Origin of the sequence: Bordetella petrii, from assembly GCF_000067205.1 — a bacterium.
GTDB classification, from domain to species: domain Bacteria; phylum Pseudomonadota; class Gammaproteobacteria; order Burkholderiales; family Burkholderiaceae_B; genus Bordetella_A; species Bordetella_A petrii.
In genome coordinates, this window is sequence record NC_010170.1 from 5246815 (window position 1) to 5287950 (window position 41136).

36 protein-coding genes (1 of these 36 only partly in view) are annotated in these 41136 nt (G+C 65.3%); 23 read left to right on the forward strand and 13 right to left on the reverse strand.

Going from position 1 to position 41136, the window contains the following annotated elements; all coding sequences use genetic code 11:
- The 5 genes from BPET_RS25205 to BPET_RS26305 form a co-directional block, all read right to left on the reverse strand.
- A protein-coding gene (locus tag BPET_RS25205; protein ID WP_012251796.1) for a tripartite tricarboxylate transporter permease crosses the window boundary here: on the reverse strand, positions 1-1349 show its 5' portion. It extends 178 nt beyond the left edge of the window; the window shows 1349 of its 1527 coding nt (coding positions 1-1349); its start codon is at positions 1347-1349; its stop codon lies off the left edge, out of view.
- Positions 1346-1783, reverse strand: a complete 438-nt coding sequence (locus tag BPET_RS25210; protein WP_041864448.1) for a tripartite tricarboxylate transporter TctB family protein — start codon at positions 1781-1783, stop codon at positions 1346-1348. The genes BPET_RS25205 and BPET_RS25210 overlap by 4 nt, the downstream gene beginning before the upstream one ends.
- Before the next feature lie 102 nt (positions 1784-1885).
- A complete protein-coding gene (locus BPET_RS25215) occupies positions 1886-2881 on the reverse strand; it encodes a Bug family tripartite tricarboxylate transporter substrate binding protein (RefSeq protein ID WP_012251798.1) in 996 nt (331 codons plus the stop codon).
- A 121-nt stretch (positions 2882-3002) separates the two neighbouring features.
- Positions 3003-4373, reverse strand: coding sequence for a sensor histidine kinase (locus BPET_RS25220; protein ID WP_162098156.1), 1371 nt, complete (start codon positions 4371-4373; stop codon positions 3003-3005).
- Between the two features lie 82 nt (positions 4374-4455).
- Positions 4456-5133, reverse strand: coding sequence for a response regulator (locus BPET_RS26305; protein WP_012251800.1), 678 nt, complete (start codon positions 5131-5133; stop codon positions 4456-4458).
- A 418-nt stretch (positions 5134-5551) separates the two neighbouring features.
- On the opposite strand from BPET_RS26305, the gene ada reads away from it, so the two are divergent.
- On the forward strand, positions 5552-6634 hold the full coding sequence (gene ada / locus BPET_RS25230) for a bifunctional DNA-binding transcriptional regulator/O6-methylguanine-DNA methyltransferase Ada (protein ID WP_151209003.1): 1083 nt from the start codon (positions 5552-5554) through the stop codon (positions 6632-6634).
- 18 nt (positions 6635-6652) lie between these two features.
- Here ada and BPET_RS25235 read toward each other — a convergent pair whose 3' ends face one another.
- Positions 6653-7195, reverse strand: a complete 543-nt coding sequence (locus tag BPET_RS25235) for a DUF924 family protein (protein ID WP_012251802.1) — start codon at positions 7193-7195, stop codon at positions 6653-6655.
- Positions 7196-7361: 166 nt separating this feature from the next.
- Between BPET_RS25235 and BPET_RS25240 the strand changes: the two genes are divergently transcribed.
- From BPET_RS25240 to BPET_RS25295, 12 genes are all read left to right on the forward strand, one after another.
- On the forward strand, positions 7362-8615 hold the full coding sequence (locus tag BPET_RS25240) for an MFS transporter (protein ID WP_041864449.1): 1254 nt from the start codon (positions 7362-7364) through the stop codon (positions 8613-8615).
- Positions 8616-8682: 67 nt separating this feature from the next.
- Positions 8683-10068, forward strand: a complete 1386-nt coding sequence (locus BPET_RS25245; RefSeq protein WP_012251804.1) for a NarK family nitrate/nitrite MFS transporter — start codon at positions 8683-8685, stop codon at positions 10066-10068.
- A gap of 148 nt (positions 10069-10216) precedes the next feature.
- Positions 10217-13957 (forward strand): nitrate reductase subunit alpha, encoded by a 3741-nt coding sequence (locus tag BPET_RS25250; protein WP_012251805.1) that lies wholly within the window; start codon positions 10217-10219, stop codon positions 13955-13957.
- The gene (gene narH, locus BPET_RS25255) at positions 13954-15519 is read left to right on the forward strand and encodes a nitrate reductase subunit beta (protein WP_012251806.1); all 1566 of its coding nucleotides are present in this window, start codon (positions 13954-13956) and stop codon (positions 15517-15519) included. The genes BPET_RS25250 and narH overlap by 4 nt, the downstream gene beginning before the upstream one ends.
- 15 nt (positions 15520-15534) lie before the next feature.
- Positions 15535-16182 carry a nitrate reductase molybdenum cofactor assembly chaperone gene (narJ, locus tag BPET_RS25260; protein ID WP_012251807.1) on the forward strand — a complete coding sequence of 216 codons (648 nt, stop codon included), beginning with the start codon at positions 15535-15537 and terminating at the stop codon, positions 16180-16182.
- A gap of 16 nt (positions 16183-16198) precedes the next feature.
- Entirely contained in the window at positions 16199-16882 is a 684-nt protein-coding gene (narI, locus tag BPET_RS25265; protein ID WP_012251808.1) for a respiratory nitrate reductase subunit gamma, read from the forward strand.
- Between the two features lie 42 nt (positions 16883-16924).
- Positions 16925-17671 (forward strand): peptidylprolyl isomerase, encoded by a 747-nt coding sequence (locus BPET_RS25270; RefSeq protein ID WP_012251809.1) that lies wholly within the window; start codon positions 16925-16927, stop codon positions 17669-17671.
- Between the two features lie 10 nt (positions 17672-17681).
- Positions 17682-18671, forward strand: a complete 990-nt coding sequence (moaA, locus tag BPET_RS25275; protein WP_012251810.1) for a GTP 3',8-cyclase MoaA — start codon at positions 17682-17684, stop codon at positions 18669-18671.
- A gap of 2 nt (positions 18672-18673) precedes the next feature.
- Positions 18674-19336, forward strand: coding sequence for a carbonic anhydrase (locus BPET_RS25280; RefSeq protein WP_012251811.1), 663 nt, complete (start codon positions 18674-18676; stop codon positions 19334-19336).
- 82 nt (positions 19337-19418) lie between these two features.
- On the forward strand, positions 19419-21353 hold the full coding sequence (locus BPET_RS25285; RefSeq protein WP_012251812.1) for a type IV pili methyl-accepting chemotaxis transducer N-terminal domain-containing protein: 1935 nt from the start codon (positions 19419-19421) through the stop codon (positions 21351-21353).
- 13 nt (positions 21354-21366) lie between these two features.
- A complete protein-coding gene (locus BPET_RS25290) occupies positions 21367-22029 on the forward strand; it encodes a response regulator (protein WP_012251813.1) in 663 nt (220 codons plus the stop codon).
- 33 nt (positions 22030-22062) lie between these two features.
- Positions 22063-23829, forward strand: coding sequence for a monovalent cation:proton antiporter-2 (CPA2) family protein (locus BPET_RS25295; protein ID WP_012251814.1), 1767 nt, complete (start codon positions 22063-22065; stop codon positions 23827-23829).
- Between the two features lie 54 nt (positions 23830-23883).
- On the opposite strand, the gene BPET_RS25300 is transcribed toward BPET_RS25295, so the two are convergent.
- From BPET_RS25300 to mnmE, 3 genes are all read right to left on the reverse strand, one after another.
- A complete protein-coding gene (locus tag BPET_RS25300) occupies positions 23884-25647 on the reverse strand; it encodes a bifunctional protein-serine/threonine kinase/phosphatase (RefSeq protein ID WP_012251815.1) in 1764 nt (587 codons plus the stop codon).
- A 15-nt stretch (positions 25648-25662) separates the two neighbouring features.
- Positions 25663-26475 (reverse strand): formate/nitrite transporter family protein, encoded by an 813-nt coding sequence (locus BPET_RS25305; RefSeq protein WP_012251816.1) that lies wholly within the window; start codon positions 26473-26475, stop codon positions 25663-25665.
- A 299-nt stretch (positions 26476-26774) separates the two neighbouring features.
- Positions 26775-28133, reverse strand: a complete 1359-nt coding sequence (gene mnmE, locus BPET_RS25310) for a tRNA uridine-5-carboxymethylaminomethyl(34) synthesis GTPase MnmE (protein ID WP_012251817.1) — start codon at positions 28131-28133, stop codon at positions 26775-26777.
- Between the two features lie 127 nt (positions 28134-28260).
- Here mnmE and BPET_RS25315 point away from each other — a divergent pair, with 127 nt between their 5' ends.
- The 10 genes from BPET_RS25315 to BPET_RS25355 all read left to right on the forward strand — a co-directional run bounded on the left by BPET_RS25315 (position 28261) and on the right by BPET_RS25355 (position 38139).
- Positions 28261-29847 (forward strand): ABC transporter substrate-binding protein, encoded by a 1587-nt coding sequence (locus BPET_RS25315; protein WP_012251818.1) that lies wholly within the window; start codon positions 28261-28263, stop codon positions 29845-29847.
- 18 nt (positions 29848-29865) lie between these two features.
- Positions 29866-30840 carry an ABC transporter permease gene (locus BPET_RS25320; protein WP_012251819.1) on the forward strand — a complete coding sequence of 325 codons (975 nt, stop codon included), beginning with the start codon at positions 29866-29868 and terminating at the stop codon, positions 30838-30840.
- The gene (locus tag BPET_RS25325) at positions 30837-31760 is read left to right on the forward strand and encodes an ABC transporter permease (RefSeq protein WP_012251820.1); all 924 of its coding nucleotides are present in this window, start codon (positions 30837-30839) and stop codon (positions 31758-31760) included. Before BPET_RS25320 ends, BPET_RS25325 begins: the two co-directional genes overlap by 4 nt.
- A 14-nt stretch (positions 31761-31774) precedes the next feature.
- Positions 31775-32764 carry an ABC transporter ATP-binding protein gene (locus BPET_RS25330; protein ID WP_012251821.1) on the forward strand — a complete coding sequence of 330 codons (990 nt, stop codon included), beginning with the start codon at positions 31775-31777 and terminating at the stop codon, positions 32762-32764.
- Between the two features lie 65 nt (positions 32765-32829).
- Complete coding sequence (locus BPET_RS25335; RefSeq protein ID WP_407921194.1) at positions 32830-33825, forward strand: ABC transporter ATP-binding protein; 996 nt, start codon at positions 32830-32832, stop codon at positions 33823-33825.
- Between the two features lie 239 nt (positions 33826-34064).
- A complete protein-coding gene (locus BPET_RS25340) occupies positions 34065-35261 on the forward strand; it encodes a M20 aminoacylase family protein (protein WP_041863317.1) in 1197 nt (398 codons plus the stop codon).
- Between the two features lie 95 nt (positions 35262-35356).
- The gene (locus BPET_RS25345) at positions 35357-36271 is read left to right on the forward strand and encodes a TauD/TfdA dioxygenase family protein (RefSeq protein ID WP_012251824.1); all 915 of its coding nucleotides are present in this window, start codon (positions 35357-35359) and stop codon (positions 36269-36271) included.
- 11 nt (positions 36272-36282) lie between these two features.
- Complete coding sequence (locus BPET_RS26995; RefSeq protein WP_158310104.1) at positions 36283-36444, forward strand: hypothetical protein; 162 nt, start codon at positions 36283-36285, stop codon at positions 36442-36444.
- Position 36445: 1 nt separating this feature from the next.
- A complete protein-coding gene (locus tag BPET_RS25350; protein ID WP_012251825.1) occupies positions 36446-37243 on the forward strand; it encodes an ABC transporter ATP-binding protein in 798 nt (265 codons plus the stop codon).
- A gap of 20 nt (positions 37244-37263) precedes the next feature.
- The gene (locus BPET_RS25355; protein WP_012251826.1) at positions 37264-38139 is read left to right on the forward strand and encodes an ABC transporter permease; all 876 of its coding nucleotides are present in this window, start codon (positions 37264-37266) and stop codon (positions 38137-38139) included.
- Positions 38140-38289: 150 nt separating this feature from the next.
- Here BPET_RS25355 and yidC read toward each other — a convergent pair whose 3' ends face one another.
- The 4 genes from yidC to rpmH form a co-directional block, all read right to left on the reverse strand.
- The gene (gene yidC / locus BPET_RS25360; protein ID WP_012251827.1) at positions 38290-39981 is read right to left on the reverse strand and encodes a membrane protein insertase YidC; all 1692 of its coding nucleotides are present in this window, start codon (positions 39979-39981) and stop codon (positions 38290-38292) included.
- Positions 39982-40042: 61 nt separating this feature from the next.
- A complete protein-coding gene (gene yidD, locus BPET_RS25365; RefSeq protein ID WP_041863320.1) occupies positions 40043-40315 on the reverse strand; it encodes a membrane protein insertion efficiency factor YidD in 273 nt (90 codons plus the stop codon).
- Positions 40312-40683 (reverse strand): ribonuclease P protein component, encoded by a 372-nt coding sequence (locus tag BPET_RS25370; protein ID WP_012251829.1) that lies wholly within the window; start codon positions 40681-40683, stop codon positions 40312-40314. The genes yidD and BPET_RS25370 overlap by 4 nt, the downstream gene beginning before the upstream one ends.
- 50 nt (positions 40684-40733) lie before the next feature.
- Positions 40734-40868 carry a 50S ribosomal protein L34 gene (gene rpmH, locus BPET_RS25375; RefSeq protein WP_003800771.1) on the reverse strand — a complete coding sequence of 45 codons (135 nt, stop codon included), beginning with the start codon at positions 40866-40868 and terminating at the stop codon, positions 40734-40736.
- Positions 40869-41136: the final 268 nt, after the last annotated feature.

Genomic DNA, 41136 nt, shown 5'->3' on the forward strand with positions numbered 1-41136 from the left:
CCCAGCACCACCCCGAGCACCAGAGGCGCCATCGGCACGCCGAACTTGCGCAGGAAATAACCTATTGTACCGATGCCAACCACCATCAGCAGGTCGAACGTGCCCGAGTTGATCGCATAAACGCCGATGTAGCTGATGCTGAGGATACCCGGCACCATCAACCAGCCCGGCACCGACAGCACCTTGGAGAACACCCGGACCATCGGCACGTTCATCAGGAACAGCAGCACGTTGGCGATGAACAGCGATGCGATCAGGCCCCACACCAGTTCAGGCTTGGTATCGAACAGTACCGGGCCCGGCGTGATGTTGTAGAGCGTCAGCGCCCCCATCATGACGGCGGTGGTGCCCGATCCCGGCACACCCAGCGTGAGCATGGGCACGAACGAGCCGATGGCCGATGCGGTGGCGGCCGATTCAGGCGCAACCAGGCCGCGCATGTCGCCCTTGCCGAACTTGGCGTTCGGGTCTTTGCTTTCGATGATGCGCTTTTCCTGCGAGTACGCAACAGCCGCGGCCACGCTGGCGCCAGCGCCGGGCAACACGCCCACGCCGAACCCCACCAGCGCGCTACGCCCGATACTGCCGGCGGTGAAGGCCAGTTCTTTCAGATTGAACAGCTTGCGGCCGCTGGACTTGACCTCGACGCTATGGCCGGCCACGACCTTTTCTAGCATTTCCAGCATCTCGGCCACTGCGAACAGCGCAATGACGACCACCACGAAGTCGATCCCATCGGCCAGGTGCACCGAATCGAACGTATAGCGATACACGCCCGAGTTCGAGTCAACCCCGATCACCGAAATGCCCAGGCCGATCATGGCGGCCAGCACGCCCTTGACCGGCTGCTTGCCCAGCAGGCTGGTCAGGCAGCAGAAGGCAAAGACCATCAGCACGAAATACTCGGCCGGCCCGAAGGCCAGCGCCCACTTGGCCAGCAAGGGCGCCAGCAGGATGATGCCGGTAACGGACACGATGGAGCCCGCGAACGCCGACGCCGCAGACAGCGACAGGGCCACGTTGGCCATGCCTTGCCGGGCCAACGGATAACCATCGAGGGTAGTCATGATGGCGCTGGCCTCGCCAGGCACGTTCAGCAGAATTGAGGTGATGCGTCCCCCGTATTCAGCCCCTACGTATACCGCGGCCAACAGAATCAAGGCCGTTTCCGGCGGCAGATTCATGGCGAAGGCGATGGGTATAAGCATCGCCACGCCGTTAATGGGGCCGAGCCCCGGCAATACGCCCACCATGGTGCCGATGAACGAGCCGATGGCGGCCACCAGCAGGTTGGTCAGCGAGAAGGCAACGCCGAAGCCGATGGACAAGTGATCGAGAATGGCGCTCATATCAGGTCTCCCAGCAGGCCGGCAGGCAAGACCACATCCAGCGCCTGGTCAAACAGCAGAAAGAAGAAAACGCCCATGATGACGCCACCCAGGGCGCATTTCAGCCAGGTTCCCCCGAACAGGCGCCCAACGAAAATTGTCATCAGGGCAGTTGAAATGACAAATCCGAGCCACTGGAACAAGAATGCGTAAGCTGCCGCGGCCAGCACCATCAAGGCGATGCGCGAGTTGGCGCCCGCCGAATTCTCTTCCACGGGGTTGCCGCCCTTGATGGCCAGGCGCAGCCCGCACAGGCCGATAATCAGCGCGACCAGCATCGGGAAAGCGCGCGGCCCTACCGGTTCGTAGGCGAACGGAGCTTCGATATCCCAGCCCAGCCATGTCATGAGGGCGGCCAGAATCAGGGCAAATATGCCCAAGGTTCGATCATTCATGATCCAGTTTCCAGAAATCGGAAAGCCGCCGGCGCGCCCGTGCACGCGTGTGGCGCGCGGCGGCGTGGAACGGGCGGCCAGGCGCCGCCCCAAAGCCACTGCTTACTTTTTGATCAGCCCGAAGCTATCGGCCAATTCGTAGTACATCTTCACGCGTTCTTTGACGTAGGCGTCGAGTTCGGCGCCGGTTTTGCTGAACGGGAACAGGCCCTGCTGCTCGCGCAGCTTGGCGTATTCAGGCGAAGCCATGGTCTTGTTGAAGGCATCAACCCAGAATTGGTAGTCTTTGTCGGACACCTTGGGACCAACATAGAAGCCGCGAATGATGGGCCAGTCGATGTCGTAGCCCTGTTCCTTGGCCGTGGGCACCGAGTTCAGCTTGCCAGGCAGGCGTTCGCTGTTGAATACGGCCAGTACACGAATCGGCGCGCCGCCTTCCAGCATGGTGAAGGCTTCGGCCGCGTCGCCCATGTAAGCCTGGATGTGGCCGCCACGCAGCGCCGTCACGGCTTCACCGCCGCCCTCGAAAGCCACGAAGCGCATTTTGCGGAAGTCCACGCCGGCCGCCTTGGCGGTCAGGGCGGCTTTCATCCAGTCCTGGCTCCCGACGGTACCACCGGCGCCCAGCACGATCTTGGTGGGATCCTTTTTGAAGGCCTCCATCAGGCTCTTCAGGTCGGTGTAGGGCGAGTCGTTCCGCACCACGGCCACGCCGTAGTCGGAACCGATGCCTGCCAGCCAGCGCACGTCGTTGACGTTGTATTTGCCGAATTTGCCTTGCGCCAGGTTCAACAGCGACCCGCCGGAGAAGGCCACGATGGTGCCGGGTTCGTCGGGATGCTGGGCCACGATGTTGTTGTAGGCCACCGCGCCAATGCCGCCGGGCATGTAGATGATGCGCATGGGTTCTTTCAATGCGCCGCTTTGCTTCAGGCCCTCGGTGGCCAGCCGGCAGGTCAGGTCGAAACCGCCGCCGGGTTGGGCCGGTGCGATACATTCGGGCCGGCGCGGCTCGTCGGCCGCGTGGGCAGCCATGCCCACAGACAGCGCACATGCGCCAATAACCGCCGCCAGGCGGGCTTTCAGAAAGGATTGCATCTTGCGGTCTCCGTGAATCGCTTTTTGGATGTCGTCGTAGGCGGGCCTTGTCCCGCATAACGGGATCACGGCCAACGGACCAGAACCGTACTCAACGCAGGCTTTCCGGAAGCTTTCAGAATCACGCAATTTCATGCCGCATCGCAGCATTCGGGAAGGAATCTAGGGTAAATACCAATGCCGCGCGCAAACCAGGCGAGGGCGCGCGGTTCTCCAGCACCATTTTCCCGCCGTGAATTTCCACGATAGTGCGCACGATGGCCAGCCCCAGTCCGGCCCCAGGCTTGTTCTTGCCCGCGGCGCCGCGGCGGAACCGCACGCTGGCGCGGGCGATGTCTTCGGCCGACATGCCAGGGCCGTTGTCTTCCACGGTAAGGCGGGCGTAGCGTTCGTCGGCATAGACCCGCACCGTGACCTGACTGGCCGGCGCGGTATAGCGAATGGCGTTATCCACCAGATTGCTCAAGGCTTCGCGAAGCAGCCAATCGACGCCCGGGATACATACCGGCAGGCTCGAGGCCTCCAGGCCCAGGTCGATCTGGCGCGCCCGGGCGGCCGGCAGCAAGGCGCGAATCACGCCCTGCGCCACTTCGGCCAGATCCACCCGTTCGGGTGCCAGGCCGTCTTCGGACAGCGGCGCATCTTTGGCGCGCGCCAGTGCCAGCATCTGGTTGGTGGTGCGCACCGCGCGGTCCAGCCCTTCCTGCATGGCCAGGAGCACCGCACGGACCTCCTGCGGATCCGATTCGCGCAAGGCATAGGCAGTCTGGGTGCGCAATACCGACAACGGCGTGCGCAACTGATGCGAGGCATCGTCCAGGAACTGCCGCTGTAGCCTCGCCTGAGCCGCAAAACGGGCCATGTGAAGGTTTACGGCATCGACCAGGGGGCCGACCTCACCCGGGATGTTCGTCGCGTCTACGGGGCTGAGATCGTCTGCGGACCTGCCTTCCACTTCCTGGCGCAACCGTTCAAGGGGACGGACCGCCATGAATACGCTCCATACGACTACCAGCACCACGATGGCAATAACCACGATGTCGCGCTCGACCGCCCGCACCAGCGCCCGCTGCAGGAAATCCTGGCGCGATTCGAGGGTTTCGGCCACCTGCACGATGACGCGGCCGCCGCGGTTGTTGTACAGGGGCGGGTCCATGGGGCGCGCCAACGCGGCAACACGCAGCGGCACGCCCTGGTATTCGGCGTAGAAAAACTGGGGTTGCCCCGAAATGAGCGGTTTGTCGGGCAAAGGCAGATTGGGACTGCCGATTTCCGCCAGGCCATCTTCAGTGGCAACACGGTAGTACACACTGCCGTTGGCCGTGAGCTCGAAAAATTCGAGCATCAGATAGGGTTGTTCCATGGCCAGGCCGCCGCTGGCTGTGGATATGTTGTGATCGATGGAACGCAGCGCGCCGGATAGCGAGCGGTCGTAGGCCAGGTCGACCTGGTGCCGCAACTGGTAGTTCGACAGCCACAAAGCCGCCAGCATGATGCAGACCAGGGCCGGGATCAGCCACCACAACAGCAACGATTTCAGCGTGCGGCGCGCTGATCCTGCCCAATGGCCGGGCCTAATGTTCAAGAACGGCCTCCAGGCAGTAGCCCAAGCCACGCAATGTGACGATTTGCACGCCAGTGTCCGCCAGTTTCTTGCGCAGTCGGTGCACCAGCACTTCGATGGCTTCCAGGTTGACATCGGAATCGTCTGTCTGGATGCGGTCGAGAATCTGTTGCTTATTCATGGGTTCGCCGCTGCGCTGGATCAGTACGCGCAGCACGGCATGTTCGCGCGGCGAGAGTTGCAGCGGCTGGCCACGCACGGTGAAGCGCTGGGCGGACGTGTCCAGTATCAGGTCGCCCAGCGCCAGGCGAGGATGTTCGCGGCCGCGGCTGCGCCGGATCAGCGCGGTAAGCCGCGCTTCCAGTTCTTCCAGGACGAAGGGTTTGGGCAGAAAGTCGTCGGCGCCTTCGTGCAACGTACCCACGCGTTCGGCGAGTGAATCGCGAGCGGTCAGTACCAGCACGGGGGTACGGTCGTCGCGGGCGCGGATTTTCGACAGCAGGGTGTGCCCGTCCATGCCGGGCAGGCCCAGGTCGAGGATGACAGCGTCGAATTCCTCGACCGCCAGGCGTCGTTCGGCCAGCAGCCCGTCGTCAGCCCACTCCACCACAAAACCGGCATGGCGGGCCAGGCTGCGAGACAGCCATCTGGCCAGTTCGGCCTCGTCTTCTATGAGCAGGATACGCATGACCTGAATTTTGGCATTGGCGGCTGGTGGTAGGGCATTGATGTTTTTCTCTTTTCTTTTTCTTTATATAAAGACTAATGATTAATAAGGGCTGTGGATAACTGCATCAACTTGAATTTTCTCCGTGTTTTCAATTGCTTGCCGCCGTTTTTGGCTGTGCAGGACTTCTGTTTGAAGTTTGGGACCAAGTTGAACAACTTTTTTGCCGGCTATGGAAAGCGTAATTGTCCAAGTCGGGTCCACATGCTGTGCACAGCAGCCGTTCCTAGAGGTTATCCACAGGCGCCGTTTGGGTGGAAATCTCTTTGCCTTTACGGGGTGAGTACTTACTTACAGATCGAATTCCGGTGCAAGAACAGGGGTTCTTGCGCTCGAATTCTGCTCTACAGTGTGGCTGTGTATGTCATTCGCGCCAGCCATGAACGCCTCGATTCCTACTGACGACTATACGACCGATGATGACCGCTGGCGGGCGGTTTGCACGCGCGACGCGTCAGCCGATGGTCAATTCGTCTATGCCGTGCGCACCACAGGCGTGTATTGCCGGCCCAGCAGTTCGTCGCGCCTGCCGCGCCGTGAAAACGTGCAGTTTTTCGATACGCCGCAGGCAGCCGAAGCCGCTGGTTACCGGCCCAGCCGGCGCGCCGCGGGCGACCGCAGCGCCGTGGCGGCTCGGCGGGCGGCACTCGTGGAGCAGGCCTGCCGCCTGATTGAAAGCGCCGATACGCCGCCCAGCCTGGATTTTCTTGCCGCGCAGGCTGGCGTCAGTGCCTTTTACTTTCACCGCCTGTTCAAGGCGGAAACCGGGCTGACGCCCAAAGCCTATGCCGATGCTCATCGGGCCCGGCGGTTGCGGCGGGAGCTGGGGGAGTCAGCCACGGTTACCCAGGCTATTTATGAGGCCGGCTTCAATTCCAATAGCCGGTTCTATGAAGCCTCGGACAGCCTGCTGGGCATGCGGCCGCGCGACTATAAAGCGGGCGGGTTCAACGCCGATATCCGCTTTGCGGTTGGCCAATGCGCGCTGGGAGCTATTCTGGTGGCATGCAGCCAGCGTGGCATCTGCGCCATATCGCTGGGCGACGACCCCGAAGCCCTGGTGCGCGAACTGCAGGACCGCTTTCCAAACGCCCGGTTGCATGGCGCGGATTCGGCATTCGAACAATTAGTTGCCCAGGTGGTGGGGTTCGTCGAGGCTCCGGCCGTGGGGCTGAATCTGCCACTGGACGTGCGGGGAACGGCATTTCAGCAGCGGGTGTGGCAGGCGCTGCGCGATATTCCGGCAGGCGCGACAGCCAGCTACGCCGAAATCGCCGATCGCATCGGCGCGCCTAAGGCGGTGCGCGCGGTAGCCCAGGCTTGCGGCGCCAATCAGTTGGCCGTTGCCATTCCATGCCATCGCGTCGTCAGGCGCGATGGCGACATATCGGGCTATCGCTGGGGTGTTGAGCGCAAGCGCGAGTTGCTGCGGCGCGAAGCCGGGGCGGCCGAGGCCGCCTAGGCCGTGCCGGCGCGCCGGTCAGCCGGCAAAACCGCCCTGGTCCAGAAAAGCCTGTTCCTCGGCCGTGGTCTCGCGCCCCAGCAAAGGGTTGCGGTGCGGGAAGCGGCCGAACAATTCAACAATACGCAAGTGTTCTACCGCGTGAGGCAGCCACGGTTCGCCCAGCGCCTGGTTCAACTCGACTGCCTGGCGCTGGTCCGTCAGGTTTTCTGAGTGCGACAACGGCAGGTAGCAAAACACTCGCATGCCGGCCTCGATTTCCGCGTCTTTGCCGGCCTGGATCAGGCGCTGCGCGTAATGGCGGGCCAGCGGATCGGTGGCGTACATGTGGCCGGTGCCGCGAAAGGCATTGCGCGGAAACTGATCCAGCAATATCAACAGGGCCAGCGAGCCATATGCGCTGCCTTCCCATGCGTCCAGCTGCCGCCGCGCGGCCGCCAGGTGCAAATCCATGAAGCGTGCGCTGAATTCGCGGTCGAAAGCCTCGTCTTTGCGAAACCAGCGCGCCGGGCCGGCTTCGCGCCAGAAATCCACTACGGTGTCGGAATTGTTCGTATTCATAGGGTGATCCAGAAGACATAAGAGACAGAACGCAACCGAGCATGTCCAACCCGCGCGAGAAGAACTAGTCACATTGGAAGGGGTTGACAGGTCTGTTGGCGAATGTTCAGAAAAGCGTCAGGTGCTTATCTTTGTTGACATGTCCAACGACATGAGCAAACGCATCATGGCACATCAACCTTCCACGGGCGCCGCGACCCGTGTCTTGATCTCAAGCACCCTCGCTTTCACGATCTGCTTCGCGGTATGGATGATATTCGCCGTACTGGGCATCCCCATCAAGTCCCAGCTCGGCCTGTCCGAAACCGAATTCGGCCTGCTGGCCGCTACGCCCGTCCTCAGCGGGTCGCTGATCCGCGTCCCCCTGGGCATCTGGACCGACCGCTATGGCGGCCGCATCGTGTTTTTCCTTCTGATGCTGGTGTCGGTGCCGGGTGTGTGGTTGCTGGCCTATGCCACCGAGTACTGGCAGTTCCTGGTGCTGGGTTTGTTCATCGGCCTGGCGGGCGGCTCGTTCTCGGTGGGCACGCCCTATGTCGCGCGCTGGTTTCCTCGTAACCGGCAGGGCCTGGCCATGGGAATTTTCGGCGCCGGCAACTCGGGCTCGGCGCTTACGAAATTCGTTGCGCCGGCACTTATCGCCGCGGCCGGCGGCGCGTGGGTCATCGTGCCCCAGGTCTACGCCGTGGCACTGCTGGCAACGGCCATCCTGTTCTGGATGTTCTCGGCCACCAATCCGGCGCACAACGTGCGCGGCGGCGCCAGCCTGTCCGCTCAACTGGCCATGCTGCGCGACCCGCGTGTGTGGCGCTACTGCCAGTACTACTCGGTGGTGTTCGGCGGATACGTCGCGCTGGCGCTCTGGATGACCAAGTACTACGTCGGCGAGTACGGCTTCGACATGAAGCTGGCTGCGCTGCTGGCCGCCTGCTTCTCGTTGCCCGGCGGCGTGCTGCGCGCCGTGGGCGGCTGGATTTCCGACAAATACGGCGCCTATCGCACCACTTGGTGGGTGATGTGGGTGTGCTGGGTGGCCTTCTTTCTCCTCAGCTATCCGCAAACGCACTTTGTCATCGAAACCGACACGGGTCCGCGTGAATTCTTCCTGGCCATCGGGCCCACGCTGTTCACCATCCTGATGTTCGTGGTGGGCATAGCCATGGCTGTCGGCAAGGCCTCCGTCTTCAAGTTCATCTCGGATGAATTCGGCGAAAACATCGGCGCGGTGTCCGGCATTGTCGGCCTGGCCGGCGGGCTGGGCGGGTTCGTGCTGCCCATCCTGTTCGGCGCCCTGCTCGACTTCACGGGCGTGCGGTCCAGCGCCTTCATGCTGATGTACGGCACGGTGTGCGTCTCGCTGATCTGGATGCACTACAGCTTCCGTCCCGAACCCGCTGCCCGCGCGTTGCAGGCCGCCTGATTCCCCTTTTTTCCAACCCGACTGCCGGGCGCCCGCGGCGCCTGGCGCACTCCACCGCGAGAACACCATGTCCAGCTACGTACTGACCCGCTGGGAACCAGAGAACCGGAACTTCTGGCAAAGCACTGGCGCCCGCATCGCCAACCGAAATCTCTGGATTTCCATTCCCGCCCTGAGCCTGGCATTCTGCATCTGGATGCTGTGGAGCGTGGTGGTAGTCAACCTCGACAAAGCCGGCTTCGAGCTGTCGAAAAACCAGATGTTCTGGTTGACGGCCCTGCCCGCGCTGTCCGGCGCCACCCTGCGCATTTTCTATTCGTTCCTGGTGCCGGTCTTTGGCGGCCGGCGCTGGACGGCCATTTCCACCGCCACGCTGTTGATTCCGGCCATAGGCATGGGCTTCGCTTTGCAGGATCCGACCACGTCGTATCCCACGCTGCTGGCGCTGGCCCTGCTGTGCGGCTTCGGCGGCGGCAATTTCAGCTCCAGCATGGCCAACATCAGCTTTTTCTTTCCCAAAGAAAAGAAGGGCTTCGCCACCGGCATGAATGCCGGCATCGGCAACCTGGGCGTGTCGGTGGTGCAGTTCGTGGTGCCTGTCATCATCACCATGGGCGTGCTGGGCACGCTGGGCGGCGACCCGCAGCGCTTCGTGGTCGACGGCGTCGAGCACCAGATCTGGCTGCAGAATGCGGGCTTCATCTGGGTGCCGATCATTCTCGCGTCGTCGCTGGCTGCGTGGTTCGGCATGAACGATATCGCCGACGCCAAGGCGTCCTTCGCCGACCAGGCCGTGATCTTCAAGCGCAAGCACAACTGGTTGATGTGCTGGTTGTACGTCGGCACCTTCGGTTCGTTCATCGGGTTCTCGGCTGGCTTCGCCATGCTGACCAAGGCGTTGTTCCCCGACATCAACCCCGTGACCTACGCGTTCCTGGGGCCCCTGGTGGGTTCGCTGACCCGGCCGCTCGGGGGCTGGGTCTCCGACAAACTGGGCGGCGCGCGCGTCACCCTGCTGGTGTTCGCCGCCATGATCGCCGCCGTGCTGGGGCTGCTGGCGTACGTGCCCACCGCAACCAGCGCCGGCAACTTCAACGGATTCCTGGCGATGTTCATCGTGCTGTTCGCGCTGACCGGCGTGGGCAACGGCTCGACGTTCCGCATGATTCCCGTGATTTTCCTGCACGAGCGCACCCAGGCGGCCCGTGGCCGCGGCGCCGCGGCTGAAAAACAGGCCTTGATCGACGCCGGCAAAGAGTCCGCCGCGGTACTGGGCTTCTCGGGGGCTATTGGAGCCTATGGCGGGTTTTTCATTCCGCGCAGCTTCGGTTCGTCGATCGAGCTCACCGGCGGGGTTGGCGCGGCCCTTTACTGCTTCATTGCCTTCTACGTCACTTGCCTGTGCATCACCTGGTGGTATTACGCGCGCCGCAACGCGCCGGTGCCGTGCTGATGCCAATTGGTAACTAGTCAACTCGGCCATAAGAACTAGTACGTATGGCGCGGCCTTCTTCTACCAGCGATGAATGGTCGCGCGCGCCGGGCCCCAATAAAGTAATAGCCAGATCGCGCCGGCGTGGCCGGCGCACACGGAGAAAAGAATGAGTCATTTCCTGGACCGGCTGAAATTCATGTCGCGGGTGAAATCCACCTTTTCCAGCGGTCACGGCGAAGTCGTCAACGAAGACCGCACCTGGGAAAACGCCTATCGCGGCCGCTGGCAGCACGACAAGGTTGTTCGTTCCACGCACGGCGTGAACTGTACCGGTTCGTGTTCCTGGAAGGTGTACGTCAAGAACGGCCTGATCACCTGGGAAACCCAGCAAACCGACTACCCGCGCACCCGTCCCGATCTGCCCAACCACGAGCCCCGCGGCTGTCCGCGCGGCGCCTCGTACAGCTGGTACGTGTATTCCGCCCAGCGCGTCAAGTATCCGATGATCCGCGGGCGCCTCATGCAAATGTGGCGCGAAGCCCGCAAAACCCTCGATCCCATCGCTGCCTGGGAATCCATCAGCCAGGATCCGGTCAAAGCCAAGCACTACAAATCCGTGCGCGGGCTGGGGGGGTTCGTGCGGGCCGACTGGGACGCCGCTACCGAAATCATCGCGGCGGCCAATGCCTACACCATCAAGAAATTCGGGCCCGACCGCGTGATCGGCTTTTCGCCCATTCCGGCCATGTCCATGGTCAGCTACGCCGCCGGGGCGCGCTACCTGAGCCTGCTGGGGGGCGCTTGCCTGAGCTTCTACGACTGGTACTGCGACCTACCCCCGGCCAGCCCGCAGGTGTGGGGCGAACAAACCGACGTGCCCGAATCGGCCGATTGGTACAACTCCACGTACCTGATGGTGTGGGGCTCCAACGTGCCGCAGACGCGCACGCCCGACGCGCACTTCTACACCGAGGTTCGCTACAAGGGCACCAAGACGGTGGCGGTGTCGAGCGACTTCGGCGAAATGGTCAAGTTCGGCGACATCTGGCTGGCGCCCAAGCAAGGCACCGATGCCGCGCTCGCCCTGGCCATGGGCCACGTCATCCTGAAAGAATTCCATCATACCGGCGCGTCCGACTACTTCCGCGACTACGCTAAGCGCTACACCGACATGCCCATGCTGGTGCAGCTGAAAGAACGCGACGGTTGCCTGGTGCCCGACCACTTCCTGCGTGCTTCGCAACTGGCGGATGCCCTGGGCCAGCCCAACAACCCCGACTGGAAGACGCTGGTCATCGACAACCATACCGGCCACCTGGTGGCGCCCAACGGCAGCATCGGCTTTCGCTGGGGCGAGGCCGCCGTTGATGGCGGCGCCAAGGTCGGGCGCTGGAACCTCGAGTCGCGCGATGGCGGCAGCGGCCGCGAGATCGATCCGGTTCTCTCGTTGCTTGACTCCCGCGACGACGTGGTGGGCGTGGGTTTCCCCTATTTCGGCGGTGAACACGGCAGCGTACTGGTACGCAACGTGCCCGTGCGCCACATCGTGCTGGCCGACGGCAGCACGGCCTGCGTTGCCACGGTGTACGACCTGCAAATGGCCAGCTACGGTGTCGACCGTGGCCTGGGCGGCGACAACGTGGCCGCCTCGTACGACGACGACGTGCCCTACACGCCGGCCTGGCAGGAAAAGCACACCACGGTGCCGCGCCACCTGGTCATCCAGGTGGCCCGAGAGTTCGCGCAGAACGCCCATGACACCCACGGCAAGTCCATGGTGATCGTCGGCGCCGCGCTGAATCACTGGTACCACATGGACATGACCTACCGCGGCATCATCAACCTGCTGATGATGTGCGGCTGCGTGGGCAAGAGCGGCGGCGGCTGGGCCCACTACGTGGGCCAGGAGAAGCTGCGTCCGCAATTCGGCTGGGCGCCGCTGGCCTTTGCGTCCGACTGGTCGCGTCCGCCGCGCCACATGAACGGTACGTCGTTCTTCTATGCACACACCAGCCAGTGGCGCCACGAAAAGCTGCCGGTCAGCGACATTCTCGGGCCTACCGCCGACGCAGGTCGCTATGGCCAGCTCAGCATGATCGACCTGAACGCCAAGTCCGAGCGCATGGGCTGGCTGCCGTCGGCGCCGCAGCTTGAAACCAACCCGCTCGACGTCGTGGCGCAAGCCGAGGCGGCCGGCCAGGATCCGGTGGCCTACGCGACGCAACGCCTCAAGAGCGGCCAGCTCAACTTCAGTTGCGACGACCCCGACAACCCGGCCAACTTCCCGCGCAATATGTTCGTCTGGCGCTCGAACATTCTTGGGTCCAGCGGCAAGGGCCACGAGTACTTCCTGAAGTACCTGCTGGGCACGCAGAACGCGGTTTTTGGCGACGAAGCCGATGCCATCAAACCGGCTGAAGTGCGTTACCGCGAAGAAGCGGCCGAAGGCAAGCTCGATCTGCTTACGGTGCTCGACTTCCGCATGAGCACCACGTGCCTGTATGGCGACATCGTGCTGCCCACCGCGACATGGTACGAAAAAGACGACCTCAACACGTCTGACATGCACCCCTTCATCCACCCGCTGTCCGAAGCCGTGCAGCCGCTGTGGGAAAGCAAGACCGACTGGGAAATCTACAAACTGCTGGCGAAGAAATTCAGCGAGATCGGCGGCCCGTACCTGGGCAAGCGCAAAGACCTCGTCCTGACGCCGCTGCTGCACGACACCCCGGGAGAACTGGGCCAGGCCTTCGAGCCCAAAGACTGGAAGCTGGGCGAATGCGACCTGGTGCCGGGCAAGACCGCGCCGTCCATGACGGTGGTCGAGCGCGACTACAACGATATCTACCGCAAGTTCACGTCGGTGGGGCCGCTGCTCGATAAGTTGGGCAACGGCGGCAAGGGCATCAACTGGAACACCGAGCACGAAGTGCACGAGCTTGCCGAGCTGAACCGCCGCGTCGAAACCGAGGGCGTCAGCGAAGGACGGCCGCGCCTGGATACCGCCATCGACGCCGCTGAAATGATCCTGACCTTCGCGCCGGAAACCAACGGCCACGTGTCGGTCAAGGCCTGGGAAGCCCTGGGCAAGATCACCGGCCGCGACCATACCCACCTGGCTGTCGGCCGCGAGCACGACAAGATCCGCTTCCGCGACATCCAGGTGCAGCCGCGCAAGATCATCTCGGCGCCCACCTGGTCGGGCCTGGAAAGCGAAGAAGTCAGCTACAACGCCGGCTACACCAACGTGCACGAACTGATCCCGTGGCGCACCCTCACCGGCCGCCAGCAGTTCTATCAAGACCACCGCTGGATGCTTGATTTCGGCGAAGGGTTCTGCGCCTACAAGCCGCCCATCAATACGCGCACCGTGGCGCCGATGCTGGGCCAGTATCCCAACGGCGAACACGAGCTGGTGCTGAACTGGATCACGCCGCACCAGAAGTGGGGTATTCACAGTACCTACTCCGATAACCTGCGCATGCTCACGCTCAGTCGCGGCGGGCCGCACGTATGGGTTTCCGAAACCGAGGCCAAGCAGGCCGGCCTGGTCGACAACGACTGGGTCGAGGTCTTCAACGTCAACGGCACCCTGACGGCCCGGGTCGTGGTAAGCCAGCGCGTGCCGGTGGGCATGTGCCTGATGTACCACGCACAGGAAAAAATCATCAACGTGCCCGGTGCGGAAACCAGCGGCATGCGCGGCGGCATCCACAACTCGGTGACGCGCGCGGTGCTCAAGCCCACCCACATGATCGGCGGCTATGCCCAGCAGGCCTATGGTTTCAACTACTACGGCACGGTCGGCAGCAACCGCGACGAATACGTCGTGGTGCGCAAGATGAAAAAGGTCGATTGGATGGAAGGCCCGTTGGGGCAGCAGCTCGAAGAAGGAAGCGCAAAATGAAAATCCGTGCCCAAGTCGGTATGGTGCTGAACCTGGACAAGTGCATCGGCTGCCACACCTGCTCCATCACCTGCAAGAACGTCTGGACCAGCCGCGACGGCGTCGAGTACGCCTGGTTCAACAACGTGGAAACCAAGCCTGGCATCGGCTACCCAAAAGAATGGGAAAACCAGTCGCGCTGGAACGGCGGCTGGACGCGCACGCCCGCCGGCAAACTCGAACCGCGCCAGGGCGGCAAGCTGAAGATTCTGGCGAACCTGTTCGCCAACCCCAACTTGCCGGCCATCGACGACTACTACGAACCGTTTACCTACGACTACGAACACCTGCAGAACGCCCCGCTGAGCCAGACCCCGCCAACGGCCCGGCCGGTGTCGGTGCTGACCGGCCGCAAGATGGACAAGATCCACTGGGGCCCGAACTGGGAAGACGACCTGGGCGGCGAATTCAGTTCGCGTAGCCGCGACGCGCTGTTCGAGGGCGTACAGAAAGAAATGTACTCGACCTTCGAGAACACGTTCATGATGTACCTGCCCCGCTTGTGCGAGCACTGCCTGAACCCCGCCTGCGTGGCCAGCTGCCCGTCGGGTTCCATCTACAAGCGCGAAGACGACGGTATCGTGCTGGTTGACCAGGACAAGTGCCGCGGCTGGCGCATGTGCATCTCGGGCTGCCCGTACAAGAAGGTGTACTACAACTGGCAGAGCGGCAAGGCTGAGAAATGCACGTTCTGTTATCCGCGGATCGAGGCCGGCCAGCCGACGGTGTGTTCCGAAACCTGCGTGGGCCGCATCCGCTATCTGGGCGTGTTGCTGTACGACGCGGACCGCATCGAGGCGGCCGCGGCCAGCGCCAGCGAGCAAGACCTGTACCAGGCGCAGCTCGACGTGTTCCTGGACCCGCATTCGCCCGAGGTCATTGCCGAAGCGCGCCGCCAGGGCATACCGGATTCGTGGCTGCAGGCCGCGCGCCAGTCGCCGGTATACAAGATGGCATGCGAGTGGAAGGTAGCGTTCCCGCTGCACCCTGAGTACCGCACGCTGCCCATGGTCTGGTACATACCGCCGCTGTCGCCCATTCAGTCGGCAGCCGAGGCCGGCCATATGCCGCACAAGACGGTCGGCACGACCGGCGTGATTCCCGACGTGTCTACCCTGCGCATTCCCTTGCGCTACCTGGCCAACCTGCTGACCGCAGGCGACGAAGCGCCGGTACAGCGGGCGCTGGAGCGTCTGCTGGCCATGCGGGCGTACATGCGCGCCGAGTCGGTGCATGGTGAGCAGGACGAGGCCATTCTGGCCGACGTCGGCCTGGACCGCGCCACCGTGCGCGACATGTATCGCATCATGGCCATCGCCAACTACGAAGACCGTTTCGTGGTGCCCTCCAGCCACAAGGAAATGGTCGAAGACAGCTTCAACGACAAGGGCAGCTGCGGCTTCACGTTCGGCAACGGTTGCTCGGGCGGCGTGTCCGATGGCGCGCTGTTCGGCAAGAAACCGCGCGGCAGCGAGATCTTTATCGAGATGCCCAAGTCGCGCAAGAAAACCGCCCTGGCCTGAGCACGGAACCGAACCATGAGCCCATATCGCATTCTTTCCGCGCTGCTGAGTTATCCCGAGCAGGATCTCCTCGATGCCCTGCCTGAGATCGACGACGCGCTCGACGCCCACCCCGAAGCGCAAGACCAGTTGTCGCCCCTGACCGACCACCTGAAGACTCACGGCCTGATCGAGCTACAAGAGAACTACGTCGCCACGTTCGATCGCAACCCGTCGCATTCGCTGCACTTGTTCGAGCACGTGCACGGCGAAAGCCGTGACCGCGGCCAGGCCATGGTCGACCTGCTGGAGGAATACCGTCGCCACGGTTTCGAGCCTGGCGCGGCCGAGCTGCCCGACCACGTGCCGCTGTTCCTGGAACTGCTGGGCCTGATCGACCCGGCGCAGGCGCGCCAACTGCTCGATGAGGCCATTCATGTGCTGGCCGCCATCGGTGCGCGCCTGGCGCGCGCCGGCAGCCCGTACTCGACGGTCTTCGCCGTGCTGCGCGGCATGACCGACGTGGTGCCGCGCGAGCAGACCGACCCGCCGGTGCGCGACATGGACGAAGCCATGGAAGCCTACGGCGTGGGTCCCGACGGCGTCGAACCGCTGCTGCCGATGGCCGCCGCCGGCACGCACGTCGTGCATTTCCATCCCCGCGCGCGCGGCGCACAACAATAAGGCCGGGAGCCCATCCATGAATACCCTGCATCAGTTCCTGTTCGGCGTCTATCCTTACATTGCGCTCAGCATCTTCCTGCTAGGCAGCCTGGCGCGCTTCGAGCGCGAGCAGTACACCTGGAAAAGCGACAGTTCGCAGTTGCTGTACCGCGGCCAGCTGCGCCTGGGCAATATCCTGTTCCACATCGGCATTCTGGGCCTGTTCTTCGGCCACTTGGTGGGTCTGCTGACCCCGGTGGTGGTATGGGACACCCTGGGCGTGTCGCACAGCGTCAAGCAGGCCGTGGCCATGGCGGCCGGCGGCATCATGGGAATGCTGTGCCTGGTGGGCCTGCTTATCCTGGTGCATCGCCGCCTGACCCATCCCCGCATTGCCCACGTCACGCGGCCAGGCGACAAGATCCTGTTGCTATGGCTGCTGGTGACCCTGCTGCTGGGCTTGTCGACCATCGTCTTGTCGGCGGGCCACATGGATGGCCACATGATGGTGCAGTTCATGACCTGGGCCCAGCACATCATTACTTTCCAGGGCGACGCGGCCAGCCACATTGCCGAAGTGCCGGTGCTGTTCAAGGCGCACCTGTTCATGGGCCTGACGCTGTTCGTGATTTTCCCGTTTACCCGCCTGGTGCATGTCTGGAGCGGCTTTGCCTCGGTAGGCTACCTGGGCCGCGCCTGGCAGCTGGTGCGGCCGCGCTGAACCCTAATGCCGCCGGCCCGGCCGGCGGCTGCGAGAACCAACATGCCTGTCATCGTCAACGGCGTCGAACTCAACGATGCCGACCTGGAACAAGAACTGCCTAACCATGGCGACGCGGCCAACCCGCAGCGTCGCGCCATTACGGCATTGGTGTTGCGCCGCGTGATGCTGGACGAGGCCCGACGGCTGGGCCTGAACGCCGAGAATGACGATGCCGCGATCGATGCCCTGCTCGATTCGCAGGCCGCCACGCCCGAGCCCGATGATGCCGCGTGCCGCCGCCATTACGAGATGCACCCTGAACGCTTCACCGTGGGAGAGTTGGTCGAGGCCGACCATATCCTCTTCCAAGTGACGCCGCAGGTCGACCTGCAACGCTTGCGCGAGCGCGCCGAAGCGGCCCTGCAGCAGGCGCAGGCCGAGCCCGAGCGCTTCGCGGAGCTGGCGCGCGCCTTGTCGAATTGCCCGTCTGCGGCCGTGGGCGGCAGCCTAGGCCAACTGGGCCGGGGTGACACCGTGCCCGAGTTCGAACGGGCGGTATTCGGCCAGCCTGCTGGCACGGTGCTGCCGCGCCTGGTGGAAACCCGCCATGGCCTGCATATCGTGCGCATCGTCCGCCATGTGGCGGGCCGTCTGCTGCCGTACGAGCAGGTGGCGCCGCGCATTGCGCAGGCGCTGGCGGCGGCCAGCCGCGACACGGCATGGCGTCAGTACACGCGCATGCTGGTCGGCCGTGCTCGCATCGAGGGCATCGAACTGGAAGGCGCCGACGGCCTCCTGGTGCAATAAGGCGGCGACGATGCCTGGCGCGACTTCCCTGACAGACGGCCACGGCCGGCGCATCGACTACCTGCGCGTATCGGTTACCGACCGCTGCGACCTGCGCTGCACGTATTGCCTGCCGGCCGGCTTCAAAGATTTCGACGCGCCCGCGCACTGGCTCACCCACGCTGAAATGGCGCGCCTGGTTGGCGTTTTCGTCGGCCTGGGCGTGCGCAAGCTGCGCCTGACCGGCGGCGAGCCCCTGACCCGTGGCGGCCTGTCCAGCCTGGTGCGTGCGGTGGCCGGCTTGCCGGGCCTGCAAGACTTGTCGCTGTCCACCAACGGAACAAGGTTGGCGCGCCATGCGGCCGAACTGCGCGCGGCCGGCGTGTCGCGCCTGAATGTCAGCCTGGACACACTGGACGCCGGCGCCTATGCGCGCATCACGGGCCGCGACTGCCTGGACGACGTGCTGAGCGGACTGGATGCCGCGCGGGCCGCCGGGTTCGCGCCTATCAAGCTCAATGCCGTGGTGCAGGCCGGCACTCCCGAAGCCGACCTGGAGCGGCTGCTGGCCTATGCCTGCCGCCAGGGTTATGTGTTGCGGTTGATCGAGCCCATGCCCGTGGGCGACACGGGACGGCGCAGCGCCGGCGTCGACCTTTCCGCGCTGGGCCGGCAGTTGGCTGCCTGCCATGGCCTGATGCCGGCGGTGGCGGGGCTGGGCGCCGGCCCCGCACGCTACTGGAGCAACGCCGAAGGCCAGTTGGTGCTGGGCGTCATTACGCCCATGTCGCAACATTTCTGCGCGGCCTGCAACCGGGTCCGGTTGGGGGCCGACGGCACGCTATATCTGTGCCTGGGCCAGCGCGACAGCGTGCCCCTGGGAGAACGGTTGCGGCAGGGCGCCAGCGACGCCGAGCTGGCGCAGACCATCAGGGCGGCCATTGCCGTCAAGCCCGAGCGCCACGATTTCAATACACACCCCGAACGCATCGTGCGTTTCATGTCCCAAACCGGGGGTTGACCATGGGCGAGCAACTGTCCGTCCGTGGCCCGCGCGACCTGGAACGCTTCATCAGCGGGTTCCAGCGTTTCCAGCAGCACTATTTCGACGACGCGCCTGCGCTGTACCGCGGCCTGTGCCGCGGCCAGAATCCCGGCACCCTTCTAATAGGCTGCTGCGATTCGCGAGTTGATCCGGCCTTGTTGCTGGGGTGCGATCCCGGCGATATCTTCACCGTGCGCAACGTGGCCAACCTGGTGCCGCCGTCCGAAGAAGATGGTGGGCAGCATGGCGTGCTGGCCGCCATCCAGTTCGCGGTGGAACAACTGCAGGTGGGCCGCATCATCGTGCTGGGCCACAGCCAATGCGGCGGCATACGCGCCCTGATGGAGCAGCGCCTGGACGACCGGGCCGAAGACGATTACATCGGGCGCTGGATGAATATTGCCGAGCCCGCGCGCGCGCAGGTGCTGCGGCAAATGCCGCAAGCCAGCCTGGCCGAACAGCGGCGCGCCTGCGAGCAGGCGTCCATCCTGGTCTCGCTGCGCCACCTGGAATCCTTCGCCTGCGTGCGGCGCCAGTTGGCGCGCGGCGCCATCAGCCTGCACGGCTGGTACTTCGACCTTGATGCCGGCGCCCTGCAGGCCTATTCGCCGCGCGCCGACGCTTTTCTGCCGCTGACCTGAAGGCATCCGGGGTGCCCCGCATCTCCGCCGGGCAGCCCTGAAAGAAGCTAAACTCTTCTTGTCCAGCCGCTGGCGTCGTGACATGACCTCTACAGAATTCCCCGTGGGCCCGGACGGCCTTCCCACCCTGCGCGATAGCCTCCCCACCCGTATCATTGCCAGTTCATTGGTTGCCCTGGCGGTGGTGCTGAGCATGGTGGCCTGGACATTGTGGCTGTCCTGGGGGCTGGAAGGCGCGGGCGCCGCCATTAACGATACCGGCAGCCTGCGCATGGTGGCCAACCGCGTGGCGGTCGAACTGATGCGCCCGGGCGCCGAGCGCACCTCGCAAGTCGAGGCCTTCGTGCATGCCCAGGACGAAACCCTGGCCCTGCTCGAGCGCGGCAATCCCGCGCGGCCGCTGTTCCTGCCGGCCGATCCTGCCGTCAGCGCCCAATTGGGCGTGGTGACCCAGCTGTGGAACCAGACCATGAAACCGGCCGTGGCGCGCGCGCGCCAGGGCGGCGACATGACGCCCTACCTGGAGGCGCTGCCGGCCTTCGTGGCCGAGGCCGACAAGCTGGTGCGCATGATCGAGCTCGACAACGCCGGCAAGACCATCCAGCTGCGGCTGTCGCAAGGCGTGCTGGCCGCGATAGGCAGCGTGGGCACGGTCGCCATGATCTACCTGCTGTACCTGTGGATCATTTCGCCCGTATTGCGCCTGCGCGATGGCCTGCAGCGCATGACGGCCGGTGAATTCAGCACTCGCCTGCCGGTCGAGACACGCGACGAGTTCGGGGTGCTGGCGCGCGGCTTCAACCTGATGGCCGACAAGCTCGAGAACCTGTATCGCAACCTGGAAAACCGGGTGCGCCGCAAGACGGCGGAACTCGAGGCGCAGAACCGCGAGATCGGGGCGCTGTACGACATGGCGGCGTTTCTTAACCAGCCCAACAGCATCGAGGCCGTCTGCCGCGGGTTTTTGCAGCGCGTCATGAGCCAATTCGGCGCGGCCGGCGGCACGATCCGCGCCCTGGACCCGACCGACGAAAAACTCAACATGCTGGTGTCGGAAGGCCTGTCGCCCGAACTGGCCGAGGCCGAACGCTGCATGCAGGCCGATCACTGCTATTGCGGAGTCGCCACCCAAGAGGGCACCCAGATCGTGCGCGACCTGCGCAAGGTTGCGCCCATCGAGGCATTTCACTGCGCCAACGACGGCTTTCGCAGCCTGGCGGTGTTTCGCATCGTGGCGCGCGACGAGGTGCTGGGCTCGTTTTCGCTGCATTTCAAGGCGCAGCGGCAGGTGTCGCCTGCCGAGACCCAGTTGCTCGAAACCCTGGGCCAGCATCTGGGCGTGGCCCTGGAAAACCGCAGGCTGGACGCCAAGGCGCGGCAATTGGCCGTGGTGCGCGAGCGCAGCCTGATGGCCCAGGGCCTGCACGACAGCATCGCGCAGGGCCTGAACTTCCTGAAACTGCAGCTGCAGTTGCTGGACGACGCCGTGATGCGGGGCGACGACGACGACGTGCGCGAAATCGTGCCGCTGTTGCGCACGGGCGTCGAGGAAAGCTACCAGGACGTGCGCGAATTGCTGGTGAATTTCCGCACCAAGCTCGACCAGGGCGAATTGCCCGATGCCATCGAAGAAGCCGTGCTGCGGTTCCGGCGCCAGACCGGCATCGAGGTCGACCTGGACATGGCGTACGGCGCCGACCGGCCGCTGCCTCCCGAGCAGCAGTTGCAGGTGCTGTTCATTCTGCAGGAAGCCCTGTCGAACGTGCGCAAGCATGCCCAGGCCAGCCACGTGCGCGTGCGGCTGATGAACAACCAGGACTTCGAGATGGAGATCACCGATGACGGCATCGGCTACGATCCCGACGAAGTGGGACAGCGGGAAGAAAGCCACATCGGCCTGCACATCATGCGCGAACGGGCCGCCCGGCTCAACGCTGTGATAAAACTGATGTCCCGACCTGGCGCCGGCGCCACGGTGCGGCTGGTGCTGCCCCGTGCGGCGCGCAGCGCTGCCTGAGTTCCCGCTACCCATGGCTATCCGTATCCTGCTTATCGACGATCACAGCCTGTTTCGCTCGGGTGTGCGGCTGCTGCTGCAGCGCCAGCCCGACTTCGAGGTTGTGGCCGAGGCGGCCGACGGCGTGGAAGGCATCAAGCGTGCCAAGGAATTCCAACCCGACGTCATCTTGCTGGACCTGAACATGCCCGGCCTGTCGGGCCTGGAAACGCTGCAGTTGCTGGTGCAGGACGTGCCGCGCAGCGCGGTGGTCATCTTGACGGTTTCCGAAGAGACCGACGAGCTCAGCCAGGCCTTGCGCGACGGCGCGCGCGGCTATCTGGTGAAGAATATCGACGCCGAGGCGCTGACGGCGGCGATTCGCCGCGCTGCCACCGGCGAACCCGTGATCGCCGACAACATGACCGCCAAGCTGGTAGACCGTTTCCGCGAGCAGGCTTCGCAGGGCGCCGGCAACGCGGCCAATGCCGAACGCACCCGTCTTACCACGCGCGAGCGTGAAATCGTGCAGTGCCTGGCGCATGGCGCCAGCAATAAGGTCATTGCCCGGCAACTGGACATAGCCGAAAGCACGGTGAAGATCCATGTGCAGAACATACTCAAGAAACTGAACCTGACCAGCCGGGTGCAGGTGGCGGTATATGCCGTCGAAAACGGGCTGGTTGCGGACGATTGACCCCGGCAGCCGTCCGGGCAACAGGGGACATTCATGGCAGTAGAGGGCGACGCGGGCCAACTGGCCAAGGTCGTGGTGTTGTTGGGCGCGGCGGTGGTAGCGGTACCGCTTTTCCGGCGCCTGGGACTGGGGTCGGTGCTGGGCTATCTGGCGGCCGGCCTGGTCATCGGGCCGTTCGGGCTGGGCCTGTTCCGCGACCCGCACACTATCTTGCATACCGCCGAGCTGGGCGTGGTGATGTTCCTGTTCATCATTGGCCTGGAAATGCGCCCCTCGCACCTGTGGGCCCTGCGGGGCGAGATATTCGGGCTGGGCAGCCTGCAGGTGCTCGTGTGCGGGCTGCTGTTGACCGGCGTGGGCGTGGCCTTCGGGTTTCCATTGGCGGTGTCGTTTATCTGCGCGATGGGCTTCGTGCTGACGTCCACCGCCATCGTCATGCAGCTGCTGGGCGAACGGGGCGACATCGCCACCGCGCGCGGGCAGAAAATTGTGTCCATCCTGCTGCTGGAAGATTTGCTGATCGTGCCGCTACTGGCGCTGGTGGCGTTCATTGCGCCGCCGGGCGCCGGGCCTGTCGAGGCGTCCACCGCGGCGTCGCGCTGGCTGGATGTAGGCATCGGCGTGGGCGCGCTGGCCGCGCTGGTGGTGGCGGGCATCTGGTTGTTGAACCCCCTGTTCCGCCTGCTGGCGCGCGCCAAGGCGCGCGAGGTCATGACCGCGGCGGCGCTGCTGGTGGTGCTGGGCTCGGCCCTGCTGATGCAATGGGGCGGGCTGTCGATGGCCATGGGCGCATTCCTGGCGGGCGTGTTGTTGTCGGAATCCACGTTTCGGCACCAGCTGGAGGCCGACATCGAGCCTTTCCGCGGCCTGCTGCTGGGCCTGTTTTTCCTGGGCGTGGGCATGTCGCTGGATCTGACCGTGGTGGCGCGCAACGCTACCCTGATCGTGGTCGGGGTGCTGGCCATGATGGCCGTGAAGGCGTTGTGCATCTACGGCACGGCCAGGCTGGCCAGAAGCTCGAAGGCCGAGGCGCTGGACCGCGCGGTGCTGATGGCTCAGGGGGGCGAGTTTGCTTTCGTGCTGTTTTCCGCCGCGCTGGCCAACCGGGTCATCGATCCGGTGGTCAATGCCAACATGACGGCTATCGTGGTGCTGTCGATGGCGCTGACGCCGCTGGCGGTGCTGGCGCACAATCGTTGGGCACCGCGCCCCGGCGTTTCTACCGAAGGGCTCGAGGCGCCCAGCAACCAGCTTGGCCGTGCGCTGGTGATCGGCTTTGGCCGCGTGGGGCAGATCGCCAGCCAGCACATGCTGGCCATGGGCGCCGAGATCACCATCATCGACAACGATCCCGAGATGATCCGCAGCGCCGCCGACTTCGGCTTCAAGGTCTACTATGGCGACGGCACGCGCACCGACGTGTTGCACGCGGCCGGCGCCAAGCACGCGCAAGCCATCCTGGTGTGCGCCGACGGCCGGGCGACGGTGACGCAGATGGTCGAGCGCATCAAGGCGGTATGCCCGCATTCGCGCATTCTGGTGCGGTCGTTCGACCGCGAGCATGCGCTGGAGCTGCACCGGGCCGACGTCGACTTCCAGGTGCGCGAGACGTTCGAGTCGGCCATGGTGCTGGGCCGCCAGGCCACCATGACGCTGGGAGCGACGCCCGAGATTGCCGACGAGATTGCCGAAGACATCCGCCGCCGCGACGCCGAGCGCTTTCAGCTGGAAGTGACGGGCGGCTTGTTCGCCGGCCGCGCACTGCTGTTGAACAACCAGTCGGCCGAACACGATCACTAGCGCCGCTTCCTGTCCGGCCCGCCGCGGCGCGCTGGCGACTATGCCCATGACGGTTCAGCGCAGCGCCAGCAGCACCACCAGGGCCAGCGCCAGCAACAGGCTCAGGCCTTTCCAGAAGACCAGCGGGTTGCGCTCGAGCAGCGGCGGGCGCGCATGGGTAGCCACGGCGGCGTGCGGGTGGCGCAGGGCATAGGTGAGCTCTGACAGTTCCTGGTAGCGCCGCCGCGGGTCGGGATGCACCGCCAGGCTCAGCACGCCATCGACCCAGGCCGGGATGGCGTGCCGCTCGTCCAGGGCCGATACATACCGCAGTTGACGCTGGGCGGCGCGGGTGCGGGCCTGGGCCACCTGGGCGCCATAGGGAAGCCGGCCGGTCAGCATCTGGTAGGCGATGACGCCCAGCGAATAGATGTCGGACACCGGGCTGCCTGGCTCGCCCAGGAAGTACTCTGGCGCCGCGTATTGCGCCGTGCCCAGCATGGGCGCTGCCTGGCCGCCGGGCGCCATTTCGGCGATGCCCGCCACCCGGGTCGAGCCAAGATCAATGATGCGCGCCGTGCCGTCGGCGCCGAGCAGGATGTTTTCGGGGCGCAGATCCTGGTGCACCATTTCCTGGCGATGGAATGCCTGCAGACCCTGGGCGACCTGCTCGATGATGTCCGTTACCTGTTCCAGCGACGGCGCGCGATGCGTCGCCATCCAATGCGCCAGGGTGATGCCTTCCAGGTACTCGGTCACCGTGTACAGGCTGCGGCGCGGGCGCGTTGCCGGCCAGGCCCGCACCACGTGGCTGCTGTCCAGGCGGCGCGCAATCCACTCCTCCATCAGCAGGCGTTCCAGGTAGGCCGGATCGTGGCGCAGGTCTAACGAGGGAATCTTGATCGCGACCACGGCGCCGGTGGCCAGGTCGGTGGCCCGGTAGACGTGGCTGCGGCTGCTGGCGCGCAGTTCCTGGTCGATGCGAAAACCCTCGAATACCATGCCGGCCTGCAGCAGCGGCGGGCACGGCAAGGCGCTTGCCTGGCGCGCGACTTCGCCTGCGTCGGGGGTGGGCAGATCGTCGACGCGCACGATCTGCACGGTCAGGTTGTCGGCGCTGCCGCAAGCATAGGCCAGGTCGGCCAGCGACGCGGCGGCTGCGTCCAGGTTCGGGGCGTGGGTGTGCACGGCCTGGATCACGGCGGCGGCATCCACGAATTCGTGCACGCCGTCCGTGGCCAGCACGAATACATCGCCGGCCTCGACCCGCCGCGTGTGATAGTCGACCTGCAGGTGTGCCGACAGGCCCAGCGCGCGCCCCAGGTAGCTTTTGTCGCGCGCCACCTGGATGCGGTGGTCGTCGGTCAGTTGTTCCAGCACGGCGCCGCGCAGGCGGTAGATGCGCGCGTCGCCGACATGCAGGATGTGCGCGGTGGTGGACTTCAGCACCAGCACGCTCATGGCGCAGACATAGCCGCGATCGCGGTCATGGCGGTGCGGGCCCTGGCGGGTCTGCGCATGCAGCCAGGCGTTGGCCGCGGACAGCACCCGCTGCGCCGATTTTTTTACGGGCCAGGATTCCGGGGTGCAGTAATAGTCTTCCAGGAAACCGGCCACCGCGGTCTCGCTGGCGATGTGGCTGACGCCGCTGCTGCTGATGCCGTCGGCCAGCGCCACGGCAATGCCCTTGGTGTCCAGCAGCGGGCCCTCCGGGATGCACAGGCCGTGGAAGTCCTGGTTGGACGGCTTGCGGCCCCGGTCGGAATACTGGCCCACCGTCACGCGCAAGCGCCGTGTGGCGGTGGGGTGGTCCGGGTGGCGGGCTGGGGGGCGGTCCATGCGCGCGCCCGGCGATCAGCCGAAGCTGCGCTTGGGGGCGGTTTTCATGTGCGTGGTGTACAGCGTCAGGCCGGTGAGCGAGATGCCGCCCAGCAGGTTGCCCAGCACCACCGGGATTTCGTTCCAGATCAGGTAGTCCATGATCGAGAAATTGCCGCCCAGGATCAGTGCCGACGGGAACAGGAACATGTTGACCACCGAGTGCTCGAAGCCCATGTAGAAGAACAGCATGATGGGCATCCACATGGCGATGACCTTGCCGCTGACCGAGGTGGAGATCATGGCGCCCACCACGCCCAGCGACACCATCCAGTTGCACAAAACCCCGCGGATGAACAACGTGAGCATACCGGCCGCGCCATATTCCTTGTAGCCCAGGGTGCGGTTTTCGCCGATGTGCGAAATCACCTCGCCCACCTTGCCGGCCGGAATCGAGAACCCGTAGGTGAACACGATGGCCATCAATACCGCCACGGTGAGTGCGCCCAGGAAATTGCCCACGAACACTACGCCCCAGTGCTTCAGGATGGCGCGCGGGGTGACGCCCGGCCGCTTGTCGAACCAGGCCAGTGGCGTCAGCATGAATACGCCCGTCAGCAGGTCGAAGCCCATCAGGTACAGGATGCAGAAACCCACGGGAAACAAGGCCGCGCCCAACAGGGGCGAACCGGTCTGCACATTGATGGTTACGGCGAACACCGCGGCAATGGCGAGGATGGCGCCCGCCATGTAGGCGCGGATCAGCGAGTCGCGGGTAGCCATGTAGATTTTCGATTCGCCCGCATCGACCATCTTGGTGACGAATTCTGAAGGGACCAGGTAGGACATGATGTCTTCCGATAGGGTGAATGGAATAGAACCCGCGCGCGCGAACCGTAAACAACAGGGCGCCCATGACCTGGGCGGGTCAGAGGCGCCGTTGCCTGGGAGGTGCGCGAGTTGTGTGGCGGACCGATGGCCGTCAGGAAGAATCAAGCAACAAGCATGCCAATGGGCGGCCAGCAGAGAAGGCGGCGCGCGCCGCGCAATGCCCAGGCGCCGCCCGGCGGCGGCTGTTCAACATGGTGCATGGCGGCCGGGCTGGTGCATCTTCGTGCACCGCGGCGGGGCGGGCGCGAGGGGTCGGTTTATTTGCCGATGCAGAAGCTCGAAAAAATCTCGCCGAGCAGGTCGTCGCTGGTGAACTTGCCGGTGATGCTGCTGAGGCTGTCGTGCGCCAGGCGCAGTTCTTCCGCGAAGAGATCCAGCACGCGGTCGTCTTGCGCCGCGTGTTCCGTGGCGGCCTCGAGGTGTTCGGCGGCCCGCTGCAGTGCGTGCACATGGCGCTCGCGCGCGAGCCAGGGCGATTCCGCGCCCGGGTTCCAACCCGCCAGCGCCAACAGGCGCGCGCGCAGTTCGTCCAGCCCCGCGCCTTCACGCGCCGAAATGCCCAGCTGACCGGCCTGGGCCTGGAACGGCTGGTCCAGCAGGTCGACCTTGTTGAATACCGTCAGCAAGGGCGTGCGCGCCGGCAGCCGCGCCACGATCTGCGCGTCCAGCTCATCGGCCGGCTGGGTGGCGTCCTGCAGGTGCAGGATCACGTCGGCGCGCTCGATTTCTTTCCAGGTGCGCGCGATGCCGATGCTCTCTACCGTATCGTCCGTGTCGCGCAGCCCGGCGGTGTCGACGATATGCAGGGGCACGCCGTCGATGTGGATTTCCTGCACGACCTTGTCGCGCGTGGTGCCGGCGATGGGCGTGACGATGGCGATGTCGTCGCCCGCCAGCGCGTTCAAGAGGCTGGACTTGCCCACATTGGGCTTGCCGGCCAGCACCACGTGCAGGCCTTCACGCAGGATGACGCCCTGGCGCGCCTGGGCGATAAGCGTGGCCAGGTCGGCGGCCAGCGCCTGCAGCGTGGGGCGCGCCTGGTACTTTTCGAGGAAGTCGATTTCTTCTTCGGGAAAGTCGAGCGTGGCTTCGACCAGCATGCGCAGGTGCACGATGCGGTCCGACAGGGCATTGACGCGGGCGGAGAACTCGCCCGACAGCGACGCCATGGCTCCGCGCGCGGCGGCAACCGATGATGCGTCAATCAAGTCGGCCACCGCTTCGGCCTGAGCCAGGTCCATGCGGTCGTTCAGGAAGGCGCGGCGCGTGAACTCGCCCGGCTCGGCCAGGCGCACGCCCAGGTCTGCCCCCGCCTGCAGGCAGCGTTCGAGAATGCGCCGCAGCACGGCCGGCCCGCCGTGGCCCTGCAGTTCAAGTACGTCTTCGCCGGTGTATGACTGTGGTGCGCGGAAATACAGCGCAATGCCTTCGTCCAGGTGCTCGCCTGTTTCGGCGGTAAAAGGCAGATAGTGCGCGTGGCGCGGCGTGAGCTCGCGGCCGAACAGGCGCCGCGCCAGCGCCGATAAATCAGGGCCGGAGATGCGCACCACACCGATGCCGCCGCGGCCGGGGGCGGTGGCGATGGCGGCGATGGGAACATGCGTGGACGAAGCCATGAGCGAGTGAATTCCGGGACAGATTCTGGACGGCAATAAGGGAATATAACTGTTGCGTGTCTTTGCGTTTGCTGGTTAAGTTGTGCGGCGGCAGTCCAACCTGCAGAACATACACGGGGAGAGCATGATGGCGTCTCGATGGTTACGTTTATTGGCTGGCAGCACACTGACGATGGCTCTGGCGCTTGGGGCCGCCACACCGGCCGCGGCGCGCGACCTGGTGGTGGCGCTGAAAACCGAGCCCAGCTCGCTGGATCCCCAATATCACGCGCTGACGCCTAATACGCAGATTTCCCACACCTTGTTCGATCCGCTGGTGCGCGCCGATTCGAAGCTGCAGCCGCAGCCGGCGCTGGCGGAATCCTGGACGGTGGACGGCGACGTCTGGACGTTCAAGCTGCGTCCGAACGTGAAGTTCTCGGACGGCTCGCCCTTCACGGCGGAAGACGTGGTGTTCACCTACGACCGCGTTCCGAAGGTGCCCAACAGCCCGTCGCCCTTTACGCTGTACCTGGGCTCGGTGGCCAAGGCGGAAGCCGTGGACCCGCTGACCTTGCGTATTACCACCAAGGGGCCGGCGCCGCTGCTCTTGATCAACCTGGCGCAGCTGCCGATTTTGTCGAAGCACGCGGCCTCGGGCCCCGCGCCCGAAGGCAAGACCACCACCCAGCTCAATAGCGGCGACGGGCTGGTGGGCACCGGCCCGTACAAGTTCGTGTCGTGGAAGCGCGGCGCCGAACTGGTGTTCGAGCGCAACGAACACTACTGGGGCAAGAAGCCCGACTGGGACAAGGTTATCTATCGCCCCATGTCGAACGCCGCCGGGCGCGTGGCCGCTCTGCTGGCCGGCGACGTGGACATGATCGAAGATCCTCCTACCGATGACCTGCCCAACCTGAAGAAGAACAAGAATCTGTTCATCGAAGAAACGCCCTCGGTGCGGGTGATGTACGTGGCCATGGACCAGTACGCCGAGCCCACCCCGGGCATTCCCGATTTGCAGAAGAACCCGCTGAAAGACAAGCGCGTGCGCGAGGCCCTGTCGCTGGCGATCAATCGCGATGCCATTGTCGACCGCGTGATGGGCGGCGTGGCCAAGGCGGCCGGCAACGCGCTGCCGTATCCCATGTTCGGCGCGTCGAAGGAACATGCGCAAGCGCCCAAGGCCGATCCGAAGAAGGCCAAGCAGTTGCTGGCGGAAGCCGGCTATCCGGACGGCTTCTCCATTACCCTGGGCTCGCCCTCGGGCCGCTACGTGAACGACTCGAAGATCGCGCAGGCCGTGGCGTCGATGTGGTCGCGCATCGGGGTCAAGACCAGCGTCGAAGCCCTGGCGCCTTCGGTGTTCTTCAAGAAGCGCGACAGCTATGGCTTCAGCGCCTACATGGCTGGCTGGTCGGCCACCAGCGGCGAGATGTCCAACCCGCTGACTTCGCTGCTGATGACGCGCAATCCCGAGGCGGGCGAAGGCACGACCAACCGGGGCCGCTATTCGAACCCGGAAATGGACAAGCTGGTGCGCGAGGCCTCGCGCACCATGGACGACGACAAGCGCGCGAAGCTGCTGCAGCAGGCCAGCAACCTGGCCATGGACGACTATGCGTTCCTGCCGCTGCATTTCGAGCTGTCGGTATGGGCCATGAAGAACGACATCCGCTACGAGGGCCGGCCCGACCAGACCACCCTGGCGCAGTACGCGACACTGAAGAAATAGGGCCGGAGTAGCGCCGACGTGCTGGCAACCATTATCCGCAGGCTGCTGCAGACGCTGGTCGTGATGCTGGTGATGTCGGCGCTGGTGTTCGCCGGCATCTACCTGGTGGGCGACCCGGTGGCGATGCTGGCCAGCCCCGAGGCCACGGATGCGCAGCGCGAGGCCATCCGGGTGTCGCTGGGGCTGGACAAACCCCTGGTGGTGCAGTACCTGGTGTTCATCGGCCAGGCGGTGCAGGGCAATTTCGGCAACAGCTTCCTGACCGGCGAGCCGGCCATGCGCCTGATTCTGGAGCGCATGCCGGCCACGCTGGAGCTGGCCAGCGTGGCCATGCTGCTGTCGGTGCTGATCGGCGTGCCATTGGGCATTCTGGCCGGGCTGCGGCCCAAGGCGGTGGGTTCGCGCGCCATCATGACGAGTTCGGTGCTGGGGTTCTCGCTGCCGAATTTCTGGGTGGGCCTGATGCTGATCATGCTGTTCGCCGTGCAGCTGGGCTGGCTGCCGGCCAGCGGCCGCGGCGCCACCGTGTCGGTGCTGGGCGTGCCGCTCAGCGTGCTGACGCTGGACGGCCTGGCCAGCCTGGTGCTGCCGGCCAGCACCATTGCGCTGGCCAAGTGCGCCATGATCGTGCGGGTGACGCGCGCGGCCACGCGCGAATCGCTGCCCATGGACTACATCAAGTTCGCGCGCGCGAAAGGCCTGTCCGAAAAGCGCGTGCTGGGCGTGCACCTGTTGAAGAACATCCTGATTCCCATCGTGACGGTGGCGGGGCTGGAGTTCGGCCAGGTGGTGGCTTTTGCCGTGGTGACCGAAACCGTGTTTTCGTGGCCTGGCATGGGCAAGCTGCTGATCGATTCCATCATCAACCTGGACCGTCCGGTGGTGGTGGCCTACCTGATGCTGATTGTGTTCTTCCTGGTCATGCTGAATCTGGTCGTGGACATTATCTATACCGTGCTGGACCCGCGCGTACGCCTGGAGCGCCGAGCATGACGACGCCGGTTTCTTCCGCCACGCCCGCACCTGTCGCCGCGCGCGTCGAGACGCCGCTGCGCCGTTTCCTGGCCGATTTCTGTGCCAGCAAGCTGGCGCTGCTGGGCGTGGTGCTGTTGCTGCTGACCGTGGGGGCGGCGCTGTTCGCGCCCTGGATCGCGCCGCAGAATCCGTTCGACATAGGCACGCTGGACATTCTGGATTCCAAGCTGCCGCCCGGCAGCGCCAGCAGCGACGGCAGCATGACCTACTGGCTCGGCACCGACGGGCAGGCGCGCGACGTGTTTTCGGCCATTCTGTACGGCATGCGCACCAGCCTGATGGTGGGCACCATTTCTGTGCTGGCGGCGTTTGCCATCGGCGCCACGGTGGGCCTGATAGCGGCTTACTTCGGCGGGCGGATCGACGCCGTGCTGATGCGCACCGTCGACATCCAGTTGTCGTTTCCGGCCATTCTGGTGGCGCTGATCCTGCTGGCCATTCTGGGCAAGGGCGTGGACAAGGTGATCATCGCGCTGGTGGTGGTGCAATGGGCCTACTTCGCGCGCGCGGCGCGCGGCGCGGCGCTGGTCGAGCGCGGCAAGGAATATGTCGAGGCCGCGCGCTGCATGTCGCTGGGCTGGGGGCGCGTGCTGTTTCACCACGTGCTGCCCAATTGCATGCCGCCCCTCATCGTGATTGCCACCATCGACCTAGCCCACGCCATCGCGCTCGAGGCCACGCTGTCGTTCCTGGGCGTAGGCGTGCCGGTGACCGAGCCGTCGCTGGGCATGCTGATCTCGAACGGGTTCGAATACCTGTTGTCGGGCCTGTACTGGATTTCGTTCTTTCCCGGCATCGCGCTGGCCATCGCCATTATCGGCATCAACCTGGTGGGCGACCACCTGCGCGACGTGCTGAATCCGCACAACGCGGCCTGAGCAGGACACCGGCCATGGACCACGCCCCTGTTACCGCCGCCGCGCCCGTGCTGGAAGTGCGCGGCCTGAAGACGCATTTTTTCACGCGCGCCGGCGTGGTCAAGGCGGTGGATGGCGTCGACCTGTCGGTGGGGCCGGGGGAAATCCTGGGCCTGGTCGGCGAATCGGGCTCGGGCAAGAGCATTACCGGGTTCTCGCTGCTGGGATTGGTGGACGCGCCCGGCCGGGTGGTCGACGGCGAGATCCGCCTGAATGGCGAAGACCTGCGCCTGGCCTCGCCAAGGCGCTGGCGCGAGCTGCGCGGCAGCGACATCGCGATGATCTTCCAGGATCCGATGATGACGCTCAACCCGGTGCTGCGCGTCGATACGCAAATGATCGAGACTGTGCAGGCGCATGGCCGCGTCAGCCGGGCCGAGGCGCATGCGCGCGCGCTGCAGGCGCTGACCAAGGTGGGTATTCCGTCGCCGCAGGAACGATTGCGCGCCTATCCGCACCAGTTGTCGGGCGGCATGCGCCAGCGCGTGGCCATTGCCATTGCGCTGCTGAATGCGCCGCGCCTGATCATTGCGGACGAACCCACTACCGCGCTGGACGTGACCATCCAGGGCCAGATCCTGTACGAAATGCAGAAGCTGTGCCGCGAAACCGGCACCGGGCTGATCTGGATCACCCACGACCTGGCCGTGGTGGCGGGGCTGGCCGACCGGGTGGCGGTGATGTACGCGGGCCGCGTGGTGGAAACCGGGACCACGGCCGACGTAATCGGCCGCCCGCTGCATCCGTATACGCATGGGCTGATCGCGTCGATTCCCACGCCGCAGACGCGCGGCCGGCCGCTGGACCCCATTCCGGGCATGACGCCGTCGCTCTTGAACTTGCCGCAGGGCTGTGCGTTCCGCACGCGCTGCGCGCGCGCCACCGAAGCCTGTACGCAGGCGCCGCAAGCCGTCGAGCACCGGCCTGGCCACTGGGCCCGCTGCTGGCACGCAGGAGAACCGTAGTGCAGACTGCCGCGTCCATTTCTTCGCAGGCGCCCCACCCGCCGGCATCGCCGGACACGACGCCGATCTTGTCGCTGCAGGGGGTCGAGCAGCATTTTGTGCAGCCGGTCGACCTGGCCGGCCGCATCGCCAATCTGTTCGGCGCGGGCCTGAAGACCCTGGTGGTGCAGGCCGTGGCCGGCGTCGACCTGGACGTGCGGGCCGGCGAGGTGATCGGCATCGTGGGCGAATCGGGTTGCGGCAAGTCGACGCTGGGCCGCATGGTGTCGGGCATTCTGCGGCCCACCGGCGGGCAGATTCATTACCAGGGCAAGCCGGTGGCGCAGATGCCGGCGGCCGAGCGGCGCGCCTACGAGCTGGGCGTACAGATGATTTTCCAGGACCCCTACGCGTCGCTGAATCCGCGCATGCGGGTGCTGGACATCATTGGCGAGGCGCCGGTGGCGCACGGGTTGATCCGCGCAGGCGAAAAGGCCGATTATGTGGCCGGCCTGATGCGCCAGGTGGGTCTGGACGCCGCGTATACGCAGCGTTATCCGCACCAGTTTTCGGGCGGCCAGCGGCAACGCATTGGTATTGCGCGCGCCCTGGCGCTGAAGCCGTCGGTGATTGTGTGCGACGAGGCCGTGGCGGCGCTGGATGTGTCGATCCAGGCGCAGGTGCTGAACCTGTTTGCGCAATTGCGCCGCGAGCTGGACCTGACGTATTTGTTCATCAGCCACAACCTGAGTGTGGTCAGCCATATTTCGGACCGGGTCGCCATCATGTATCTGGGCCGCATCGTCGAGCTGGCCACGACCGATGCGGTGTTCTCGCGCGCCAACCATCCCTATACCCAGGCGCTGCTGAAAGAACTGCCCGACCTGCGGCCGGGGCGGCGCGACTACCGGCCCATCAAGGGCGAGCTGCCTTCGCCGCTGGCGCCACCTACGGGTTGCGCGTTTCATCCGCGTTGTCCGCATGCGATGCCGCGCTGTTCGGTGGAGCGTCCGCTGCTGCGCACGATTGCCGGGGGGCATGCCAGCGCGTGTCACTTGAATGACGAGGCGGGGCGGGGGTGAGTTGATGGAGGGGTTGGTTCTTGCCCCGTCCCGTGCCGTCCGGCCAGTTCCCGGGGGGCGGCGCACGTGCGTCGGGCTCGGGCGCATGCAGGCGCCTCGGCCTGCTGCGCAGGCTGCCCCGCCGCCCAACGCGCCGCCCCCCGGGAACTGGCCGGACGGCACGGGACTATGAAGGACTCAGCGGTATGCTACAAAATCTGGATACCGAGCCCTTTCTCAGCAAAATCACGAGCCCCGCTATGAAAACCCTAGATGAAATCGAACGTGCCCATGCCGATCTGACTTCTCTGCGGCGCGATATCCATGCGCATCCCGAGCTGGCGTTCAACGAGACTCGTACCTCTGCCCTGGTGGCCGAGCGGCTGCGCAGTTTCGGCATCGAGGTGCATACCGGTTTCGGCAAGACGGGCGTGGTGGGCGTGCTGAAGGCCGGCACGGGCGGCAAGACCGTGGCCCTGCGGGCCGACATGGACGCCTTGCCCATGCCCGAGCACAACCGCTTCGCGCACAAGTCGACCATAGACGGCCGCATGCACGGCTGTGGCCACGATGGCCACACCACCATGCTGCTGGGGGCGGCCGAGTACCTGGCCCGGCACCGCGATTTTGACGGCACGGTGGTGTTCATCTTCCAGCCGGCCGAGGAAGGCGGCAATGCCGGCGCGCGCGCCATGATGGAAGACGGCCTGTTCGACAAATTCCCGTGCGACGCGGTGTTCGGGTTGCACAACATGCCTGGCATGCCGGTCAACCAGTTCGGGTTTCGCAGCGGCCCTGCCATGGCCTCGAGCAACCGCTGGGACATCACCATTCGTGGCGTGGGCGGCCACGCCGCGCAGCCGCATCGCGCGGTCGACCCCATTGTGGTGGCGGCCGACATGGTGCACGCGCTGCAGACGCTGATCTCGCGCAGCAAAGACCCGCTCGAGTCCGCGGTGCTGACCATCACGCAGATCCATGCCGGCGATGCCTATAACGTGATTCCCGGCGAGGCCGTGCTGCGCGGTACGGTGCGCACCTACACGGTCGACGTGCTGGACCAGATCGAAGACGGCATGCGGCGCATTGCCACCAGCCTGCCGCAGGTGTACGGCGCCACCGGCGAACTGGATTTCGTGCGCGCGTATCCACCGCTGGTGAACTGGGAAAAAGAAACCGCCTTTGCCGCCCAGGTGGCGCGCGATGTGTTTGGCGACGAGCAGGTCAACTGCGAGATTCCGGCCTTCATGGGGGCCGAGGATTTTTCGTTCTACCTCGAGAAAGTGCCTGGCTGCTACCTGTTCCTGGGTAATGGCGACGGCGACCATCGCCTGGCCACCTACCATGGCATGGGCCCGTGCCAGCTGCACAACCCCAATTACGATTTCAACGACGCCCTGCTGCCCGTGGGCGCGACCTACTGGGTGAAACTGGTGCAGAAGTTCCTGGCCGCCTGAGGGCCGTGCGGCGGCTATATGACGCCAAGCTCTGTTTAAACACCGATAACTTCGTTTGAACCGGCGGGTTGCGTTTGCATAATGGGTTGCTCTGAATGCCGGAGCTACCCATGTCTGTTGCCAGTAACGCCTTGCGCCGCGACGAAGTCGCGGCCGACCAGGACTTCGACGTCCGGCCGCTGCCCGGCGGCATCGGCGCCGAAATCGTCGGCATCGACCTGGGCCGCCCGCTGGGCGACGGCGATTTCGCCCGCGTGCGTCGCGCCCACCTGGAACACCACGTGGTGGTGTTTCGCGACCAGCGCATCACCCCGCAGCAGCATATCGATTTCAGCCGCCGCTTCGGCAAGCTGATGGTCCATGTGCTGCACCAGTTTCACCTGCCCGGTCATCCAGAGATTCTGATCGTTTCGAACATCATCGAAGACGGCAAGCCGGTGGGCCTGGGCGATGCCGGCAAGTACTGGCACTCTGACATCTCGTACAAGCCGCTGCCGAGCCTGGGTTCGTTGTTGCACGCGCAAGAGCTGCCCGCCGAAGGCGGCGACACGCTGTTCGCCGACATGCACAAGGCCTACGACACCCTGCCCGCGCATTTGCGCCAGGCCATCGCGGGGCGGCGCGCCGTGCACTCGTACCTGGCCAAATACGGCCAGATGCAGAAAGAAGGCAACTGGCGCCCCAACCTCAGCGCCGACCAGCTGGCGCAAGTACAGGAAGTGGTGCACCCGGTGGTGCGCACGCATCCGGAAACCGGCCGCAAGGCGTTGTTCGTGAGCGAAGGGTTCACGACTCGCATCGAGGGCCTGCCCGAAGACGAAAGCCGCCAGGTGCTGGACGAACTGTTCGCCCACAGCATCCGACCCGAGCACATCTACCGCCATGCCTGGCGCGAGCGCGACCTGGTGTTCTGGGACAACCGCGCGCTGATCCACCTGGCCGCGGGCTGCCCGCCGCATCTGCGCCGCAAGCTGTACCGCACCACGATCGAGGGCGATCTGCCTTACTGAGCCGGATGAGCATGATGAACTTCCCCACTTTCAAGCAGCGCCTGGCGCGCTATGCCGGCGCGTCGGCGCTGGCGCTGCTGATCGCCCTGCTGGCGTTGTTGTCGCCTACCCCGGCGCTGGCGCAGGCCGCGTTGCACGCCGATGCCGCGGCGGCGGCCGTACGGGGCAACTGAAATGACGGCGCTTCAACCGCTGCTGCAGGTGCGCGGCCTGACCCTGGAATACAAGACGCCACAGCGCCGCGTGCGCGCCACGCACGAAGTGAGTTTCGATGTCTACGACGGCGACCGGTATATCTTGCTGGGCGCCTCGGGCTGCGGCAAGTCCACGTTGCTCAAGGCCGTGGCGGGCTTCGTGGCGCCCGCCGCCGGCCAGGTGCTGCTCGACGGCCAGGCCGTGGCCGGTCCCGGCCCGGACCGCGTCGTGGTGTTTCAGGAGTTCGACCAACTGCCGCCCTGGAAAACCGTGCTGCAGAACGTGGTGTTTCCGCTGGTGGCCACGCGCAAGCTGGGCCGGGCCGAAGCGCGCGACCGGGCCTTGCATTACCTGGACAAGGTCGGGCTGTCGGCCTTTGCCGATGCGTATCCGCACACGCTGTCGGGCGGCATGAAGCAGCGCGTGGCCATTGCCCGCGCGCTGGCAATGCAGCCGCGCGTGCTGCTGATGGATGAGCCCTTCGCGGCACTGGACGCGCTGACCCGCCGCAAGATGCAGGAAGAGTTGCAGGCGCTGTGGGACGAGGCGCGCTTCACGCTGCTGTTCGTCACCCATTCGATCGAAGAAGCGCTGGTGCTGGGCAACCGCATTTTGCTGTTGTCGCCGCATCCGGGCCGGGTGCGGGCCGAACTGAACGCCCACCAGTTCGATTTGCGCGCGCAGGGGTCGGCAGCTTTCCAGGCAGCCACCCGGCGCATCCACGACCTGCTGTTCGACGTGCCCGCGCGCTACGAGCCGCAACGCGCGGCCGCCTGAAACCTACCGGAAGCACGGCCATGAGCATGACCGCACAGGGCGCCGTGTTGCGCCCGGAAATCGAACACGACCTGCCGCCCCTGCCCGGCCTGGCGGCCGAGGCGCCACTGTCCTGGCACGAGCGCCTGCGCCAGCATGCGGCCGTGCGCAAGACGGCCATCTTGCTTGTGCTGGCGTTGCTGTGGGAAGCGGCCGCCCGCTACACCGGCAACGACCTGCTTTTGCCCGGTGCCTGGCAGACCGCGCAGGCCTTCGTGCAAGGCCTGGCCGACGGCGAACTGCCGTCGCGCGCCCTGCAGTCGCTGCAGGTGCTGCTGAAAGGGTATGTGGCGGGCATTGCGCTGGCCTTTGTGCTGACCACCCTGGCCGTGTCCACGCGCCTGGGGCGCGACGTGCTGTCGACCCTGACAGCCATGTTCAACCCCTTGCCCGCCATCGCCCTGCTGCCCCTGGCCCTGTTGTGGTTCGGCCTGGGCGAAGGCAGCCTGGTGTTCGTGCTGGTCCACTCGGTGTTGTGGGCGCTGGCGTTGAATATCTACGCGGGCTTTTTGGCCGTGCCCGAGACCCTGCGCATGGCCGGCCGCAACTATGGCCTGAAGGGGCCGCGCTACGTATTCGGCATTCTGGTGCCGGCCGCCCTGCCGGCCATTGTGGCGGGCCTGCGCATAGGCTGGGCCTTTGCCTGGCGCACGCTGATCGCGGCGGAACTGGTGTTCGGCGCTTCCAGCGGCGAAGGCGGCCTGGGCTGGTACATCTTCCAGAACCGCAACGAGCTGTACACCGACCGCGTGTTCGCCGGGTTGGCGGCGGTGGTGATCATCGGCCTGGCTGTCGAGAACCTGGTGTTCAACACTCTGGAGCGCCTTACCGTGCGGCGCTGGGGCATGCAGCGCTAGCCGCGGGGCCGCCGGGTCCGGAAGCAGCCTTGCCCAAAAACCTTGCCGGAAATGACCGCGCCCCCAAGGCATGAATGCCTTGGGGGCGCGATGCGTTGGGTACCTGCGAAAAGCGCCCGGCGTTGGTGCGCGGCCGGGCGCCGGGGTGCGCTAGCGGTTGGCCGCGGCCTCTGCCTTGCGCTGCAGGTTGCGGGTGATGGTCCACTGCTGCGCGATGGACAGCGTGTTGTTGACGCACCAGTACAGCACCAGGCCGGCCGGGAAGAAGAACATCATCCCGCCGAACACCAGCGGCATGATCATCATGACCTTGGCCTGGATGGGATCGGGCGGCGTGGGGTTGAGCTTGATCTGCAGGAACATGGTGGCCATCATGACCGCCGGCAGGATGAAATAGGGGTCACGCACCGACAGGTCGTGCACCCAGAGGATCCACGGCGCGCCGCGCATTTCGACGCTGGCCAGCAGCACCCAGTACAGGGCGATGAACACCGGAATCTGCACCACCATGGGCAGGCAGCCGCCCAGCGGGTTGATTTTCTCGGTGCGGTACATCTCCATCATGGCCTGGTTGAGTTTCTGGCGATCGTCGCCGTACTTTTCTTTCAGGGCCTGCAGGCGCGGGGCCACCTGCTTCATGCGCGCCATCGAGCGGTAGCTGGCAGCGGCCAGCGGGAAGAACACCGCCTTGATGATGACGGTAAGGGCGACGATGGCCCAGCCCCAGTTGCCCAGCAGGCTGTGCAGCCAGGTGAGCAGCGAGAACAGAGGTTTGGCGATGATGGTCAGCCAGCCGTAGTCGACCACCAGTTCCAGGCCCGGCGCCACCGCGGCCATGGCTTTCTGGTCTTGCGGGCCGACCCACAGGCGCGAATCGACCTGGGCGGTGGCGCCCGGCTGCACCGTGCCGACGGCTTCGATGCTGCGAGCGGCATACAGGTTGGGCTGCACCTGCAGCAGCTCGTTGGTGCGCTGCTTGCCTTGCGGGGGCACCCAGGCAGTGGCGAAGTAATGCTGCACGACCGCCAGCCAGCCGTTGTCGGCCTGCTTGATGTAGCTGCCCTTGCCCTTGGCGATGTCCGAGAAGGTGATTTTCTGGAATTTGTCTTGCTCAGAATAGACCGCGACACCGGTGAAGGTGTGATAGAAGCTGGACGTATCGGCCGGGTCGTTGCCGTCGCGTTCGAGTTGCAGGTACAGCGACGGCGCCAGCGGCGCATCGGACGTGTTGGCCAGCGAGTGCTGGACGTCGATGTCGTAGCGGCCGCGATGCAGGGTGTAGGTCTTGGTGACTTTCAGGCCGCCCGAGTCGGCCTCGAACACCACTTGCAGGCTGTCGCCCTTGAGTTCGTGGTCGGTGGAGACCAGGCGGAACGGCGTCTGGTGATTGGGGAAGCTCTGGCCATTGGGCGCGCCGACCAGGCCGGACTGCACCACGTAGGTGAGTTCGGGCGAGCGGTCGAGCAGCACGGTGGGCTTGTTGGGCTGGCCCGACGTGGGGTACTTGAGCAGCTCGGCGCGTATCAGCTGAGCCCCGGTGGTGTCGAAGGTCAGGCGCAGGACGTCGGTGGAAACCACCACCTGCTCGACCTTGGCCGCGGCCGGCGCAGCCGTGGCGCCGGGCACCGTGCTGGCCGCCGCGGCGGCGGGCGTCGTGGGCACCGAGGGCGTGGCAGCCTGCCCATTGGCGGCAGCCTGCTGGCCTTCGGCCGGACTGGCGGCGCTGGATGCGGGGGGCGTTCCGAACAACGACGGCTTGCCGTTATGGATTTGCCAGTTGTTCCACAGGAGCAACAGCGAGAAGGAGAAGATCATCCAGAGGATGGTTCGTCGGATATCCATAGTGCCTACGGTAAGGATGCGGGCCGGCCGGAAACGGAGCGGCAAACCCGCGAGTTTAGCGTCAATTGGGACCGGTGCGGCGCTGATGCGTGCAGCACGGGGGCGAATCGGGGTGATGCGGGGGCGGAACCGGGTCATGCCCGCCCGGCGACCACGGATGGCACCGGCCGATGCGGCGCGCCGCCAGCCAGGTGCCGCGCCAGGCGCCATGCCGCTCGATGGCTTCGATGGCGTAGGCCGAGCAGGTGGGCGTGAACCGGCACTGCCGCCCCAGCCAGGGGCTCAGGAAAAACCGGTAGAACCGGATGGGTGCAATCAGCAGCACCTTGATCATGGCCGCACTCGAGCGAAGTGAGCGTCTACTTCGGCGCGCGCAAGGCGCTTCAGCGAGGTCAGCGTCGCGGGCGCGGGCTTGCTGTGCAGCCGCAGCACGTAGTCTTGCGGCGGCAGTTCCAGCCGGCAGTGCCGGAAGGCTTCGCGGATGACCCGCTTGAGCGCGTTGCGCGTGCTGGCGTGCGCCGCATAGCGCTTGGCGATGACCATGCCCAGGCGTGCCTGGGCGGCCTGCCCCGGGGGCGGGCTGCTGGGCGCGGCGCTGAGAATGAAGAAAGCCCCTCGGGCCAGCCGGCGCCCTTTCAGGGCAGCAGCGAACTCAGAGGGGCGATGCAGCCGCGCCTCGGGAGGAAGCGTGGCGCGAGGCATGAACGACCGGTGCGGCGATACGCGGAAAGCGGAAAGACCCGGTGCCGGCCTTACACGGCCAGGCGCTTGCGGCCTTTGGCGCGACGGGCGTTCAGCACGGCGCGGCCGCCACGGGTTTTCATGCGCACGCGAAAGCCGTGGGTACGCTTGCGGCGGGTAACGGAAGGTTGGTAGGTGCGTTTCATGGACGATCCACAAAAAGAACAACGTCAGAAGGGACCTGCCCGACGGGTTCCCGGCCAGGGCATGCCCTGGCGCACATGACGGCGGGGGCGGGCCCCGGCGTACGAAAAAGGAACCTTCTGACAGACAGAATTCGGAAAAGCCCATCATTTCAGCAAGTTTTCTCTGCCTTGTCAAACAGTTACGGCCAGAAGACAGGGACGCAACAGCCGCGGCCTGTGGATAACCCACCCCCAGGCAAGGTAGAATCGAGGTTTGAATAAGAGCGAC

Bases quoted from the DNA above. Each gene is read 5' to 3' on its own strand.
- BPET_RS25250 (WP_012251805.1), top strand. From the start codon at position 10,217: ATGAGTCATTTCCTGGACCGGCTGAAATTCATGTCGCGGGTGAAATCC.
- yidD (WP_041863320.1), bottom strand. From the start codon at position 40,315: ATGATCAAGGTGCTGCTGATTGCACCCATCCGGTTCTACCGGTTTTTC.
- narH (WP_012251806.1), top strand. From the start codon at position 13,954: ATGAAAATCCGTGCCCAAGTCGGTATGGTGCTGAACCTGGACAAGTGC.
- BPET_RS25330 (WP_012251821.1), top strand. From the start codon at position 31,775: ATGGACCACGCCCCTGTTACCGCCGCCGCGCCCGTGCTGGAAGTGCGC.
- BPET_RS25270 (WP_012251809.1), top strand. From the start codon at position 16,925: ATGCCTGTCATCGTCAACGGCGTCGAACTCAACGATGCCGACCTGGAA.
- BPET_RS25315 (WP_012251818.1), top strand. From the start codon at position 28,261: ATGGCGTCTCGATGGTTACGTTTATTGGCTGGCAGCACACTGACGATG.
- BPET_RS25345 (WP_012251824.1), top strand. From the start codon at position 35,357: ATGCCGGAGCTACCCATGTCTGTTGCCAGTAACGCCTTGCGCCGCGAC.
- BPET_RS25290 (WP_012251813.1), top strand. From the start codon at position 21,367: ATGGCTATCCGTATCCTGCTTATCGACGATCACAGCCTGTTTCGCTCG.
- yidC (WP_012251827.1), bottom strand. From the start codon at position 39,981: ATGGATATCCGACGAACCATCCTCTGGATGATCTTCTCCTTCTCGCTG.
- BPET_RS25285 (WP_012251812.1), top strand. From the start codon at position 19,419: ATGACCTCTACAGAATTCCCCGTGGGCCCGGACGGCCTTCCCACCCTG.
- ada (WP_151209003.1), top strand. From the start codon at position 5,552: ATGAACGCCTCGATTCCTACTGACGACTATACGACCGATGATGACCGC.
- BPET_RS25350 (WP_012251825.1), top strand. From the start codon at position 36,446: ATGACGGCGCTTCAACCGCTGCTGCAGGTGCGCGGCCTGACCCTGGAA.
- BPET_RS25215 (WP_012251798.1), bottom strand. From the start codon at position 2,881: ATGCAATCCTTTCTGAAAGCCCGCCTGGCGGCGGTTATTGGCGCATGT.
- BPET_RS25240 (WP_041864449.1), top strand. From the start codon at position 7,362: ATGGCACATCAACCTTCCACGGGCGCCGCGACCCGTGTCTTGATCTCA.
- BPET_RS25355 (WP_012251826.1), top strand. From the start codon at position 37,264: ATGAGCATGACCGCACAGGGCGCCGTGTTGCGCCCGGAAATCGAACAC.
- BPET_RS26995 (WP_158310104.1), top strand. From the start codon at position 36,283: ATGATGAACTTCCCCACTTTCAAGCAGCGCCTGGCGCGCTATGCCGGC.
- BPET_RS25370 (WP_012251829.1), bottom strand. From the start codon at position 40,683: ATGCCTCGCGCCACGCTTCCTCCCGAGGCGCGGCTGCATCGCCCCTCT.
- BPET_RS25280 (WP_012251811.1), top strand. From the start codon at position 18,674: ATGGGCGAGCAACTGTCCGTCCGTGGCCCGCGCGACCTGGAACGCTTC.
- BPET_RS25305 (WP_012251816.1), bottom strand. From the start codon at position 26,475: ATGTCCTACCTGGTCCCTTCAGAATTCGTCACCAAGATGGTCGATGCG.
- narJ (WP_012251807.1), top strand. From the start codon at position 15,535: ATGAGCCCATATCGCATTCTTTCCGCGCTGCTGAGTTATCCCGAGCAG.
- BPET_RS25325 (WP_012251820.1), top strand. From the start codon at position 30,837: ATGACGACGCCGGTTTCTTCCGCCACGCCCGCACCTGTCGCCGCGCGC.
- BPET_RS25245 (WP_012251804.1), top strand. From the start codon at position 8,683: ATGTCCAGCTACGTACTGACCCGCTGGGAACCAGAGAACCGGAACTTC.
- BPET_RS25300 (WP_012251815.1), bottom strand. From the start codon at position 25,647: ATGGACCGCCCCCCAGCCCGCCACCCGGACCACCCCACCGCCACACGG.
- BPET_RS26305 (WP_012251800.1), bottom strand. From the start codon at position 5,133: ATGCGTATCCTGCTCATAGAAGACGAGGCCGAACTGGCCAGATGGCTG.
- BPET_RS25210 (WP_041864448.1), bottom strand. From the start codon at position 1,783: ATGAATGATCGAACCTTGGGCATATTTGCCCTGATTCTGGCCGCCCTC.
- mnmE (WP_012251817.1), bottom strand. From the start codon at position 28,133: ATGGCTTCGTCCACGCATGTTCCCATCGCCGCCATCGCCACCGCCCCC.
- BPET_RS25235 (WP_012251802.1), bottom strand. From the start codon at position 7,195: ATGAATACGAACAATTCCGACACCGTAGTGGATTTCTGGCGCGAAGCC.
- BPET_RS25295 (WP_012251814.1), top strand. From the start codon at position 22,063: ATGGCAGTAGAGGGCGACGCGGGCCAACTGGCCAAGGTCGTGGTGTTG.
- moaA (WP_012251810.1), top strand. From the start codon at position 17,682: ATGCCTGGCGCGACTTCCCTGACAGACGGCCACGGCCGGCGCATCGAC.
- BPET_RS25340 (WP_041863317.1), top strand. From the start codon at position 34,065: ATGAAAACCCTAGATGAAATCGAACGTGCCCATGCCGATCTGACTTCT.
- narI (WP_012251808.1), top strand. From the start codon at position 16,199: ATGAATACCCTGCATCAGTTCCTGTTCGGCGTCTATCCTTACATTGCG.
- BPET_RS25220 (WP_162098156.1), bottom strand. From the start codon at position 4,373: ATGCTGGCGGCTTTGTGGCTGTCGAACTACCAGTTGCGGCACCAGGTC.
- rpmH (WP_003800771.1), bottom strand. From the start codon at position 40,868: ATGAAACGCACCTACCAACCTTCCGTTACCCGCCGCAAGCGTACCCAC.